This is a genomic window from Streptomyces sp. NPDC024017, from assembly GCF_040638895.1.
In the GTDB taxonomy this organism is placed as follows: Bacteria; Actinomycetota; Actinomycetes; order Streptomycetales; family Streptomycetaceae; genus Streptomyces.
The window spans coordinates 230,687-287,337 of the sequence record NZ_JBEZYZ010000003.1; the positions used below are offsets into that span (position 1 = coordinate 230,687).

At 71.0% G+C, this 56,651-nt stretch carries 50 protein-coding genes (2 of these 50 running past the window's edge); 26 read left to right on the forward strand and 24 right to left on the reverse strand.

From position 1 onward, the window contains the following. The 3 genes in view from AB0G20_RS09360 to AB0G20_RS09370 are tightly spaced (at most 39 nt apart) and all read right to left on the reverse strand, a layout consistent with a single transcriptional unit that may run on beyond the window. Positions 1–275 carry the beginning of an acetyl-CoA C-acyltransferase gene (locus AB0G20_RS09360; RefSeq protein WP_361298297.1) on the reverse strand. It extends 916 nt beyond the left edge of the window, so the window shows 275 of its 1,191 coding nt (coding positions 1–275); it begins with the start codon at positions 273–275; its stop codon lies beyond the left edge, outside the window. Positions 276–305: 30 nt separating this feature from the next. Continuing rightward, positions 306–911 carry a histidine phosphatase family protein gene (locus AB0G20_RS09365; RefSeq protein ID WP_361298300.1) on the reverse strand — a complete coding sequence of 202 codons (606 nt, stop codon included), beginning with the start codon at positions 909–911 and terminating at the stop codon, positions 306–308. Between the two features lie 39 nt (positions 912–950). Beyond that, positions 951–2,489: an AMP-binding protein gene (locus tag AB0G20_RS09370; protein WP_361298303.1), complete on the reverse strand. Its 1,539-nt coding sequence runs from the start codon at positions 2,487–2,489 to the stop codon at positions 951–953. Between the two features lie 193 nt (positions 2,490–2,682). On the opposite strand from AB0G20_RS09370, the gene AB0G20_RS09375 reads away from it, so the two are divergent. The 3 genes from AB0G20_RS09375 to AB0G20_RS09385 all read left to right on the forward strand — a co-directional run bounded on the left by AB0G20_RS09375 (position 2,683) and on the right by AB0G20_RS09385 (position 5,577). Next, entirely contained in the window at positions 2,683–3,921 is a 1,239-nt protein-coding gene (locus AB0G20_RS09375) for an acyl-CoA dehydrogenase family protein (RefSeq protein WP_361298306.1), read from the forward strand. 90 nt (positions 3,922–4,011) lie between these two features. Continuing rightward, the gene (locus AB0G20_RS09380; RefSeq protein ID WP_361298309.1) at positions 4,012–4,776 is read left to right on the forward strand and encodes an SDR family oxidoreductase; all 765 of its coding nucleotides are present in this window, start codon (positions 4,012–4,014) and stop codon (positions 4,774–4,776) included. A 3-nt stretch (positions 4,777–4,779) separates the two neighbouring features. Beyond that, the gene (locus AB0G20_RS09385; RefSeq protein ID WP_361298312.1) at positions 4,780–5,577 is read left to right on the forward strand and encodes a ThuA domain-containing protein; all 798 of its coding nucleotides are present in this window, start codon (positions 4,780–4,782) and stop codon (positions 5,575–5,577) included. A 37-nt stretch (positions 5,578–5,614) separates the two neighbouring features. On the opposite strand, the gene AB0G20_RS09390 is transcribed toward AB0G20_RS09385, so the two are convergent. Genes AB0G20_RS09390 through AB0G20_RS09405 form a run of 4 tightly spaced genes read right to left on the reverse strand, consistent with a single transcriptional unit; the run spans position 5,615 to position 10,469 of the window. After that, positions 5,615–6,658 carry an NAD(P)-dependent alcohol dehydrogenase gene (locus AB0G20_RS09390; RefSeq protein ID WP_361298314.1) on the reverse strand — a complete coding sequence of 348 codons (1,044 nt, stop codon included), beginning with the start codon at positions 6,656–6,658 and terminating at the stop codon, positions 5,615–5,617. A gap of 2 nt (positions 6,659–6,660) precedes the next feature. After that, complete coding sequence (locus tag AB0G20_RS09395) at positions 6,661–7,791, reverse strand: ABC transporter permease (RefSeq protein ID WP_361298317.1); 1,131 nt, start codon at positions 7,789–7,791, stop codon at positions 6,661–6,663. A gap of 27 nt (positions 7,792–7,818) precedes the next feature. Further along, positions 7,819–9,330 carry a sugar ABC transporter ATP-binding protein gene (locus tag AB0G20_RS09400; protein WP_361298320.1) on the reverse strand — a complete coding sequence of 504 codons (1,512 nt, stop codon included), beginning with the start codon at positions 9,328–9,330 and terminating at the stop codon, positions 7,819–7,821. Then, positions 9,327–10,469 (reverse strand): substrate-binding domain-containing protein, encoded by a 1,143-nt coding sequence (locus tag AB0G20_RS09405; RefSeq protein WP_361298323.1) that lies wholly within the window; start codon positions 10,467–10,469, stop codon positions 9,327–9,329. Before AB0G20_RS09405 ends, AB0G20_RS09400 begins: the two co-directional genes overlap by 4 nt. A gap of 355 nt (positions 10,470–10,824) precedes the next feature. On the opposite strand from AB0G20_RS09405, the gene AB0G20_RS09410 reads away from it, so the two are divergent. From AB0G20_RS09410 to AB0G20_RS09425, 4 genes are read left to right on the forward strand one after another with little or no spacing between them, the layout of a single operon-like run. After that, positions 10,825–12,234, forward strand: a complete 1,410-nt coding sequence (locus AB0G20_RS09410) for an aromatic ring-hydroxylating dioxygenase subunit alpha (RefSeq protein ID WP_361298326.1) — start codon at positions 10,825–10,827, stop codon at positions 12,232–12,234. Positions 12,235–12,242: 8 nt separating this feature from the next. Next, the gene (locus AB0G20_RS09415) at positions 12,243–12,545 is read left to right on the forward strand and encodes a 2Fe-2S iron-sulfur cluster-binding protein (RefSeq protein WP_266896144.1); all 303 of its coding nucleotides are present in this window, start codon (positions 12,243–12,245) and stop codon (positions 12,543–12,545) included. 7 nt (positions 12,546–12,552) lie between these two features. Further along, positions 12,553–12,768, forward strand: a complete 216-nt coding sequence (locus tag AB0G20_RS09420; protein WP_190152981.1) for a transposase — start codon at positions 12,553–12,555, stop codon at positions 12,766–12,768. Between the two features lie 4 nt (positions 12,769–12,772). Next, on the forward strand, positions 12,773–13,804 hold the full coding sequence (locus tag AB0G20_RS09425) for an NADP-dependent oxidoreductase (protein WP_361298331.1): 1,032 nt from the start codon (positions 12,773–12,775) through the stop codon (positions 13,802–13,804). Positions 13,805–13,857: 53 nt separating this feature from the next. Here AB0G20_RS09425 and AB0G20_RS09430 read toward each other — a convergent pair whose 3' ends face one another. The 4 genes from AB0G20_RS09430 to AB0G20_RS09445 form a co-directional block, all read right to left on the reverse strand. After that, positions 13,858–14,172, reverse strand: a complete 315-nt coding sequence (locus AB0G20_RS09430; RefSeq protein ID WP_361298334.1) for a putative quinol monooxygenase — start codon at positions 14,170–14,172, stop codon at positions 13,858–13,860. A gap of 70 nt (positions 14,173–14,242) precedes the next feature. Beyond that, the gene (locus AB0G20_RS09435; RefSeq protein ID WP_361298337.1) at positions 14,243–15,979 is read right to left on the reverse strand and encodes a PEP-utilizing enzyme; all 1,737 of its coding nucleotides are present in this window, start codon (positions 15,977–15,979) and stop codon (positions 14,243–14,245) included. A 31-nt stretch (positions 15,980–16,010) separates the two neighbouring features. After that, positions 16,011–16,802, reverse strand: a complete 792-nt coding sequence (locus tag AB0G20_RS09440) for an SDR family NAD(P)-dependent oxidoreductase (protein ID WP_361298340.1) — start codon at positions 16,800–16,802, stop codon at positions 16,011–16,013. Between the two features lie 29 nt (positions 16,803–16,831). Continuing rightward, the gene (locus AB0G20_RS09445) at positions 16,832–18,115 is read right to left on the reverse strand and encodes an aromatic ring-hydroxylating dioxygenase subunit alpha (RefSeq protein WP_361298343.1); all 1,284 of its coding nucleotides are present in this window, start codon (positions 18,113–18,115) and stop codon (positions 16,832–16,834) included. 154 nt (positions 18,116–18,269) lie between these two features. Between AB0G20_RS09445 and AB0G20_RS09450 the strand changes: the two genes are divergently transcribed. From AB0G20_RS09450 to AB0G20_RS09465, 4 genes are all read left to right on the forward strand, one after another. Beyond that, positions 18,270–18,725 carry a VOC family protein gene (locus AB0G20_RS09450; RefSeq protein ID WP_361298346.1) on the forward strand — a complete coding sequence of 152 codons (456 nt, stop codon included), beginning with the start codon at positions 18,270–18,272 and terminating at the stop codon, positions 18,723–18,725. A gap of 97 nt (positions 18,726–18,822) precedes the next feature. Beyond that, positions 18,823–19,824, forward strand: coding sequence for a thiamine pyrophosphate-dependent dehydrogenase E1 component subunit alpha (locus tag AB0G20_RS09455; protein ID WP_361298349.1), 1,002 nt, complete (start codon positions 18,823–18,825; stop codon positions 19,822–19,824). A gap of 5 nt (positions 19,825–19,829) precedes the next feature. Further along, the gene (locus AB0G20_RS09460) at positions 19,830–20,855 is read left to right on the forward strand and encodes an alpha-ketoacid dehydrogenase subunit beta (RefSeq protein WP_361298352.1); all 1,026 of its coding nucleotides are present in this window, start codon (positions 19,830–19,832) and stop codon (positions 20,853–20,855) included. A gap of 5 nt (positions 20,856–20,860) precedes the next feature. After that, positions 20,861–22,216, forward strand: coding sequence for a 2-oxo acid dehydrogenase subunit E2 (locus tag AB0G20_RS09465; protein ID WP_361298355.1), 1,356 nt, complete (start codon positions 20,861–20,863; stop codon positions 22,214–22,216). An 8-nt stretch (positions 22,217–22,224) separates the two neighbouring features. Here AB0G20_RS09465 and AB0G20_RS09470 read toward each other — a convergent pair whose 3' ends face one another. Continuing rightward, a complete protein-coding gene (locus AB0G20_RS09470; RefSeq protein ID WP_361298358.1) occupies positions 22,225–22,830 on the reverse strand; it encodes a helix-turn-helix domain-containing protein in 606 nt (201 codons plus the stop codon). A 140-nt stretch (positions 22,831–22,970) separates the two neighbouring features. Here AB0G20_RS09470 and AB0G20_RS09475 point away from each other — a divergent pair, with 140 nt between their 5' ends. Beyond that, entirely contained in the window at positions 22,971–23,627 is a 657-nt protein-coding gene (locus AB0G20_RS09475) for a TetR/AcrR family transcriptional regulator (protein WP_361298361.1), read from the forward strand. Positions 23,628–23,633: 6 nt separating this feature from the next. Here the strand turns inward: AB0G20_RS09475 and AB0G20_RS09480 are convergent, their stop codons facing one another. The 7 genes from AB0G20_RS09480 to AB0G20_RS09510 all read right to left on the reverse strand — a co-directional run bounded on the left by AB0G20_RS09480 (position 23,634) and on the right by AB0G20_RS09510 (position 30,974). After that, positions 23,634–24,029 carry an SDR family NAD(P)-dependent oxidoreductase gene (locus tag AB0G20_RS09480; protein ID WP_361299362.1) on the reverse strand — a complete coding sequence of 132 codons (396 nt, stop codon included), beginning with the start codon at positions 24,027–24,029 and terminating at the stop codon, positions 23,634–23,636. An 86-nt stretch (positions 24,030–24,115) separates the two neighbouring features. Beyond that, positions 24,116–25,270, reverse strand: coding sequence for a thiolase family protein (locus AB0G20_RS09485; RefSeq protein ID WP_361298364.1), 1,155 nt, complete (start codon positions 25,268–25,270; stop codon positions 24,116–24,118). Beyond that, positions 25,267–25,686 carry an OB-fold domain-containing protein gene (locus AB0G20_RS09490; RefSeq protein ID WP_361298367.1) on the reverse strand — a complete coding sequence of 140 codons (420 nt, stop codon included), beginning with the start codon at positions 25,684–25,686 and terminating at the stop codon, positions 25,267–25,269. The genes AB0G20_RS09485 and AB0G20_RS09490 overlap by 4 nt, the downstream gene beginning before the upstream one ends. Positions 25,687–25,704: 18 nt before the next feature. Continuing rightward, positions 25,705–26,823 carry an acyl-CoA dehydrogenase family protein gene (locus AB0G20_RS09495; protein ID WP_361298370.1) on the reverse strand — a complete coding sequence of 373 codons (1,119 nt, stop codon included), beginning with the start codon at positions 26,821–26,823 and terminating at the stop codon, positions 25,705–25,707. Continuing rightward, the gene (locus AB0G20_RS09500) at positions 26,820–29,414 is read right to left on the reverse strand and encodes a putative PEP-binding protein (protein ID WP_361298373.1); all 2,595 of its coding nucleotides are present in this window, start codon (positions 29,412–29,414) and stop codon (positions 26,820–26,822) included. Before AB0G20_RS09500 ends, AB0G20_RS09495 begins: the two co-directional genes overlap by 4 nt. Beyond that, a complete protein-coding gene (locus tag AB0G20_RS09505; RefSeq protein WP_361298376.1) occupies positions 29,411–30,043 on the reverse strand; it encodes a hypothetical protein in 633 nt (210 codons plus the stop codon). The genes AB0G20_RS09500 and AB0G20_RS09505 overlap by 4 nt, the downstream gene beginning before the upstream one ends. A gap of 94 nt (positions 30,044–30,137) precedes the next feature. Next, positions 30,138–30,974 (reverse strand): enoyl-CoA hydratase/isomerase family protein, encoded by an 837-nt coding sequence (locus AB0G20_RS09510; RefSeq protein WP_361298379.1) that lies wholly within the window; start codon positions 30,972–30,974, stop codon positions 30,138–30,140. A 118-nt stretch (positions 30,975–31,092) separates the two neighbouring features. Between AB0G20_RS09510 and AB0G20_RS09515 the strand changes: the two genes are divergently transcribed. Further along, positions 31,093–32,313, forward strand: coding sequence for an acyl-CoA dehydrogenase family protein (locus tag AB0G20_RS09515; protein ID WP_361298382.1), 1,221 nt, complete (start codon positions 31,093–31,095; stop codon positions 32,311–32,313). Between the two features lie 451 nt (positions 32,314–32,764). Here AB0G20_RS09515 and AB0G20_RS09520 read toward each other — a convergent pair whose 3' ends face one another. Further along, on the reverse strand, positions 32,765–35,509 hold the full coding sequence (locus AB0G20_RS09520; RefSeq protein ID WP_361298385.1) for a SpoIIE family protein phosphatase: 2,745 nt from the start codon (positions 35,507–35,509) through the stop codon (positions 32,765–32,767). A 267-nt stretch (positions 35,510–35,776) separates the two neighbouring features. Here AB0G20_RS09520 and AB0G20_RS09525 point away from each other — a divergent pair, with 267 nt between their 5' ends. Then, positions 35,777–36,829, forward strand: coding sequence for a PP2C family protein-serine/threonine phosphatase (locus tag AB0G20_RS09525; protein WP_361298388.1), 1,053 nt, complete (start codon positions 35,777–35,779; stop codon positions 36,827–36,829). 223 nt (positions 36,830–37,052) lie between these two features. Here AB0G20_RS09525 and AB0G20_RS09530 read toward each other — a convergent pair whose 3' ends face one another. Then, a complete protein-coding gene (locus tag AB0G20_RS09530) occupies positions 37,053–38,162 on the reverse strand; it encodes an ABC transporter substrate-binding protein (protein WP_361298391.1) in 1,110 nt (369 codons plus the stop codon). Positions 38,163–38,500: 338 nt separating this feature from the next. Here AB0G20_RS09530 and AB0G20_RS09535 point away from each other — a divergent pair, with 338 nt between their 5' ends. Next, positions 38,501–39,082, forward strand: coding sequence for a hypothetical protein (locus tag AB0G20_RS09535; RefSeq protein ID WP_361298394.1), 582 nt, complete (start codon positions 38,501–38,503; stop codon positions 39,080–39,082). Positions 39,083–39,150: 68 nt separating this feature from the next. Continuing rightward, the gene (locus AB0G20_RS09540) at positions 39,151–39,609 is read left to right on the forward strand and encodes a hypothetical protein (RefSeq protein WP_361298397.1); all 459 of its coding nucleotides are present in this window, start codon (positions 39,151–39,153) and stop codon (positions 39,607–39,609) included. A gap of 49 nt (positions 39,610–39,658) precedes the next feature. On the opposite strand, the gene AB0G20_RS09545 is transcribed toward AB0G20_RS09540, so the two are convergent. Continuing rightward, entirely contained in the window at positions 39,659–39,988 is a 330-nt protein-coding gene (locus tag AB0G20_RS09545; protein WP_361298400.1) for a helix-turn-helix domain-containing protein, read from the reverse strand. A 108-nt stretch (positions 39,989–40,096) separates the two neighbouring features. Between AB0G20_RS09545 and AB0G20_RS09550 the strand changes: the two genes are divergently transcribed. The 3 genes from AB0G20_RS09550 to AB0G20_RS09560 all read left to right on the forward strand — a co-directional run bounded on the left by AB0G20_RS09550 (position 40,097) and on the right by AB0G20_RS09560 (position 47,729). Continuing rightward, on the forward strand, positions 40,097–40,498 hold the full coding sequence (locus tag AB0G20_RS09550; protein ID WP_361298403.1) for an STAS domain-containing protein: 402 nt from the start codon (positions 40,097–40,099) through the stop codon (positions 40,496–40,498). Positions 40,499–40,864: 366 nt separating this feature from the next. Continuing rightward, on the forward strand, positions 40,865–45,136 hold the full coding sequence (locus AB0G20_RS09555; RefSeq protein WP_361298406.1) for a HAMP domain-containing protein: 4,272 nt from the start codon (positions 40,865–40,867) through the stop codon (positions 45,134–45,136). A 97-nt stretch (positions 45,137–45,233) separates the two neighbouring features. Next, positions 45,234–47,729 (forward strand): SpoIIE family protein phosphatase, encoded by a 2,496-nt coding sequence (locus AB0G20_RS09560; protein WP_361298409.1) that lies wholly within the window; start codon positions 45,234–45,236, stop codon positions 47,727–47,729. A gap of 49 nt (positions 47,730–47,778) precedes the next feature. Here AB0G20_RS09560 and AB0G20_RS09565 read toward each other — a convergent pair whose 3' ends face one another. Both AB0G20_RS09565 and AB0G20_RS09570 read right to left on the reverse strand, forming a co-directional pair. Further along, complete coding sequence (locus tag AB0G20_RS09565) at positions 47,779–48,231, reverse strand: hypothetical protein (protein WP_361298412.1); 453 nt, start codon at positions 48,229–48,231, stop codon at positions 47,779–47,781. A gap of 267 nt (positions 48,232–48,498) precedes the next feature. Then, a complete protein-coding gene (locus tag AB0G20_RS09570) occupies positions 48,499–50,184 on the reverse strand; it encodes an NAD-dependent malic enzyme (RefSeq protein WP_361298415.1) in 1,686 nt (561 codons plus the stop codon). Between the two features lie 225 nt (positions 50,185–50,409). Between AB0G20_RS09570 and AB0G20_RS09575 the strand changes: the two genes are divergently transcribed. The 7 genes from AB0G20_RS09575 to AB0G20_RS09605 form a co-directional block, all read left to right on the forward strand. Beyond that, a complete protein-coding gene (locus tag AB0G20_RS09575; protein WP_361298418.1) occupies positions 50,410–52,104 on the forward strand; it encodes a hypothetical protein in 1,695 nt (564 codons plus the stop codon). Position 52,105: 1 nt separating this feature from the next. Continuing rightward, on the forward strand, positions 52,106–53,194 hold the full coding sequence (locus AB0G20_RS09580; RefSeq protein ID WP_361298420.1) for a hydrogenase expression protein HypE: 1,089 nt from the start codon (positions 52,106–52,108) through the stop codon (positions 53,192–53,194). 64 nt (positions 53,195–53,258) lie between these two features. Then, a complete protein-coding gene (locus AB0G20_RS09585; protein ID WP_031142140.1) occupies positions 53,259–55,052 on the forward strand; it encodes a nickel-dependent hydrogenase large subunit in 1,794 nt (597 codons plus the stop codon). Beyond that, on the forward strand, positions 55,045–55,596 hold the full coding sequence (locus tag AB0G20_RS09590; protein WP_361298424.1) for a NifU family protein: 552 nt from the start codon (positions 55,045–55,047) through the stop codon (positions 55,594–55,596). Before AB0G20_RS09585 ends, AB0G20_RS09590 begins: the two co-directional genes overlap by 8 nt. Continuing rightward, positions 55,593–56,189: a DUF5947 family protein gene (locus tag AB0G20_RS09595; RefSeq protein ID WP_361298427.1), complete on the forward strand. Its 597-nt coding sequence runs from the start codon at positions 55,593–55,595 to the stop codon at positions 56,187–56,189. The genes AB0G20_RS09590 and AB0G20_RS09595 overlap by 4 nt, the downstream gene beginning before the upstream one ends. A gap of 42 nt (positions 56,190–56,231) precedes the next feature. Beyond that, positions 56,232–56,438, forward strand: a complete 207-nt coding sequence (locus AB0G20_RS09600; protein ID WP_361298430.1) for a hypothetical protein — start codon at positions 56,232–56,234, stop codon at positions 56,436–56,438. A gap of 34 nt (positions 56,439–56,472) precedes the next feature. Next, positions 56,473–56,651, forward strand: partial view of a hypothetical protein gene (locus AB0G20_RS09605; RefSeq protein ID WP_361298433.1) — the 5' portion only. 13 nt of this gene lie beyond the right edge of the window; the window shows 179 of its 192 coding nt (coding positions 1–179); its start codon is at positions 56,473–56,475; its stop codon lies off the right edge, out of view.

Sequence of the window (56,651 nt, forward strand, 5' to 3'; positions counted from 1 at the left end):
AGACCGGACAGGCAGAGCTTGTTGACGGTGCTCGCGGGGACGGAGAACGGAATGCCGGCGCGGATCGCGGCCTGCCGTGCCGGGTTGGGGCCGGCCCCGGCCTGCACGACATGGCCCATGACGACGGCTTCCACGGCTGCCGGGTCCAGGTGCACGGCGGCCAGCGCCGCGCCGATGGCGTGGGCGCCGAGGTCGACGGCGGACACCGTGCTCAGGGCGCCCATGAGTCTGCCGATGGGCGTCCTTGCTCCGGCGACGATGACGGATCCGGGCATGGCCGGGACCTCCTGGGGAGTGGGACGGGGTCAGGCGGCCGCGTCGACGGCACGTCGGGCGATCATGTGGGCCGTCTCGTTCACCGAGTGCAGAACGATCCGGCCGCCGGGCATGCGCCGCACCCGGCTGACGGACGTGTAGCCGGGATGGAACCAGAACATCGTCGGCAGGCCGAGCACCGTCGCCAGGTAGGTGTTGGTGATCCCGCCGTGGCACACGACCGCGACCTGCCCGCCGGGATGGGCGTCGAAGATGGTGTCCATGGCGCGTACGGCACGCGCACGGAAGGCGTCCCAGTCCAGATCGGGCACGAAGTCCTCGTAGCGTCCCTCGGCGAGTGCCGCCCCGCGGGGGTCCTCCGCGCCGATCTGCTCCGGTGGCATGTAGGGGTGGGAGACGTCGGTGTCCCACTCGCGCAGGTCGTCGAGGACGGTGGCGGTCATGCCGGTGAGCCGTTCCAGGGGAGCCACCGTCTCGCGGGCACGCAGGAATGGGCTGGTGTACAGGGCGTCGACGTCCTCGTGCACGAGCCAGGCGGCGAGACGCTCCGCCTGGGCGCTGCCCTCAGGCGACAGCCCCGGATCGAACACGCCCGCCAGGGGGAGGCCGTGCCGGACGAGGAGGAGTTCGGTCATGGGTGATCCTTCGTACGCGTGAGGGACGGGCGGGTCGGCTCAGCCGGCGATGGTCCGTTCCGAGGTCCAATAGGGGCGCCGCATCGCACGCTTGTCGAGCTTGCCCATCGCGTTGCGCAGCAGCTCGGGGACGAACTCGTACGACTTCGGGCACTTGTAGGCGGCGAGGCGGTCGCGGCAGAACCGGTCCAGGTCCTCGGTCGGCGGCTCGTCGGCCGCGGCCACGACCAGCGCCCGCAGCGACTCGCCGAAGTCCGCATCGGGCACGCCGATGACCGCGACCTCGGCGATCGCCGGGTGCTGCCGCAGGACCGCCTCGCTCTCGGCCGGGTACAGGTTCACGCCGCCGGAGACCACGACGTCCGCGGCCCGGTCGGTGATGAAGATGTAGCCGTTCGCGTCGACGTAGCCGATGTCGCCGAGCGTGAAGACGCCGGGGGAGAGGTAGGCGGACCTGGTCTTGTCCGGGTCCGCGTGGTAGCGGACGCCCTGGTCCCCCGGGGCCCGGAAGGCCAGCAGTCCTTGTTCGCCGGGCGGCAGTTGCCGCCCGGCGTCGTCGGTGACCAGGACCTCGAACGGGGGCCGGACCCGCCCGACCGAGCCCGGGTGCGCCAGCCACTCGGCGCTGCTGATGCGGGCGACGGTTCCCGCTTCGCTGGCGCCGTACGACTCGGTCAGCACCGGTCCGAACCACTCGATCATGGCTCGCTTCACGTCCGGCGGGCACGCGGAGCCGGTGTGCGAGACCTGCCGCAGGCTGGAGACGTCGTAGCGGGCGCGGACCTCTTCCGGGAGGGCGAGGAGCCGTTGGAAGTGGGTGGGCACCATCACCGTCGAGGAGACCCGCCACCTCTGCACCCGGCTGAGGAACGTCTCCGCGTCGTATCTGTCGAGGACGATGACCGGCTGACCGGCCGCCAGGTGACGCAGTGAGGTCAGCGGCGCGTTGTGCTGCAGCGGGCCGCACACCAGGTGCGGTCCCGGCGGGAATCCCGGCCGGGAGGCCATCGCGGCGAGGTAGGCGGAGCTGTCGGCGACCGGGCCGCTCACCCAGCGCACCTCGGTGCCGCGCGCCCGTCCGGTGGTTCCCGAGGTGTAGACGAGCGGAGGCCGGGCGGGCCGGTCCGTCGGGGCCGTGCGCCCGGCGGGCGCGGCCGCGAGCCATGCGTCCCAGGCGAAGGCGTGCCCGACCGCCGGGGTTCCGTGCATCACGACCGGAAGGCCCAGTTCCCGGGCCGCGTCGAGGGCGGCACCCGCGCCCACCGGTCCGGCGATGATTCCGGTCACGCCCGCGTCGATGATCTGGTCGACGAGTTCGCCCGACGTGAGGTTCCGGGAGGTGGCCACGGTCCCCACTCCGGCACGCAGGCCGGCCAGATGGGCCACCAGCGTAGGGATCGCGTTGTCGCCGAGGACGGCGATCCGGTCGTCGGGGCCGGGCGCGAGCTCCAGCAGCCGTGTCGTCGCCCGCGCCACCTGGTCGGCAAGGCCCGACCAGGACAGCACGCCCAGGTCGTCCGCCAGGGCGGGCTCGTCGGGTGTCTCCTGGGCGCGACGGTCGAGTGGCAGCAGCGACATGGCTCCTCCGGCGGCTCCTGGGCCTCTCCCGATTCGAAGGGAGAGGAGATGCGGAGACTGTAGCGTTTATCAAGAAAGTGCGGAACACTCTGGTTCCAGGCGGAGTCATTTCCCCAAGTTCCAGAGGTGGGGGCGGTGTACTCCCGATCGCCGTTACTCAAACTGCCGTCTGGTAAGTATTCGAGGAGGAGCCATGTCCCAGCCCGATCCGGACGCATGGCGCACACAGGTCCGGCAGTGGCTGGCCGGCGTGCTCGAACCGGCGCGGGCGCCGCAGTCCGCCACAGGGGCGGCCGACCTCGCCGTGTTCCACAACCTCCCGGAGGACGAGGAACGCCTGCTCCTGGAGCGCTGCCGCGTCTACCAGCGCGCCCGCTTCGACGCCGGGTACCAGGCACTGACCCTCCCCGAGGACAAGGGCGGCGCGGGCCTGACCGCCGCCCACGTGGCGGCCTTCGCCGAGGAGGAGTCCGCCTTCGAGGTGCCGCCATCCACCGAGCTGATCAGCGTCACGGTGCGCCTTGTCGGCATGGCGGTCTCCCTGTTCGGGATGGCCGAGCAGCGTGACACGTACGCGCGCGCGTTCCTGCGCACCGACCTGCTGGCCTGCCAGCTCTTCAGCGAACCCGGTGCCGGATCCGACCTCGCGGCCCTGCGCACCCGTGCCCGCCGAGAAGGCGACGAGTGGGTGATCGACGGTCAGAAGGTGTGGACCTCGGGCGCCCAGTTCGCCGACTACGGTCTGCTGCTCGCCCGCACCGACCCGGACGTGGTCAAACAGGCCGGCATCACCGCCTTCCTGGTCCCGATGGACGCCACCGGCGTGGAGGTGCGCCCCATCCGTCAGATGAGCGGCGGCGCCTCCTTCAACGAGGTCTTCCTCAGCAGCGTCCGTGTTCCGGACCGGCTGCGGATCGGGCGACCGGGCCAGGGCTGGGAGGTCGCCACCACCACGCTCGCCTTCGAGCGGACCGCCTCCGGCGGCGGCAACCGTCGCAAGGGCGGCACGTTCGCGGACGTCCTCGCACTCGCCCGCTCCCTCGGCCGCACCGAGGACCCGCTGGTCCGCCAGCGCCTCGCCGACCTGTACGTACGCGCCGCCCTGCGCGCGGCCACCGTGGACCGCGTCGCCAGGACGAGCGCCGCCGGCGGTCGGCCGGGACCGGAGGCGTCGCTGACCAAACTCATGGCCTCCGACCTGCTCACCCGCACGGGACAGGTCGCCGCCGAGCTGATGGGCGCGCGGATCAGCGCCGACACCGGGGAGGCGGGCACCTTCGCCTGGGCGCAGCACCTGCTCGGCGCCCCCGGCTACCGGCTGGCCGGAGGCACCGACCAGATCCAGCGCAACCTGATCGGCGAACGGGTGCTGAAGCTGCCGCCGGAGCCGCGGGTGGACCGCATGCCGTTCTCGCAGCTTCCCGGCAACTGAGGCGCAGGGTCTTCAACAGCAGCATTCGGCAGTCACATTCGGCAATCGCATTCGGCAGTCGCGTTCGCCAATCACAAAGGAGTGACATCGATGGATCTGGGACTGACAGGCGCGAAGGCGCTGGTGACCGGCGCGAGCCGGGGCATCGGCCGGGCGATCGCCACCACCCTGGCGGCCGAGGGCTGTGCCCTGGCGCTGTGCGCCCGGGGCGAAGAAGGACTGGCCAAGACCGCCGCCGAACTGCGCGGCGAGGGGGCCACGGTGTTCGCGGAACCGGTCGACGTCACCGACCCGGCCGCGCTCGCGGGCTTCGTGCAGCGCGCGGCCGGTGAACTCGGCGGCCTGGACCTGCTGGTGTCCAACGTGTCGGCGGGCAACGTGAAGGGCCCCGAGTCCTGGGAGGCCAGCCTGCGCGGCGACCTGATCCCGTTCGCGGGACTCGTCGAGGCGGCCCTGCCCCATCTGGAGGCCTCCGACCGGGCCGCCGTCGTCGCCATCGGCACCACCAACGCCTCCGACACCGCGCGCCCGGCCGGAGCGAACTCGTACTCCGCGCTCAAGGCAGCCGTGGTCCAGCACGCCTCGGCCCTCGCGCACGCCCTCGCGCCGAAGGGCATCCGCGTCAACACCGTCTCGCCCGGCCCGATCGACTTTCCCGGCGGCGCCTGGGAGACCATCCGCACCAGCCGCCCGGAGGTGTACGAGGAGGTGCTCGCCAAGCTCCCGATCGGCCGTTACGGCACCGCGCAGGACGTGGCCGCGGCGGTGGCGTTCCTGCTCGGGCGGACCGGCTCCTTCTGCGTCGGGGTCAACCTCGTGGTGGACGGCGGGCTGCTCACCCGCGTCCAGTACTGAGCCGTGGCGGGCCCGGCCGGCCGCCTGGACGCCGTGCTGGTCTGCGGCGGACGCTGGCACGACTTCGACTACGCGCGGCTCCGGCTGCTGGAGCTGCTCGGTGAGCATCCACGGGTCCGGACGAGCGTGTATCAGGACTACGACTGCCTGACCCCGCTCGACAAGGCCGACCTGCTGGTCACCTACACCTGTGACGTCCGGCCCCGCCCGGCACAGCGGGCCGCGCTGGCACGGTTCGTCGAGCGGGGCGGGCGCTGGCTCGCCCTGCACGGCACCAACTCGGTGATCGAGCCGTCGGCGAGTGACGGACCGCGGGTGTTCACGACCCCGCGGCTCCTGGGGGAACTGGCGCCGGTGCTCGGCAGCCAGTTCCTGGCCCATCCGCCGATCGAGCCGTACGAGGTGCGGGTGACGCGGCCCGAGCATCCGCTGGTCGCCGGGGTCGGCCCGTTCACGGTGACCGACGAGCTCTACGTGTGCGAGCTGCACGGGGAGTTGGAGGTGCTGCTGCATGCCGAGTACACGGGGCCGTGCCGCGGTTTCGCCGAGGGCGACACGGCGGCCCTCGACGCCGCGCCCCGACCGGTGCTGTATCTCAAGCGGCACGGTCTCGGCGAGGTCTGCTACTTCACCCTCGGGCACTGCAGGAGCCGTTACGACGTACAGGACCTGGGCGTGGACGACACCGGCCGGGTGGATCGCGGACCGTGGGAAAGGCCGGAGTTCATGACGGTGCTGCGGCGGTGTGTGGGGCGGACGGTGAGTGGGCGAAACCCGGCAGAGGAGCGGGCCGGCACCTGAGCGAGGCTCGGGCGCCGGCCCTGCACGGGGTCGCGTCTCAACCGTGCGGCAGTACCACCGCGCGGCCGTTGATGCCGCCGGCGTGCAGACGCTCGTAGGCCGTCGGCGCCTCGTCGAGTGTGAAGGTCTCGACGTGGGAGGAGACCAGCCCCTGTCGCGCCAGCTCGACGATCTCCATGAGTTCCGTGCGGCTGCCCCAGTAGGGGAACGAGGCGGAGACCTCGAACGGCAGCCCACCGCCGAAGCCGACCGCCAGGGTGCCCCCACCGATGCCGACGATCGTCACGTCGCCCTCCACCGCTACCGACGCCGCGGCCACCGCGAGCGTCGCCTCGGCTCCCACGAAGTCCAGCACCACGTCCGCTCCCGTCCCGCCGGTGAGCTCCCGCACCCGTGGGGCCGCCGCGCCGTCGGAGAGGAGCGTCTCGTGGGCGCCGACGGTGCGTGCCAGCTCGAGTTTCTCCTTGCTCACGTCCAGGGCGACCACCCTGGCCGGTGTCAGGGCGCGGAGCAGCTGTACGGCGAGGTGACCCAGACCGCCGACCCCGATCACCACCGCCGTGCTGCCCGGGACCAGCTTGGGCAGTGACCTCCTGATCGCGTGATAGGGCGTCAGCCCCGCGTCGGTGAGCGGGGCGGCCTGCACCGGGTCCAGTCCGTTCAGCGGCACCAGGTGGCGGGGCGAGTCCACCAGCATGTACTCGGCGAGCGCACCGGGGGAGCCGAGTCCCGGCGGCAGGATCCCGAGCCCGGCGGCGCGCGGGCAGCAGTTCTCCTTGCCCTGGGCGCAGTTGTGGCAGTGCCCGCAGCCCCACGGGCCGTACACCGCCACGTCGTCGCCTTCCGCCACTGCCGTGACCCCGCTGCCCACGGCCGCGACCGTGCCGACACCCTCGTGGCCGAGCGTCATCGGCAGCGGGTAGGGGAACTGTTCCTCGGGCCAGCCCATGACCGCCAGGTCGGAGTGGCACAGCCCCGCCGCCGTCACCTTCAACAGCACCTGGCCCGGGCCCGGTTCGGGCACGGGAACCTCGACGACCTCGGGGGCGTGTCCCACCCTCCGGTACTGCACAGCCTTCATGGTCAGATCTCCTTGCTGGTGGCAGGCAGGGCGCCGCTCTCCGTGGGAGTCCCGGCGCCGGCAAGCGATGGGATTCCCTTCCGGCGGCGCAGCACGGCAGGCAGGGTGATCCGGCCACCCGTGAGGACCAGCGCCACGATGAGGACCGAGCCGGTGAACAGGCTTGCGGCCCACTGCGCGCTGGTGGCGAGCCCGAGTCCGGTGATGCCCGTGCCGAGCAGGAGGACCGCGAGCACCGTGCCCCAGGCGTTGAAGCGGCCCGCCCGCAACTGGGTCGCCCCGACGAAGGCGGCGGCGTACGCCGACAGCAGATACGGGGTGCCCGCGGTCGGCGAGCCGGATCCGACCGAGGACGCGAAGACGATGCCGGCGAAGCCGGAGAGCAGCGCGGAGGCCACCAGGGTCAGAAAGCGCAGCCGGTCGGTGCGCACGCCCTGCAGCCGGGCCGCGTCGGCGTTGAAGCCGGTCGCGTACAACCGGCGCCCGGTGGCGGTGTGTTCCAGCAGGAACCAGATGGCGAGCGCGGCGAGCAGCAGATACAGCACCGGCAGAGTGATGCCGCCCGCGTCCAGCTGGGCGATGCTCGCGAACGGCTTGGCGAGCAGCTGCACACCGGTGATGGAGCTGTCGTTGGTGACCATGGTGATCAGGGACTGGATCAGCGCTCCGGTGGCCAGGGTGGCGATGAACGAGTCGACGCGCAGGACCACCACCACGATTGCGTTGACGACTCCGATCAGCAGCGCGGCGGCCATCGCCAGGGTGATCGCCGCGCCGGGACCGAGTCCGGCGGAGACCAGGAAGCGGGCGGTCAGCACGCTGGTGAGCGACATGGTGTAGGCGACCGAGAGGTCGAAGACGCGTGCGGCCAGTGGCGGTACGACGCTGAGTGCCACCAGGCCGGCCACGGCGTTGCCGTTCAGTACCTGCTTGACCGTGATGATGGTCGGGAACGTGTCCGGCGCCCACACGGAGAAGAGCACGACGATGACCAGCCACACGTATACGGCGCCGATGTTCCGGAACGACAGGGCGGTCACCGCCCGCCGGCCCAGTGCCCCGGGGACGAACACCGCGGACCTTTGCGGTGCGGACGGCGGCAGCTGTGCCGCCCGGGTCGGGGTGGATGTCATGTCAGAGGGTCCCTTCCAAGGCTCATGTCACTCGGTTCCTTCCATGGCGTGCACGAGCGCGGACTCGGTGACGTCCCGGCCACTGATCTCCCGTGCGATCCGGCCGTCGCGCACCACCAGGACACGGGTGCACAGAGCGAGCAGGTCCTGCGTGTCGGAGGAGCACACGATGACGCCCATGCCCTCGTCGGCCTGACGCTCTATCAGGTCGTACAGCTGCAGGCGGGTGGCGACGTCCACGCCCGCCGTGGGCTCGCACAGCGCCAGCACCGGCGGGCGCTGTGCCAGACAGCGCGCCATGACGACCTTCTGCTGGTTGCCGCCGCTCAGGGTGGTGATCCGCGCCCCGGGTCCGGCCGTGCGCACCCCTACCCGCCTGATCCAGTCCTCCGCCAGGGCGGATTCGCGGCGCCGGTGCAGTCGCCCCGCCCGGGCGCGCAGTCGGTGCAGGAGCGGGAGGGTGAGGTTCTCGCCGACCGAGAAGTCGCCGATCACTCCCTCGCCCGCCCGGTCCGCCGGGACCAGGGGAAGGCCCAGGGCGCCGGCGTCACGCGCCTCGGTCCACCGCTCGGAGCGTTCCGGCAGCCGCAGCCTGCCGCTCACCGGCCCGGCATGGGCCCCGCACACGACGTACGGCACGACCTCGTGGCCGGAGCCGACCAGGCCGGTGATGCCCAGACGCTCGCCCCTGGCCAGGTCGAGGTCGACTCCCCGCAGGGGCCCGGCCCACAGGTCACGGACCTCCAGTACCGGGTCGGCGGGACCGGCGGAGGGCGCCGGGCGGTGGTCGGTCTCCGTCTCCTCGCCCGCCATCAGTTCCGCCAGCGAGCGCGGAGTGAGCTCGGCGACCCGGCGTGTGGCGATCCGGCGTCCGCCGCGGATGACGGTGACCCGGTCGGCGAGCGCGAAGATTTCGTCCATCCGGTGCGAGACGTACAGGACGCCGGCGCCGGCGTCGCGGACCTCCCGCACGATGTCGAAGAGGCGGGCCACCTCGCCGGGCGGCAGCACGGCGGTGGGCTCGTCGAGCACCAGGACACCGCGGCCGCCGTCCCAGCCCTGCAGCGCGGCGGCGATGGCCACCACCGCGCGCTGCACGGGGGTCGCCGCCACCAGGGGACGGCGTACGTCGATGCCGAGACCGAACCGTTCGACGAGGGCGGTTGTGCGTCTCTCCATCTCCGGCCAGCGGATGTTGCCGAAGGCCGTGCGGGCGAAGCCGTGACTGAGCGCCAGGTTGTCGATGGCGCTCAACTCGCCCACCAGTCCCAGCTCCTGGTGGACGAAGCGGAGCCGGTCGTGGCGGGAGGCCGTGACATGGCCGAGGTCGAAGGGCTCGCCGTCGAGTTCGGCCACCGCACCCGGCTCCGCGTGGTGGAAGCCGGCGAGGATCTTGATGAGGGTGGACTTGCCGGAGCCGTTGGGGCCGATGAGGGCGTGGATCTCGCCGGGCGCGACCTCGAGGTCCACGTCCCTCAGTGCCTGGGTGCCGCCGAATCTCTTCGACAGGGCGGCCACCCGCAGGACCGGCCCGGTCAACTCAGGCCCCAGAGCGCCTTGAACTGCTTCTGGTAGCTCTCGACGATCGGGAAGTCGCCGTCGGCGGAAGGCAGGTTGTCCTTGGTGACGAGCATGTTGGGCAGCGCCGCCTTCTGGTCCACGGCCATGGACTGGCCGGTGAAGTGCCGGGCCAGCGCGTCGACCTGGAGCCAGGCCGTCTCATGGGAGTTCAGCGCCATCGCGCCGTCGGTGAGACCGCTCTGGATGTACTGGTAGTTCTGCGCGTCACCGACGTTGACCACGATGTGCTTGCCGGTGAGGCCGGCGGTCTTCAGAGCGGCGGGCACGCCCACGTTGAGCAGGCCCAGGGAGAAGACGACATGGGTCACCTCCGGGTGTGACCGGAGATACGACACCACGCGGTCCGGCATGTCCTTGCCCACCGCGGTGATCGGCACGTCGACGTTGTCCAGCGCGCAACCGGCGCACCACTTCTTGTAGTTGGCCGCGAAGGAGTCCTTGACGGGCTTGAGGATCGTGTACGCCGGCAGATCGAAGTACACGGTGTTCGCCTGGGCGCCGCTGTTCGACACCACCCACGAGGCGAGCATCCGGCCCTGGATGCCGACGTCCTTCGGCCCGTTCTTCAGCAGGGAGATGCCGTCGCCCACCACGTCGTCGGAGTTCGACTGGATGACCGGGATACCGGCCGCCTTCAGCTGCGCCAGCTGCTTGGCGTAGACGGCACGCGGGAAACCCGAGGCGACGACGGCGTCCGGCTTGTCGCGTACGGCCTGTTCGTAGGCGGCCTGGACGGACTCCGGCGTGCCCTGGGTGGCGATCTGCCTGACCTTCCAGCCGAGTTGTCCCGCGGCGCCGGTGAAGAAGTCGGCGAGGTCCTTGCAGGACTGGACGCCGCAGAGGATGAAGTCGATCTTCTTGCCCTTGGGAATCTTCTTGCCGACCGGCTGGGTGACGGAGATCGCGGCGGGGCGCTGCGCATACGTCTTCAGAGCCGCACGGGCCGCCGTCAGGCCGGGCGATCCGGGCGCCGCCGCCTGCGAGGAGTCGGCGGCCGGGGTCGTGCCGCTGCCGCACGCCGTCAGGGTGAGCAGGGCAGTGACGGGGACGATCGCGGTGAGGGCGCGGCCGACCGCGCGACCGGGTCTGGAACTCATCGTTGAGTACTCCCGTGGTGTGGCGCACGCAAGAGGTGCTGGGGAATGCAGGGCTGCGTCGATCGCCGACGTGGGGTACGGCGCGGGCCACCGGGGTGAGAGCCCCGGGGCGCGGGTCCGGGACGGGCAGAAGACCGTTCCGAAGCGGAGAAACTTATGAGGCACTACAGCCTCAAGTGGGTCGGAGTGTGACATGCCCCGGCGTGCTTGGGGAGAGGGTCGCCGCAAGAAAGTCCAGGATCTCAAGCTGATTCCGCGATGACCTCGGCAGATGCGGGCTCGTTCACCGTCGCGAGTGTTGCTCCCGACCGCAACCGGTAACTACACTCACTCTAAAGTTTCTGCCGGAGGAGAGATGATGGACGAAACATCGGAGCTGGGCACGGCGCGGTGCCCCGGACCCAGCGTCCAGGACTACCTCGACCAGGACAGCCGCCCTGTTCCCCCCGCCCTGAGGTACGAGCGGAACGACCACCTGGGCAGCGAGGACATCGACACCGCCCGCTTCACCTCCCGCGAATGGGCCGAACGCGAGATGCGGCAGGTGTGGCGCCGCGTCTGGCAGTTCGCCTGCCTGGAGAGCGAGATTCCCGAGGTCGGCGACCACGAGGTCTACGAGATCGGCGACGACTCGCTCATCGTCGTGCGCACGGCCCCCGACGAGATCCGCGCCTTCGTCAACGTCTGCCTGCACCGCGGACGCAAACTGCGCACCGGCGGCGGCAACGTCAGCGAGTTCCGCTGCTCGTTCCACGGCTTCGCCTGGAACCTCGACGGCACGATGCAGACCCCGCCCTGTGCCTGGGACTTCCCGCACGTCACCCCGGAGAAGTTCGCCCTCCCCGAGGCCCAGGTGGCCACCTGGCGCGGCTTCGTATTCATCAACATGGACCCGTACGCGGAGTCCTTCGACTCCTACCGCGGCACCTTTGACGACTACTACATCTGGCCACTGGAGAACCGCTACAAGTCGCTGCACATCGCCAAGGTGCTGCCCTGCAACTGGAAGATCGCACAGGACGCCTTCATCGAGTCCTTCCACGTGATCGCCACCCACCCGCAGATGCTGCCGTGGCTCGCCGACGCCAACTCCCAGTACGACGTCATGGCGGACCAGCCGAACTGGAACCGGATGATCAACATCCAGGGCGCGCCCAGCCCGCACGTGGCGGAGTCCGTCACGGAGGAGGACGTCCTCGAGACGTTCTACGACTCGCGCGCGTTCTACGCCGCGGCCCAGGGCCGTGACCTGGTGATGCAGGAGGGCGACGAACTGCCGGCGATCCCGCCGGGCGGCACCGCCCGCCAGGTCCTCGCCGAGCGGATGCGTGCGCAACTGGCGGCCACCTCGCGCCAGGACTTCTCGCAGACCGCCGACACCGAACTGCTGGACGCCATCAACTACTTGCTGTTCCCCAACTTCAACCCCTGGGGCGGCGCCAAGTCCAACATCATCTACCGGTTCCGGCCCAACGGCCTCGACCCGGACTCCTGCACCGCGGAGATCATCTTCATGTCGTCCCCGAAGCAGCCCGGCGAGATGCCGCCCCCGGTGAAGATCCGCTGGGTGCCGGAGGACATGCTCTTCGCCGACATCCCCGAACTCGGCGTGCTCGGCCCCGTCTTCGACCAGGACTGCGAAAACCTCCCCTACGTCCAGCAGGGCCTCAAGGCGATGCGCAAGCCGGGCATCACCCTGGCCAACTACCAGGAGAGCCGCATCCGCCACTTCAACCGGACGCTCGACCAGTGGATGGACCAGTGACCCACCGCGTGGCGGTCAGACCCCTGGGCGTCGAGCTCGAAGTCCTCGACGGCGAGGACCTGTTCACCGCCGCCCGGCGGCTCGGTTACCGCTGGCCCACCGTCTGCGGCGGCAAGGGCACCTGCCGCACCTGCTTCGTCCAGGTGGAGGACGGCGCCGAGAACTGTTCCCCCGTGGGCCCGTTGGAGCGCGAGGGCATCGAGGCCCTGCGCAGGCCGGTGGACGGCCTGACCCGGCTCGCCTGCCGGCTGCGGGTCGAGGGCCCGGTGACCGTGACCAAGCGCGGCGTGCGCCGCCGAGTGCAGGAGTGAGGCCCCCATGTCCAAGCAAGTGATCCACCCGCTGACCGGGCATGTGTACCGGCTCACCGAGGACGGACTCGTCGAGGTGACCGACCCCAGGACCGGGGCACAGGGCGTCTTCGACTTCCAGGCCCGGTGGCAGTCGGGCGAACTGCGCCACGCCGACCTTCAGATGGCCGGCTGGGTCGGCCGCCTCGCACAGCGGCGCACCCCGCCTCGGCCGGAGGGGTGACGCCGTGTCCCCGCGCACCACCCGCGTGGTCTGTCTGGTACGCCGCCCCGAGAAAGAGCCGGCCTCCGGTGACTTCGCCGTCGAGGAACGCCCCCTGCCACCCCTCGGTGAGGGCCAACTCCTCGTCCGCAACCTCTACATGAGCGTCGATCCGTCCATGCGCGGGCGGCTGGAGAGCACCGAGAAGCACTACACGCACAACTTCACCCCCGGGTCACCGCTCGACGGCCGGGCCCTCGGTGTCGTGGAGGAGAGCCGCTGTCCCGGCGTGCCGCCCGGTGTCTACGTCCGCCACCAACTCGGCTGGCGGGAGCGGGCCGTGCTGGACGGGGCGGAAACCGACGGAGCGGATCGCATCGACCCGCAACTCGCCCCGCTGCCCACCTGGTTGGGGCTGCTCGGCCAGACCGGATTCACCGCGTACGTGGGCCTGACCCGGGTCGCGGCGCTGCGCCCCGGCGACACCGTCTTCGTGTCGGCGGCGGCCGGGGCCGTCGGCACAGCCGCCGGCCAGTTCGCGCGCCTGCTGGGCGCGGACCGAGTCGTCGGCACCGCCGGCGGACCGGACAAGTGCGCCCTGCTGGTCAAGGAGTTCGGCTACGACGCCGCCGCGGACTACCGTGCCGAGCCGGTGCGCGACGCCCTGGCCCGGATGGCACCCGACGGCATCGACGTGTACTTCGACAACGTCGGCGGAGAGCAGCTCGCCGCCGCCCTGCACGCGCTGCGGACCGGTGGCCGGGTCGCCCTGTGCGGCATGATGTCGCAGTTCGGCGGCGCCCGATGGACCGTGGACATCAACCATTTGATCCAGGCGGTCCTCAAGCGGCTGACGCTGTGCGGTTTCATCGTCCGCGACCACGACGACCTGCGGCCGGAGTTCGAGCAGCGGGTCGCGGGCTGGCTCGCCGAGGGCCGGATCACCGCGCGCGAGACGGTCGTGGACGGCCTCGAGAACGCCGCGGGGGCGCTGCTGTCCCTGCTCGGCGGCGGAAACGTCGGCAAGATGCTGGTCCGCCTGGGCGATTCCGGCTGAAACGGCACCCCTTCCAGCAGGCTGAAACGGCGCCCTCGCCGGGGGGCGGCGTTTCAGCGCATGGGGTGTGACGCGGCGACGGTGTGGGCCGTCAGGGAGACCCCGACTCGGGTCAGCCCCGCCACGGCTGCCCGGAAGTCCTTGATGTGCGCGGTGGAGAAGTGCTCGTCCAGGGCCTGCCGGGAGGTCCAGTGCTCGTACACCCGGATACGCCGCTCGTCGGTGGGATCGGCGGTCATGGCGTAGTCCAGACAGCCGGGTTCCAGCTCGCGGGTACGCCGGCCCAGCTCGACGAGAGCCCTCAGCACGGTGTCGCGGTCGGCGGGCTCGTAGTCCATCCAGCCGGCGACGATGATTTCCTCGGCCACGGGATTCCTTTCGCGATCGTGCCCGCGGGCCCGTCGCCCCGGTGCAGGGGAGCGACGGGCCCGCGGTGCTTCAGATGCCGAGCGGCGCCGGGACGCTGTCCACGGTGACGGTGCCCTGGTCACCGTCGACCGTGATCACCATTCCGTCGCGCAGGCGCTGTGTCCCGCCCTCGACGGAGATGACGGCCGGGATGCCCAGTTCGCGGCAGACCACCACGGCGTGGCTGTTGAGCGCGCCCACGTCCACCACGGCGGCTCCGGCGACCAGGAACAGCGGGGTCCAGGCCGCGTCCGTGATCGGTGCGACCAGCACCTCCCCGGGCTCCAGCGCCTCGCACGAGGCCGGGTCGGCGACCACCCGCACACGGCCCGTGTAGGTGCCGTGGCTGCCGCCGACACCGCCGAGGACATCACCCTCGACGGCCGCCTGCGTCCGCTCCTCGGCGCGCCGCGGCCAGGTGCCGATGTCGGTCTGCGCGTCCTCCGCGACGAAGAACGGCGGTTCCAGGTCGTGCAGGGCGGCGTACTCCTCGAGCCGCCGCGCGATGACGGGGCCGAAGGAGTCCGGCGCGGCGACATAGTCGTCGAGCTCGGTGTCCAGCAGCATCATCACGTCCTCGGGCCGGGCGAAGAGCCCCGCCTCGACGCCGCGGCGACCGAGCTCCCGTACGGCCATGCGGATCTCGTTGACGACGGTGACGCAGTTCGCCTTGGTGCGTTCGCGGGCCGGGATCCACACCTGGGAGGCGTGCATGCCGGCGTCGAACATGGGCCGTGTCTCCTCGGGCAGCACGGCCCGGATCTCCTGCGCCGTCTGCTCGCGCCGTTCGGTCAGACGTGTCCGGCGGGCGGCGGGGGAGTCGTCGTCGGGACTGTGGCGGATCCGGTCGACCAGGGCCAGTGCCTGGACGGGCGCCGCCTCCCAGGACAGCGCGTGGATGTCCCACTCGTTGGGGCCGCGGTCGCCGGATTCGGCCAGGAACTCCTCGAAGGCGTCGCGGAACGTCTTCACGTCGCCGGTCGCCCCGTCGAGGGCCTGCCCCACGGCGGCCGGACCCCGGTCGAACAGCGCGCTCAGTTCGGCCGAGGCCGCCACCTGGCGGGACAGTGTCCACAGCCCGGTCGAGGGGGAGGCGGAGTCGACGTCGCCGAGACCGCCGATCAGGTCGAGCATGGCGCCGGGGCGGTCCACGCTCGCGCACAGCGGGCCGAGGATCGCCGGTCCGACGGACGCGGGCAGCGAGGACTCGACGTGCCGCTGGAAGGTCGTCTCCACCTCGTCCAGCAACGACCGTGCGTACGCCACCAGTTCGGCCTCGGACAGCCGCGTCAGGCCGGGCCGCGAGCGCCGCACTGCCCGCAAACGCTGCCGGTCGGCGTCGGCCTCCGGGAAGCGGCTCTGGCCGAGCATCCGCTGAAGCGTCCCGCCCGCCTTGGCGGTCAGCTCCTCGTCCTGGTCGTCCGGGTGCGCCACGTACACCGGAGTGTCGGAGCGCTGTCCGACGAAGGCAGCGTCGATCTGGTCCGCCGTCTGGCCCATACGGATGCCGAACAGCCGCATGTGGGACAGGTTGAGGTAGAAGTGGCCGCCGAACATGCCGACGAACGGCGGTCGGGGGCCGGCCACCTCCTCCTCGCGGTAGATGCCGAACCCGACGAAGCCGCGACGCCAGCCCTGCAGGCCCTGCCCCCACACCAGGGTCCAGCCCAGCGGGCTGGCGGGTTCCGGCAGGGTCTCGCCCGCGTTGGCGCGGGTGTAGTGCGGCAGCCGCTCACTGCGCTGCCAGTCCGTGATCCAGCTCTTCATGGCCGAAATCTCCCGGTGTCCGTACCCGCGCCTACCACTGCGCCGTTCCGCCGTCGACACTGATCAGTGCGCCGGTGATTCCTGCCCCGGCCTCGCTCGCGAGCAGCGAGGCGACCGCCGCGATCTGCTCCACCGTGGTGATCTTCTTGGTGGCGGCGTGCTCGGCGAAGCGGCTCAGCCACTCCTCGTAGCTGATGCCTTCGGCCTCGGCAGCGGCCGGCCCCGCGGCGCGCATCAGGTCGGTGTCGACGGCGCCGGGGCAGATGGCGTTGCAGGTGATGCCCTGGGTGCCGTACTCGAAGGCGGTCGCCTTGGTGAGGCCGTGGATCGCGTGCTTGTTGGTGATGTAGTGGCTGATCCCCGGCTTGTTGGCCTGCTTGCCCTCGACGGAGGAGATGTTGATGACGCGGCCCCAGCCGTGCTCCAGCATCTTCGGCAGCGCCCGGCGGGTGCCGTAGAAGTAGCCGTTGACGTTCAGCTTGAGGGCGTCGTGCCACGCCTCGTCGCTGAGCTGGTGGATGGGGGCGAAGCCGGAGCTGCCGCCGACGTTGTTGACCCAGATGTCGAGCCGGCCGAAGCGTTCGGCGGCGAAGTCGGCGAGGCCCTCGATGTCCTCCTGGCTGTTGGCGTCGCAGGGGTGGAAGACGGCCCGGTCCCCGGCGCCCATCTCCTCCAGGGCCTGCTTGCCCTTGATCTCGGATCGGCCGCTGATGACGACCGTGGCGCCGTCGGCCACGAAGGCCTCGGCGATGGCGCGGCCGATGCTGCGCGTGCTGCCCGTGATCACTGCGACACGTCCGTCGAGGCTGCCCGTAGCCACCATGCTGTTCTCCCGCGAGTGTTGTTGGTTCGTCACCTGGTGGCTCTGGCGGCGTGGGCGCCGTCTTCCAGGTGTTGGTGGATGGTGCGGTGCAAGTGCTGGAGTCCGGGCTCGTTGCGTCCGAAGACGAAATCGGTCCCGTCGAGGGCCTTGAGGCCCTGCTGGACTCCGTAGGTGGTCGCGTAGTCCTCGTCGCGGACCACCTCGTGGAACCACTCGCCGAATTGGTCGGCGGCCTGGCGCTCCTCCTCGGTGACCGCCGGTTCCCGCAGCAGGATGATCTGCTGGGTCACCGACTCGGTGGCCGTCCGGGGGAGCACCAGGGAGACGGCGATCTTCTGGCGCCAGCCGCCGGCGATCGCGAGGCCCGGGAAGAGCCAGTAGATGGGCCCGACGCAGTCGCCCGGATCGCGCTGGTCCGGGGGCAGTTCGACCGCCTGCGCGATGGGGCGCAGGGCCGGTGCGATGCGCTGGTGGGGGCCCCAGGTGTCGTGGGCCATCATGTTGGAGAGGTTCGTCTCGAACACCGTCTTCGGGTGCAGCGAGGCGAAGTGGTACGTCTCCAGATATCCGTCGAGGGTGACCTTCCAGTTGGGACTGGTCAGCTCGCTGGTGGCGTAGTGGTGGCACTCCGCCAGCCGCATACCCTCGAGGAGCGGCTGCAGATCGCCCAGCCAGGCGTCCAGGTCGGGCTCGGCCGCCGGGTCCAGCGAGACGAAGACGATCCCCGCCCGCTCCCCGGCCGGAAGCCTGACCAGGCTGCGCCCCTCGCGTGGAACGTCGCCGAAGGTCTTCTCGGCGTAGACCCCCCGCAGTTCGCCGGCCAGGTCGTACGACCACGAGTGGTACGGGCAGGTGAGCCGCCTCGACACCCCGCAGCCGGGCTCGAGGAGCTTGGCCCCCCGGTGCCGGCAGGCGTTGATCATCGCGTGCACGGCGCCCTGGCGGTCCCGGGTGATCAGCACGGGGATGCCGAGCACGTCGATCGCCTTGTAGGTGTTCGGACCGGGCAGCTCGCAGGACATGGCGAGCGGCAGCGGGACGCTCCGGTGGACGGCGTCCGTCTCGCGTTGCCAGCGGTCGGCGTCGAGGTAGTTGGCGACGGGTTCCGTCCACTGGCCGTCCGCCTCGTGCGTCGTGTTGGCGCGATAGTGCGCCATCACGCGCTCGACGAGTTCGGCGGCCTCCCGCCGCATCGTCAGGGATGCGGCGTCGGTGGACCGGTCCTGGCTGATCCACGAGGAGTATGCGGGGGCCGAGGGCGGGTTGCGGTCGGCGTCTGTCTCCCGGATCTCCGGCGAACTGGTCTGGACCACGATGTCCTCACAATCCTCCCAGCCGCGAGCCGAGACCGGCTTCGGAATGCGACAGCTGGGCTGTGTCCGGAACTGCAACAGGACTTAGTGTGGTCTGTCAATAGAAAGTGGCGAAGTTGCGGCTCGGTCTCCCGTAGGGGTGGGTGCGATGGTCATGGTCCGACCGTTCGAGGTGGGCCTGGTGGTGCGGGACTTGGGGTCGATGGAGCGCTTCTACCGCGACGTGATCGGTTGTCGCCCCGTGCGCCGCTCGCGCGTACCGGTGGCCGTCGGCGGCCCGGCCGGACTGGGCGGCGAGCTGGACGTCGTCTGGCTGCAGGTGCCCTCCGGGGGGTGCGTCAAGCTGATTCTTCCCTCGTCGCCCGCGGTGCCGGCCCTCGTGGCGCATCCGCTGGCCGGACGTGCGGGGCTGTCGTATCTCACCTTCCGTGTCGACGACGTGGACCCCGTGGTGGCCGCGCTGAGGGCTGCGGGCGCCAAGCCCCTGTCGGACCCGGTCGTCGTCCGCGCGCACGGTCGGCGGATCACCTTCTGGACGGATCCGGAGGGCAATGCGGTGGAGCTGGTGGACGACCGGGGCGACGAGTCGGGTCCGGGGCGTAGTAATTAGAGAACCTCTTCAGTAAGGTGCGTGGCGCTGGTTACTGTAGAGCGATACTAGAAAGTCCACTTCCGTGGCACACCTCCCTCGGGCGAAGGGGCGGACGATGGCTCAGAAGAAGTCGGCCGATGCGGCCACACACCAGGTATCCGCGCAGGTCATCAGGGATCTGCACGAGCGCATGGTGCGCATCCGGCTGTTCGAGACCGAGGCGGGCAAACTCATGGAGGCCGGCAAGCTGCCCGGCTTCCTGCACCTGTATGTAGGCCAGGAAGCCGTGGCCGCCGGCGTGATGGCGGCCCTGCGCGACGACGACCAGATCACCTCCACCCACCGGGGCCACGGGCACGCCGTGGCCAAGGGCGTCGGCCTCCGCGAGATGTACGCCGAGCTGTACGGGCGCGTCACCGGCGCCTGCCTCGGCCGCGGCGGCAGCATGCACATCAACGACCTCACCCGCGGCATGCTCGGCGCCAACGGCATCGTCGGGGCGGGCGTACCGATCGCCGTGGGTGCTGCCTTCGCCGCCCGGTACAAGGGCGAGGACAGCGTCGCCGTGACCTTCTTCGGCGACGGCGCCACCAACATCGGCGCCTTCCACGAGGGCGCCAACATGGCCGCGATCCTCGGCCTGCCCGTCGTCTTCGTGTGCGAGAACAACGGCTACGCCGAATTCACGCCACAGTCGAAGCACATGTTGATCAACGACGTGGCCGAGCGGGCCGCCGCCTACGGCATGCCCAGCGTGATCGTCGACGGCATGGACGCGCTCGCCGTCCATCGCGCCGCCGCCGACGCCGTCGAACGGGCCCGGGCCGGCGAGGGCCCGCTGATGATCGAGGCCAAGACCTACCGCTACTTCGACCATCAGGGCGTCAAGGGCCTCCGGCACCCGTACCGCTCGGACGAGGAGGTCGCCGAGTGGAAGGCCCGCGACCCCATCGACCTGCTGGAGACCCGGGCCGTCGCCGACGGCGCCGCGACCCGCGCGGAGCTGGACGACGTATGGCAGCGCACCCGCGACGAGATCGCCGAGGCCATCGCGTACGCCGAGACCAGCCCACTGCCCGACCCCGCCGACCTGCTGCTCAACGTCTACTCGGGATGACCGCCATGACCACCACCACCGAAGCACCGGCCGTCGCCCCGAACGCCGCGGCCCGCAAACTGACCTACGTCAAGGCCTTCAACGAGGGACTCGCCCAGGCCATGCGCGAGGACGAGAACGTCTTCGTCGCCGGCGAGGACGTGGCCGGATACGGCGGCGTCTTCCGCATGTTCGACAACCTGCTCGACGAGTTCGGCCCCCGCCGCATGATCGACACCCCGATCTCCGAAGCCGCCCTCGTCGGCCTCGGTGTGGGCGCCGCCGCCCGGGGCCTGCGCCCCGTCGTCGACCTCATGTTCATGGACTTCATCGGCGTCTGCCTCGACCAGATCGTCAACCAGGCAGCCAAGATGAAGTACATGTTCGGCGGCGCGCTGTCCGTGCCGCTCACCATCACCACCGCCTCCGGAGCCGGCCTCGGCGCCGCGGCCCAACACAGCCAGAGCCTGGAGGCCTGGCTGGCCCACGTGCCCGGCCTCAAGGTCGTCATGCCGTGCGACGCGTACACCGCCAAGGGCCTCACGGTCTCGGCCATCCGGGACGACAACCCGGTCGTCGTCATGCTCAACAAGGTCCTGCTCGGCAGCACCAGCGAGGTGCCCGAGGAGATCTACGGCATCCCGCTGGGTCAGGCGCACCTCGCGCGCCAGGGCAGCGATGTCACCGTGATCGCCCTGGGCCGCATGGTGGGGGAGGCCCTCGCGGCGGCGGACGAACTCGCGGCCGAGGGCGTCGAGATCGAGGTGATCGACCCGCGCACCGTGCAGCCCCTGGACACCGAGACGATGTTCGCCTCCGTCCGCCGCACCAACCGGGTGCTCGTGGTGCACGAGGCCGTCACCTTCGGCGGGCTCGGCGCGGAGATCGCCGCCCAGATCCAGGACGCAGCCTTCGACCACCTGGACGCGCCGGTGCTGCGCATCGGCGCCCCCTTTTCGCCCGTCCCCTTCTCCCCGGTCCTGGAGAAGGCATACGTCCCCGATCGCACCCGGATCGCCCAGGGCTGCCGGCGTCTCCTCGAAAGGTCGTGACCGACGTGGCGGTCGAGGTTCTGCTGCCGAAGATCGGCCTGACCATGCAGGAAGGCACGATCGACGAATGGCTCGTGCCCACCGGCGCCGCCGTCGCGGAGGGCGACGCCCTGCTGCGGCTGGCCACCGACAAGGTCGACGTGGACGTCGAGGCGGAGGCCGGGGGACTGTTCCACCCGGTGGTCGCGGCCGGGGCCACCGTCCCGGCCGGGGCCCTCATCGGCTGGCTGCTGGCCGAGGGCGAACAGCCACCGGACCCGGCGGGCACGCCCACGCCGGTCGGGTCGGGGACCACTGCGCCCGCTCCCGACGCCGGCGCGGCGCCCTCCGTGAACGGCACAGGTGAGAAGGGCATCGGTGACCGGCTTCTGTCCTCACCGAACGCCCGGAGGGTCGCCGCGGCTGCCGATGTCGACCTCACCGCCGTACGGGGCACCGGTCCCGGCGGACGGATCGTCTCCGAGGACGTGGAGGATTTCCTCGCGGCCGTGCCCGGCGACCTCGTCACCCTCGTCCCGTCGGGCGACACCCCCGCCTCACCGCTGGTCCGCAAGCTGGCGAAGGAGCGGGGCATCGATCTCTCCGAGGTGAACGGCACCGGGCCCGGCGGCCGGATCCGCAGGGCGGATCTGGATGGCGTCACTCCGGTACCCGAAGCCACTCCCGCTCGTCCCAGCAAGGTCGTCCCACTCACCGGGATGCGCGGCACCATCGCCCGCAGGATGCACGCCAGCCTCCAGGAGATGGCGCAGCTGACGCACGGCTACGAGGTGCGGATGGACGCCGTGGTGTCCCTGCGGGACCGGCTCAAGGAGGAGTGGGCCGACAGCGATCTGCCGGTCCCCAGCATCAACGACTTCCTGCTGAAGGCCGCGGCCCTGGCCCTGCGCGAGCACCCGCTGCTCAACGCGACGGTGCGGGAGGACGCCATCCATCTGCTCGACGAGGTCCACCTGGGCTTCGCGGTGGCCGTTCCGGGCGGCCTGATGGTCCCCGTGATCGAGGACGCCGTGGCGCTGCCACTGCCCGAGGTCGCCCGCAGGTCGAGGTCACTGGCCCAGGCTGCACGCGAAGGGCGGATCTCGCCCGCGCAGCTGGAAGGGGCCACCTTCACGGTCACCTCGCTCGGCGGATACGGCGTCGACTTCTTCACCCCCGTGATCAACCCCGGCAATGTCGCCATCCTCGGCGTGGGCCGGCTCAGGGACGGCGTCGAGTGGGTGGACGACCGGCCACTGCGCACGCGGGTGCTCACCCTCAGCCTCACCTTCGACCACCGTGCCGTCGACGGGGCACCCGCCGCCGAATATCTGCGCACCGTAGGTGAGTTGCTGGGCAAGCCCCTCCGCCTGCTGGTGTGATCCGAGGCCTACGTGGCCGGGTCGGCGATCCGCTCCGCGAGGTTGCCGACCTCGCGGACGAAGGAGCGGTGCCCCAGAGACCGGTAGACGTCGTCACCCCGGACCTGCGAGATCGCCGCGGTCTCCAGCAGCGCCAGCAGGCCCAGGCCGATCACCGCCGCCTCGGCGTCGGAGACCGGCCCGCGGGCCTTGCGGACCAGCCGCACCAGTTCGTCCAGCAGTTCGGTACGGCTCTCCTGGCGCAGCGCCTCCGCATCCTGGCTCATGCCGGCCGACGACACGAAGAAGACGGTGGCGGCGGACCGGTGTTCGCCCAGCCAGGCCAGCAGCGAGGTGATCGCCGCGCCGATGTCCGAGCCGGGTTCGTGGGCCTGAGTGAGTGCCTGCAACTGCTCGCGCAGCGCGGCGGCGAACACCCGCATCCCCGCCGCCAGGACCTGGTCCTTGGAGGAGAAGTGGTAGTACACCGCTGCCGAGGTCATCTCCGCACGAGCGGCGATGTCGGCCACCGTCACCTCGTCCGGCGGCTGGGTGGCGAACAGCTCCGTGGCTGCGTCGATCACCCACTGCTTGCGTGACGGACGATGAGCGGCGCGGGTTCCGGATGTCGTCATGGTGTCAAGTATGCCGGGAGCCCGGTGCTCCGGAGGTGCTTGTGTAGCAGGAATTATGCTGTCAGGCGGGAGTAGTAACTGGATACAATGGTCAGTACGCAGGGCCCACGGACGCGGGTTCACGGCAGTCGGCAGGGAGCATGATGGCCACCACGAAGAACGGCAAGCAGCCCGCCCACCGGCCCTCGCGGCGGCAGCACATCATCTCCGCCGCCGTGCGGGTGTTCGGCCGCAACGGATTCGCGGAGACCAGCATCCAGGACATCGCGGACGAGGCACAGGTGGTGCCCACCGCCGTCTACTACCACTTCGACGGCAAAGAGGAGTTGCTCGAACTCGCGATGCGACGGGTCTTCGACCAGCTGAACGCGGTCGTGGAGGCGGCGCGTCCGGAGTCCGAGCCGGGTGATGCGGAGGGCCTGGTCCGCGTCATCGACGCGGTGTGGGACTGGGTGGAGCAGAACCCGGACGAGGCCCGTCTGTACCAGGTCCAGGTCGCCTCCGCCAACGGCAGCGTCAAGGTGCTGCGGGACGAGTTCGAGCAGCGGCACATCCAGCGTGGCTACGACTATCTGCCCGAGGGCACGACTCGCAGCCCCCGGGCGGCGAAGGCCCGGCACGCGGGGCAGGCCCTCGCGGTCCGCACACTGATCAGCACGACCATGCTCGTCACGGCGCTGCGGGCGGAGGGCGGACCGCTGTCCCAGTTGCCCTCCCGGTCCGTGCTGGAGGCGGTCAGGGCGCTGGCGCTGCGCATCGTCGGCGCCGAGGAGAGGCCGGCCCCATCCCGGACCTGAGGCGGTTCACCAGGGCAGCGGCCTGCGGTCGGCGAACAGCCCGCCCGTCGTCTCGTCGCCTTCGGGAAGGGTCGCCGGCCAGACCGGGGTGTCCGCCCCTTCCGCCGGACCGCGCGGAGCGGACGGCCCGCCCATGCCGCTGCGGGTCCAGCCGGGGTCGGCGGCGTTGACCAGCACGCCCGTGCCGGACAGCTCGGCGGCGAGCATACGGGTCAGGGCGTTGAACGCCGTCTTGGAGATCCGGTAGGCGGGGGGCCGACCGGAGTCCATCAGCGCCGGCGAACCGTAGGAGCTGGTGACGTTCACGACCCGCCCGTAGCCGGCTTCCACCATGCCCGGGACGACGGCCTCGGCCACCCGCCAGGCGCCGGTGAGGTTCGTGTCCAGGGTCGCCCGCAGAATCGCTCTTCGCGGACGTCACGTCCAGAACCAGCGGCAGCGCCGCCGGGCCGATGACGCGGCACGCCACCTCGGCGGCCTCCCGCCTCTCACACCGTCAGAACCGAGCACGCGCTGATCCCGGGCGCCCCGTACACATGGGTGAAGCCCACCCGGGGAGCGCCCGGCACCTGCACACCGGGCGCCCGGCCCTGCAACTGCCGTACGACTTCGTGGAACTGCCGCAGACCCGAGGCGCCGACGGGCTCTCCGCCGGCCAGACATCCGCCGTCGGTGTTGACCGGTATCCGGCCCGTCGGATCGGTCTCCTCGGCGGACAGCAGCTCCTCCTGCTCGCCGTGACCGCACAGCCCTGTCTCCGCCAGGTGGATCAGCTCCGAGCCGCTGTCGGTGTCCTGCAACTGGGCGACCTGCACGTCCGCGGGCCGCACCCCTGCCGCGCGGAAGGCCGCCTCCGCGGCGTCGACGCTGGGGCTGTGGTGCGGTCCCGGAGGCAGCCAGGGCGAGAACACCTCGAACGAACCGAACCGCCGCGTCCGGAAGGCCAACGACGCCAGCCTGACCGGTTGTTCACACAGGTCGAAGGCGCGGTCGCCGCGCGCCAGCACCAGCGCCGCCGCCCCCTGTCCGGGCGAACAGAACATGTACTGGGTGAGCGGGGGACTGACCTCGGCGGAGTCGAGGACCTCCTGCTCCGTCAGCGGCTTGCGCCGCCAGGCCAGAGGGTGGTGCGAGCCGTTGCGGAAGGCCCGCGCGGCGATCATCGCCAGCGCCCGCTCCGAGATCCCGTGCTCGCACAGGTACCTCTGGGTCTTGAGGGCGAAGAACTGGGTCGTGAGCATCATGCCGGTCTCGGCGTACCAGTCGCCCAGACCGTAGCGGGCCGCGGAGACGTGGAACGCGCCCCGCTCGTGCTTGTCGAACCCGACCGCCAGGCCGAGGGAGGCCTCGCCCGCGCGCAGCGCGTTGGCCACCGCGAGCACGGTGGAGGCACCGGTCGCGCAGCCGTTCTGCACATTGACGAAGGGCACGCCGGTCAGGCCCAGGCGGCCCACCAGCGTGTCGGGCTTGCCGGACACGTCGGAACCGCCGGCCGCGTAGCCGATGTCCTCCCAGGCGACACCGGCGTCGGCCAGCGCCTCGCGTATCGCACGCTCGGCCATGTCCATGCCGGTGACGCTCTCGTCGCGGCCGAAGGGATGCATCCCGCACCCGACCACGTACACCTCGTCGGTCCGGCTCATCGCTCCCCGTCCAGGTCCGGACGGAACGCGAAGGTCACAACCTCGGTCCCGTCCTCGTCCAGGTACGCGGGCACCGTGGTGAGCCGGACCGGCAGACCGATTTGTATTTCCGCGCGGGGAACCGCCAGCAGCGCCTCGACCAGCACCTCACCGAGGTCCACGTAGCCCACGTGGTACGGCCGGTGGCCCCCGGACGGCGGGCGGTACGGCGGCTTCGGCGCAAAGGCCTGGAGCGTCCACGACCACACGCGCCCGCTCACGGGCAGCACATGCGCGGACATGGCGCCGTCCGAACACTTGGGGCACGAGTCCTGCCGGGGGAAGACCACGGTCGTGCACGCGGAGCAGCGCGCGCCCGCGAGACGCGGTGGATCCCCGTCGTCGAACAACACCTCGTCGATGAGTCTGGTGGTCATGCCGTTCCGCCTTCCACGTCACCAGCCCAGCAGCCCGGCCAGCCGTTCCCGATGGTGTGCGGCGCCGCCCAGCAGGACGGCCTCGGACTGGGCGCGCCGGAAGTACAGGTGTGCGTCGTGCTCCCAGGTGAAGCCCATGCCGCCGTGCAGCTGCACGCACTCGGCGGCGACGGACACGAACGCCTCGCCGCACCACGCCTGTGCCACCGCCGCCGCCTCGGCCAGCGCCTCGGGAGAGTCGGCCGCCCGCACCGCGCGCACCACGGCCGACCGCGCGGCCTCGACCTGGAGCAGCATGTCGGCACAGGTGTGCTTGACCGCCTGGAAGCCGCCGATCGCCCTGCCGAACTGGGTACGGTCGCGCACATGGGCCACCGTCATGTCCAACGCGGCCTGCGCCCCGCCCAGTTGCTCGGCGGCCAGAGCCACCAGGGACACGTCCAGGGCGCGGGAGACGACGTCCGCCCCCTCACCGCCGGCGGTCAGCGCCCGGGCCCGGGCACCGGAGAAGGTGACCACCGCCTGGCCCCGGCTGAGGTCCAGGGTCGGCACCCGGCGCACCGTGATCCCCGGCTCGCGCGGGTCGGCGAGGAAGAGGTCCACGCCGTCGGCCCCGGATGCGGCCACCACCAGTGTTTCGGCGTCGGCGCCGTCGAGGACGAACGGCGCGGCGCCGTCGAGCAGCGGCACGCTGCCCTGCCAGGAGACGGCCACCGGCACGGCGTCGGACCGCCACGCTCCGTCGGGGGCCGCCACCGCCAGGGCGTGCACCGTGCCCTCGGCCAATTCGGCCAGTGCCCTGTCGGCGGTGCCGCAGCCGGCCAGCACCTGGCCGGCCAGCACGGTGGAGGACAGCAGTGGTACCGGCGCCAGCGTCCTGCCCAACTCCTCGCAGACCACGGCGATCTCGGCGAGGCCGCCGATGCCTCCGGCGGACTCGGGCAGGCCGAGGGCCGCGAGGCCGACTTGCCGGCCGAGGGTGTCCCACAACGCGGCGTCGACGCCGGGGGAGTGCTCGGACATGCGGCGTACCGCGGCGGTCCCGCCGGCGTCCGCGCACACCGACCGAACGGTCTCGCGCAGGTCGTCCAGTTCGGTCTCCGACAGGGCGGCGCCGTCCGTCACGGTGCTCGTCATCGTGTGCTCCCGCTCTCGTCGCACCGCTCCCGCAGGGCACTGTGCGCGGCCGCCATCCGGGCCACCGGCACGCGGTGCGCGGAACAGGAGACATAGTCGAGGCCGAGGTCGTCGCAGAACGCGATCGACTCCGGGTCCCCGCCGTGCTCACCGCACACGCCCAGCTTGATGCCGGGCCGTACGCTCCGCGCCCGCTCTGCCGCCAGGCCGATCAGCGCGCCCACCCCGTGCGGGTCGAGCCGGGCGAACGGGCTGGCGGTCAGGAACCCGCGCTCCTGGTAGTTGGCGAGCACCTGGCGCTCGACGTCGTCCCGGGAGAATCCGTAGGTGAGCTGAGTGAGGTCGTTGGTGCCGAAGGAGAAGAACTCGGCGTGCTCGGCGAGTTCGCCCGCCAGCAGCGCGGCCCGCGGGGTCTCGATCATCGTGCCGAGCCGGTACGGGACCTCCACTCCGGTCCGGGCGGCGACCGCATCGGCGGCACCGCGCACGTACGCGGCCGCGGCGGCCAGTTCCTCCGGCAGGCTGACGAGCGGGATCATCACCTCCAGCTCCGGGCGGACTCCGGTCGCGGCGACATCGGCCCAGGCGGTGAAGAGCGCCTCGGCCTGCGCCGGGTAGAGCCGCTCGTGCAGCAGCGCCAGCCGCACCCCGCGCAGCCCGAGCATCGGGTTCGCCTCGCGAAGCGCGGCGGCCCGCTGCTCCTCGGCCACGTCCAGCGCCTGCCCGGGGGCGGGCAGGAACTCGTGCAGCGGGGCGTCCAGCAGGCGCACGGTCACCGGGCGGTTTCCGACCGCCGCCAGCAGAGCCCTGAAGTCCTCGTGCTGGGCGTGCTCCAGCGCCGGCAGCGCCTCGTCGCGGGCCGTCGGGTCGGCGGCCAGGATCACCCGCCGGATCAGCGGCAGGCGCTCGCCGAGGAACTGATGCTCCGTACGGCACAGCCCGACACCCTCCGCGCCCAGGGCGACGGCGGTGCTCACCTCCGCGGCCGTGTCGGCGTTGACCCGCACACCCAGCCGGCGCATGCCGTCCGCCCACTCCAGCAGAGTGGACAGTTCGGGCGGCGGTCCGGCGACACTGACGCTCAGCGTCCCCGCGTAGACGGCGCCGGTGCGGCCGTCCAGAGAGACGGGGTCGCCCTCGCGCAGCACCCGGTCCCCGATCCGCACCGTCCCGGCGGCCCGGTCCACACGCAGCCCCTCGGCGCCGCACACCGCAGGCTTGCCGGCGCCCCGCGCCACCACGGCGGCGTGCGAGGCGATGCCGCCGCTGCCGGTCAGCACGGCGACGGAGGCCAGCATTCCGGGCACGTCCGCCGGGTTCGTCTCGGCAGCCACGAGCACGACCCGAGTGCCGTCCGCGGCCAGTTCGAGGGCACGCTCGCTGGACAGCGCGACCGCTCCGGTCGCCGCCCCCGGGGATGCGGGCAGCCCCCTCACCAGGAGCTCCTCCCCGCCGGTCAGCCGGAGTTGGGGGTGCAGCAGTTCCTGCACCTGCGCGGGGGCGATGCGCCGTACGGCCTCTTCGCGGCCGAGCGCCCCGTCCCGGGCCAGGTCCGCGGCCAGACACACCGACGCCCGAAGCGGCGGGCGCAGTTGCGCCGAGGCGGCGAGCAGGGAGATCTCGTCGTCGCGTACCTCGAAGTCGACCGACACCGGCGCGTGCAGATGACGCTCCAGGGTGAGCAGGGAGTGCTCCAGCAGGGCGGTTCCCCCCGCGAGCCGCTCCAGCGGTTCACCGGTGTGGGGCGGCGGGGCGCTGCGGCGCACTCCACGGAAGAAGGAGCCCTGGGGAGAGAGGCGTCCGGTCCCGGGGTGGCGGCTGACCGCCGTGCCGTGGCCCGAGTGGTCCGCCGGGCCGATGCGCAGTGCCTGCACATGCAGGGCGACGGCGAGATCGTCGGGGAGGCGCTGGGCCCGGCGGGACCTTCTCGCACGCGGTGAGTCCCATCGGCCGAGGAGGGCGCGGGCGGCCAGTGCGAGCTGCTCTGCCGGGTCGTCGGGGAAGGGCTCGGAGCCGCGCTGCGCCACCAGCGACAGCAGTGCTTCGACCCGTGCCCGCGGCTCGGGCGTGTCGAGGAGGGCGTCGTCGAGCACCGGACCCGGGACGTCGAGGGCGTACTCGGCGATCATCCGCACGGTGGCGGCCCACACCTCGTGCAGCGCCTCCGCGCGACCGATGACGGCGCACAGGTCGCCCGCATTGCCGGGCGTCACGCCGAGACACGCCAGGTCGGGCGGCAGCCCGGCGATCTCGGTCGGCGCGCTCGCCGACAGGCGCAGCAGCAGCGGCCGGGTCGGGTCGCCGATCCGCCGTCCCGAGAGTTGTTCGACCAGTTCGACGGCGGATCTCGCGGTGTCGGGTTCGCACAGGGACGCGGAGGCGTCGGCGGGCACGGTGAGGCCCGGCACGACCGGCAGCCCGAGGGCCACCAGCCGGTCCATCGCCGCGCCGTGCGCGCCCAGTTCGGCGGCGTCGAGGCCCCGGATCCGACCTTGCCCGTAGGGCACCAGGCTCCGGCCGGGGGTCTCGGACGGTGTGCGGGGAGCCTCGGACTGTGCGAGCGGGCCCGCCTCGCGGTCGGTGACGCTCAACCTCGGCTCCTTGTGACCAGCTCTTCTTCGCGGGCCTCGTCCTGGGCCCGGCTGATGCCGAGAACCAGCAGCAGCTCCTGGTGCAACCGCATCCACACGGTGTGGTACGAGTCGCACAGCGGTGAGGCCAGCCACTCGAGCGCGCCCTCGTCGAAGTGGTCGAGGGCTTCCTCCAGGGCCGTGAGGTAGCGTCCGCTGCCCGCCAGCACCCGCTCCAGCCTGCGCAGCACGGGCTGGATGGCCTCGTGCACGTCTTCCAGCGACTCGCGCACCTCGGCGTCGTAGCCGCTGTCGGAGTGGTCGTTGGCGGTGCCGTCGGGGCGGCACTGCCATGCCGTGCACACGTCGCGGATCTTCCGGTTGACCGGCAGGAAGGCCTCGTACGCCGAGGTGATCCGCTCCTCCTGCTCGGAGCCCGCGGCAACCCGCAGGATCCGCGAGGCGGTGGCCTTGGCCCGCTCGGTCGGCAGCACCACCGGCCCCTTCACCATCGCCAGCCCCGCGTCGACCAGGGGGCGGTGCTCGGACTCGGGCCGGCCGCGCCACATGCCACGCAGAACGAGGTCGACGACCGCTTCGGTGAGGCTCTCGTCGGGAGCGTCCGGAAGGTCCACGGCAGCAGATTGCATCGCCACACCTTTTCCCCGGTTCAGTGGTGACCGGTTCCTCGGTTCTGTGTTGCCCGGAGGTTACGCTCCGGGCGGGGTGTTAGTGAAGAGGGATTCAAGAAACACTTTCGGGTTCCCTGGCCCCGGTCCCGCTGTCGCCCGCCTTCGAGCGGCCCCGGGCGGCGAGGAACGACACCATGCGGTCCTGTGCCTCCCCGCCGTCCGCCAGCAAGGCGATCAGCCGCGCCTCTTCGGCGAGGTGACGGCGCAGTTCTTCCCCGGCGCCGGCGCGCAGCAGACCCTTCGCGGCGCGCAGCGCGTCACCGGCGCCGGCGGCCAGACCTGCGGCGGTCCGGTGGGCCGCGTCGTCCAGTTGCCCGTCGTCCACGGACCGGGAGACCAGGCCCAACCGTTCGGCGTCGTCGCCGGTCAGGACCCGGTTGGTGAGGATCAGGTCCGCCGCCAGGCGGGGACCTGTCAGGCGCGGCAGGAACCATGAGGCCCCGCAGTCCGGCGTCAGTCCGATCGCCGTGTATGCCAGCCGGAAGCGCGCGGACCGCGCCGCCAGGACGATGTCGCCCACGAGGGCGAGACCGACCCCGCCGCCCGCCGCCGCGCCGCGCACGGCGGTCACGAGGGGCACCGGCAGGTCGTGCAGAGCCTGTATCGCGGCGTGCGCAGCGGTCGCCACGGCGTGCACATAAGCGCCGGTCTCGGCCCCGCGACCGGCGAAGGCGCGCAGGTCACCGCCCACGCAGAAGCTGCCGCCCGCCGCCCGCAGCAGGACCGCGCCGCCCGGGTCCGCCGCCACCTCGGCGGTCGTGTCCCGCAGTGCCTCCGCGGTCCTGAGGTCCAGGGCGTTGCCCCGCCCGGGATCGTCCAGTCTCACCTCGACGACACCGTCGGGGTGGCGCACGATCCGGACCGGCTCGGCGCTCGCGGGGAGGCTCATGGCTTTCTCCTGTCGTCTTCCCGTCACCGGGTGCCTCCCGGCAAGATACTGAAGACGCTGTACAGTTTCTAGGACGCGACGGGCGCCGATGCCCGTACGCCCGTCGGCGGGAGGTCCCGTGCCCATCCAGTTCGATGTCGATCCGCCTGTCGCCCAACTCGCCGCGTCCACCGCCGAGTTCGTACGCGACGTGGTGATCCCGGCCGAGCGCGAGTGCGGCGGGTCCGTGCACGACGCTCCCGAGGCCCTGCGGGAAGCCCTGCAGAAAGGCGCGCGTGAGGCGGGTGTGTTCGCTCCCCATGTGCCGACGCGGTGGGGCGGCCATGGGCTCGATCTGCGCGGACAGGCTGTGGTGTTCGAAGCCGCGGGCTACTCGCTGCTCGGACCGCTGGCGCTGAACTGCGCGGCCCCGGACGAGGGCAACATGCACCTGCTGGAGAAGGTGGCCACCGAAGAGCAGAAGCAGAAGTACCTGCGTCCGCTCGCCGCGGGCGAGACACGGTCCTGCTTCGCCATGACCGAACCGGCTCCCGGGGCGGGTGCCGATCCCCGCTCCCTGCGGACCACCGCGACCCGGGTTCCCGGTGGCTGGCGCATCGACGGGCGCAAGTGGTTCATCACCGGGGCCGACGGGGCCGGCTTCGCCATCGTCATGGCCCGCACCTCCGGCAGTCCCGGCGACCCGGGTGGCGCCACCATGTTCCTGGTCGACGCCGACACCCCCGGCATGCGCATCTTCCGGACCATCGAGACGCTGGACGAGTCGCTCTTCGCGGGGCACAGCGAGATCGTCTTCGAGGGGTGCGTGGTGGGGGAGGAGCAGGTGCTCGGCGCGGTGGACCGCGGTTTCGACGGCGCCCAGGTCCGGCTCGGTCCCGCCCGGCTGACCCACTGCATGCGCTGGCTGGGAGCCGCGCGCCGCGCCCAGGAGGTGGCACTGGAGCGGGCGGGCAGCCGGACCGCGTTCGGCTCGGTGCTGGGTGACCTCGGCATGGTCCAGCAGATGCTGGCCGACTCCGAGATCGACATCGAGGCGAGCCGCGCGCTGATCCTGCGTACCGCCTGGGAGTTGGACACCGGCTCCGCCGCCGCCGTGCAACTCACCTCCGTGTCGAAGACTTTCGTGGCGGAGGCGGTGAACCGGGTGGTGGACCGGGCGGTGCAGATCTGCGGAGCGCTCGGCATCTCGGCCGCCGACGCCCCGCTGGCCCGTCTGCTCAGGGAGGTGCGGCCGTTCCGGATCTACGACGGCCCTTCGGAGACGCACCGATTCGCCATTGCGCGCCGCGCGGTGCGGCCCTACCGACAGCCGCGAACCGGTGCCGTCGACGGCTCATGACGGCGTCGCCGTGGGAGGCGTTCCGGGGCCGTCTCGCCCGGGATCCACGGGTCAGGCGATGTCCCGCCGCGCAGCCCGGACGTATACCGCGTGGCTCTGTGCGCCGGACGGGCCGTCGACTGCCCGCGACTACGTCGACCGTGAAGCACTAGATGGCGGCGACGATGCGCTTGAGTCTGTGGGGGGTGGGGGAGCGGGTGCTGCGGAGGCCATGGGCGCCACTTCCTCGTGTGCGGTGGGGACGGGTAGGTGTCCGGACACCGTAGGAACGTGCAGGTCAGGCGCGCATGTGGTGGGACAACATAGTTCGGGGCGGGAGTGTAAGTGTGGCCTCCACGTGTGCCGCCTCCACGTATGCCTCTTGAGCCCCGAAGGAGAGGCTCGACGGAGGGGGAACGAACGGTGTCAGGGATGCGTTGACGAACTCCGGCCGGGGGCCGCCGCCTTCGCGTCAGGGTTTCGGGTGGCTGCCTCTTCGTCCGGGCGTGTCCGTGTCGGCCGGTGGCGGGACGGGCGGCCGGCTGACCTCGGGCAGGGGCTGTTCGGCCCAGATGACCTTGCCCTGCGGGGTGTACCGGGTGCCCCAGCGCTCGGCCATCTGCGACACCAGGAACAGGCCCCGGCCTCCCTCGTCCGTCGTCGCGGCGTACCGCAGATGCGGAGAGGTGCTGCTGCCGTCGGCTACTTCGCAGATCAGCGTACGGTCACGGATCAGCCGCACGTGGATCGGCCCGGCGCTGTAGCGGATGGCGTTGGTGATGAGCTCGCTCAGGATGAGCTCCATGGTGAAGCCGAGCTCTGACAGGCCCCATGCCTCGAGCCTTCGGGACACGGCGTCGCGCATACCCGAGACGGCGGCCGGGTCCGCAGGTACATCCCAGTCGGCGATGCGGTCACGCGGCAGCACCCGGGTGCGGGCGACGAGCAGGGCGACGTCGTCCTTGGGACGATCGGGGAGCAGGCTGGCCAGCACGTCCTGGCAGGTCTCCTCGGGCGGTCGGCCGGAGTGGCCCGTCAGCGCATCGCGCAGCAGTTCCATTCCCACGTCCAGGTCGCGCCTGCGGTCCTCGATGAGGCCGTCGGTGTACAGGACGAGCTGGGTTCCCTCCGCGAGGCACAGTTCCGCGGTCTGGAACGGCATGCCGCCGAGGCCCAGGGGCGGACCGGCCGGCACATCCGGGAAGGTGACGGTTCCGTCAGGCTGTACCAGCGCGGGCGCCAGATGCCCCGCACGCGCCATGACGTAGTGACGCGTCACGGGGTCGTAGATCCCGTACAGGCAGGTGGCGCCCACGACACCCGCTGCGCTCTCCGCCGTCTCGTTCTGGTCGATGCGCCCGACCAGGTCGTCCAGATGGCTCAGCAGCTCGTCGGGTGGCAGATCGAGGGCGGAGAAGTTGTGCACCGCGGTCCGCAGCCGTCCCATCGTGGCGGCGGCGTGCAGGCCGTGGCCGACCACATCCCCGACGGCCAGTGCCACCCGGCTCCCCGGCAGGGGAATCACGTCGAACCAGTCACCGCCCACGCCCGACTGGGCCGGGAGGTAGCGGTAGGCGATGTCGAGGGCGTTCTGCTCCGGCATGGCCTGTGGCAGGAGGCTGCGCTGGAGGGTGACTGCCAGAGCGTGCTCGCGGGTGTAGCGGCGGGCGTTGTCGATGCTTATCGCGGCGCGGGCCACCAGCTCCTCCGCCAGCGACAGATCCTCTTCGTCGAATGGCTCGTGCTGGTCCGCGCGCCAGAAGTTGGCCATGCCCAGCACGACGCCACGGGCCCGGATGGGGGCGCTGATGAGCGAATGGATGCCGTGGTCGATGATCGCCTTGGCGCGCTCGGGGTCCTGCACGCGCCAGCCCGTGGCGGCCGGAAGATCGCTCACCAACTGGGACCGGCCGCTGCCGTAGCCGCGCGCCTGGGGCGTGGTGGGAAGGTAGTCGAAAAGCCGGCCCTGTTCTGAGAGCGGATGGTCGTCCTGGATGCCGCACACGGCCGCGCGTCGCATGTCCGTCGCCGTGGGGGTCGGCTCCTCGCCGTGCAGGACGGCGTCGGCCAGGTCCACGGTGACGAAGTCCGCGAAGCGAGGAATCGGGACCTGCGCCAACTCCTCGGCGGTGCGCAGCACGTCCAGGGTGGTACCGATGCGGAGTCCGGCGTCGTACAGCAGCCTGAGTCGCTCCCGTGCCACCTCCGCCCTGCCGGTCACCGCCTGCAGCTCGGTGGAATCGCGCAGTGTCACCACCGTTCCCTCGGGGCCTTCCCCGAAATCCGTGGGCCGTTGGTTGACCGCGAGCAACCGCTCGCCCGCGAGGTGCACCTCGTCGGTCGCCTCGCGCCCGGAGGCGAGCAGCGCCTTGGTCTCGGGATCGAGGCCCGGCAGTTCCGAGACGAGCTGCCCCTCGACGTCCGGGGGGAGCTCCAGCAGCCGTCTGGCCTCGTCGTTCGCCAGCATCAGCTGCCCGTCGGCGGCCACGATCAGCACCCCTTCCCGGACGGAGTGGAGCACCGTGTCGTGGTGCTCGTACATCAGGGTCATCTCGTCCGGGGCCAGGCTGTGTGTCTGCCGTCGCAGCCGTCTGCCCACCAGTGCCGTCAGACCGGTGGACAACGCGAGCGCTGCGGCCCCGGCGCCCAGGATGATCGGCAGTTGCCGGGCCAGCTGACTTTCGACGTTCTTGACCTTCATCCCGGCCGAGACGAGGGCCACCACCTGGCTGTCGTCGTTCTTGATCGGGACCGTGGCCTGCACCTCGCGACCCAGCGGCCCGTCGACGCTCTCCACGTAGACCTTCCCCGCCAGCGGCGGCCCGATCTCGCCCACGAACCGCTTTCCGATCCGGTCCGGCAAGGGGTGCGTGTACCGGATGCCCTCGGTGTCCATGACCACGATGAAGTCGACGCCGGCGTCCCGGCGTGCCGCCTCGGTGAGCGGCTGGAGAATCTTGCTCGGGTCCGGGGTCTGCAACGCCGCCAGGACGCCTGGTGAGTGCGCGAAGGTCTGTGCCACGGCCGTGGAGCGTCGCCTGGCCTCGGCGCTGCTGTCCCGCTCCGACTGCAGGATGAGAGCGATGACACCGCAGGCCACGAGCAGCACTACCAGAGCCACCTGGAAAACCAGCACCTGCCCGGCCACGCTTCGCGTGCCCTTGCCGAGGAGGCGCTTGACTGATAGGCGTCGAAAACGGGCGAAAGGTTTCGCCATGCGACCTTTCTAGCATCGGTGATCCAGAGTGGCCAGGGCTCGGCCGATCCGTCCCGACCGACCTGGGGGCGCCCGGGCGGCATGCGCTGTGAGGTCTCGGCTCCTCCGGACGCGGCCGTCCAACGCCCATGCTCGGGTGCGGCGCATGATCCTTCCGTGTCGAATGCCTGATTGGACCGATATGATGCATTTGTGATCATGTCTGCACGGCTGTGGCGCCGTCGCCCCGTCTCCAGCGGCCGATGGGAAGCAGCCCGGCTGTCACCCGTGATCCTGACTGTTCTCATCGCCGGCCTGGCGTTCTCCACATCAAGGGACATCGCCTTCAGCCGCCTTCTGCCCGCGGCGCCCGCCCTTGCAGCCGCCATGTGGCCCGTGCTCCCCACGATCCTGCTGGGGGCGCTCTGCCTGCTGCTCATGATCGTCCTCAGCTTCTTCCACACCGACCTGGGGACGCAGTACACGGCGGCCGCGATCGTCGCGGTCACCTTGGCGGCCGCGTACGGGAGTCATGTCCGACTTCAGCGCGAGGAAATGCTCTTCCAGATCCGGCTCGTCGCCGACGCGGCCCAGACGGTGCTGCTGCGCCCGCTGCCACGCCGCATCGAGGACGTCGAGATCGAGTCGCTGTACCTGGCGGCCCAGGAGCAGGCCCGGATCGGGGGCGACTTCTATGAGGCGATCGGTACACCGCACGGGGTCCGGCTGCTCATAGGCGACGTACGGGGCAAGGGCCTGTCCGCAGTGGGGGCGGCTGCGGCGGTGATCAGTTGCTTCAGGGAGGCCGCTTACGACGAGCCCGACCTGCAGGGCGTCGTCCACCGCCTGGAGACCGCCGTCACGCGCCACAGCGCCGCGTTTCCCACCCAGGACCAGCCCGAGCACTTTGCCACCGCTCTCCTCGCCGAGATCCCGCACGACGGCGGCTACCTGCGACTTCTCAACTGCGGGCATCCCCCGCCGCTGATCGCGCATGGCGGAGAGGTCCGGGTCCTGGTCCCGACCATCGCCTCCCCGCCTCTCAACCTCGCGGCGCTCATCGGTGACCGCTACTGGGTCGACGTCGTCGCCTTCGCCCCGGGGGACCAGTTGCTGTTCTACACGGACGGCGTATCGGAGGCCCGGGACCACACGGGCCAGTTCTTCCCGCTGCCGGAGTGGATGCGGCGGCAGGGCCTGGAGCAGCCCCGCGAGCTGCTCGACCGGCTGCACCGGGCTCTGCTGCAGCACAGCGGCGGAAGGCTCGACGACGACATCGCGGCCCTCGCGCTGAGGTCCTCCGGCGCGAAGCATCGGGGAGCCGCCAGCGGCGAGGGCTGAGTTGTCGTACCCCTCGATGGTGTGCTGCCGACGAGGCCGGCGGCGACGATGCGCTCACCGGCGTCGGCCAGGGCGAGTCCGACCACGGTGGCAAGGGCCGCGTCGTACACGGCGCAGTCGCTGATCATCGCGGAGAGAGCGGGGAACGCCGGCGGGTGGGGTGGTCGGCGACCTGCTGCCGGATCTGAGCGATGGTGGTGGGGCCGGCCCTGGTCGGGATCGCTCAGCCGGTGTGAAGGACCCGAAAGCGGTCGGGTTCCGCCGGATCTCGATCAACGACCTGGATCGGCGTCGCCGCCCATTGCCACACGCTGACACCCGGCGTGCGCGAGAACTGAATCCGCCCGCGAGTGCCTTCGACCGCGACGCGCGGCCAGGACGCGGCGATGCGCGCCCGGTCCGTGCCGTGAGACCGCAGCACATCGGCGAGGACGGCGATCGTGTCGTAGCCCTCGAAGGCGACGAAGGAGGGCTCTTCGGTCAACTGTTCGCGCAGGGCCGCCCCGACGCGTGCGCCGAGGGGGCTGAGCCGCTCGGGCAGGTAGCGCAGGAACGGGACCCCGGCCCCGTCCTCGCCCAGCAGTGTGGCCCATTCGGCGAGCTCCGGTTGTCCGGCCGGGGCACCGATCATGATCTCGGTCAGGCGCCGGTCGCGGCGGACGGACTGGACGATCGGCACCGCGGGCTCCGGGTGGCCGACCAGAAGCAGGAGGGCCGTCGCGCGGTGGTCGGCCAGTTCGTCGCACACGGCCGTGGGAGCGAGTGCGCGCGCGTCGAGTTCGATGACGGTGCCGCCGCGCGGAGCGATGTACTCCCGCAGAATGCGAGCCCCGGACGCCCAGTAGACACTCGGCTCGGTTGCTACGGCGATCCGGCTGCGGCCCGCGCCGAGGAGGAAGTCCGCATAGACCTGCCATCCCCGGGACTGCGGCGGGGAGAGGCGCGCGACCCAGTCCGTGGGCTGTTCGGTGAGCGCGTCGAGAACCGCTGACGAGCAGAGGAACGGCAGACCGAGCGCGTCGGCCCTGGCGGCAGCGGCACGGGCGACGACGCTGTGATACTCACCCGCCAGGGCGGCCACACCGAGACCAGCCAGTTCCTCGACGGCCGCCTCGGCCTTCTGCGGATCAGCCGCGGTGTCTCGGACCACCAGCTCGAGCGGTGCTCCGTCGATTCCACCGTCGTCATTGACGTCGCGAACCGCTGTCCGGAGCCCGGCCAGCAGGTGGTGACCCGCCTGGACCCAGCCGGGCCGAGTCAGCGGAACGAGGACGCCGATCCGGACGGGCCGGCCCGGATCGCGAGGTGGCAGGGCCTCGTCGTACGCCTTCATGTCATCTCGCCGTGGTGGGCGCACCTGGTTGACCATGCCGGCCATTGCACCCACCCCGTCACCGGCAGGCAACCGATTAACCCAGGGCCCTCCACGACAGGCCTGGTGGCCGAGTTGACGGAGCGGGAGGGGTTTCCACCGCCGAGTGCGCTTGCCGAGTTTACCGGAACTCGCATAACCGGATGTTGCGATTCCGTGAACATATGTCTTGCCAGTCCTGGGTAATCACCGTATCGGCACATATCCCTCCTCATGTGCCCCGCCCGCGCGGGGATCAGGGCGCGGGCCGTGCGACCACGATGCAGCCGCAATCGACCTGCGAATTGCGAGGGTAAGGCATGGACGGCCCCACTGTCACCGCATTGATCGCGGCGGGTTCATCTCTACTGGTGCTCTACTTGGGGACACACGTCGAAGCGATCAAGGAGCGCTTGAAGAGGAAGCAGAAATCCAAGGACGAGTCGGAGGAAAAGAAGCGCAGGTTCGACGACCGGCTCGTTGCCCATATGGTCGCCATTCGTGAGACGTCGCGCAGGCAGATTGAGGGTTTCACGCGCATACAGAAGGAAATCGAGAGTGCGCCTCATGATCTGAGTCGACAAGAGGTGGATGCGGTGTTCAGTGCCGCGCGTTCCACTACTTCGAGTCAGACTGATGTGGCCCTCAGGGTCGGCTTGACCTGTCCCGCCGTTCGTGATCGTTGGTTTGACTTTATTGACCTGCGCTCTCGATACATGGAGGGCGTGGAAGAGTTCTTACAGGACGCCGACCCCGGGCGCCACGGCGAACTGGGTGACCTGCTCGAGCGGCTGAAGGCGGCGCGCAGCAGGCTCCTAGATGAAATGAAAGTTGCGGCCGAAGGGCTGGGGCACCCGCTTCTCGTGCGAGATGTCGATATCGACGATTCAGGCGTACAGTGATGCGGGAATTATTGGTACCTCTGGTCGTCATGGTGATGCTTTCGGGGTACTCCTTCCTGATCTTCAGGATGAATCGCAAGAAGGAATCCAAGCTGGCGAAAGAACTCATGACCGAAATGTTGGAGGTACGCTCCCTCGGCCCTTCGAACGCACTGTCGCTGATCGCGCTGGCATCGCAATGCGTGATCGACTGCACGCAGCGGGCGCGAACCTTCGTGCATCTGATGCCTGAGATGGAGAATCCTGCGCGACCGCATGCACATATGCTGTACTATAAATATCAGCCGGATATTCGTGATATCCGGAAGGATTGGGTCGATGCGTCCAACAGCTTGGCCTCGCATTTCCCAGGCGTGGAGACTGCGTGGCACGATTGGGTGGTCGCCTACAGTGATATGACGGAACTTCAGGATGGGGCCGGACAAGAGGAAGCGCTGGCCGTTCTCGATGAATTGATGGCCGCCAAGCGCCGTTTCGTCGGCGCCCTGTCGGAGGTGGCGTCCTTGATATTCTTTCTCGAATCCTGAGCCGAAGTTCGCCTGCCGAAGCTGCCGGCTCGGATGCGACCCGGTGCCGCTACTGAGAGACCGGCTTCCTGGTCCGGTCGGTCTCGTCCTGCACCAGCAGGGAGAGCAGGGAAGCCACGGAGAGGCCGGCCTCGGCCGGGTGGCGCAGCACCTTGTCCGGCTCGATGCGGTACGTGTTCGTGCGCCCGTCCCGGGTGTGGGAGAGGTAACCGTCCTGCTCCAGGTCCGCGATGATCCGCGAGACGGCGCGATCCGTGAGGCGACAGCGGGCGGCGATGTCACGGATGCGGACGTTCGGGTTGTCGGCGATGACGGCCAGGACACGCGCGTGGCTGGTGATGAACGTCCATCCGGTGTGGGACTCGGGCACTGCGACCATGCCCAGCATTTTAAGGGACGCCCGTTGCCGGAACGTAGATACGTGACATACTTTTCATGCAACACAGGACGTGCTCCCCTCGGGGAGAGCCACAGAAGGAGCCCGAAGGTGCCCTCGGACGAGGCCGGTGTGCCGGCGCTCACGCGCGACACCGGCGCCAGGCCGCTGCCGCAGCAGACCGCACACGCCTCTGAAGGCGTCGCGGTGCTGCAGTACGAATGGCGCGGGGCCTGGGTCGTCGCCGCCGGCGGCTCCTACGACATGGACTCGATCAAGCCATTGGCGGACGCCCTGGAGGCCGCGGCCAGGAAGTACCCGAAGGTGATCCTGGACGCCTCCGGCATCACCTTCGCCGACTCGACGCTGCTGAATCTGCTGATCCTCACGCACCAGGCGGGCACCCTGCGTGTGGTCGCGCCGTCACCTCAGCTCCAGCGGCTCTGTGAGATCACCGGAGTCGACAGCATCCTGGAGACACGGGACTCGGTCGATGACGCCGCCGTCACCTGAGCGCCCGTCGTGACATAGGGGAGGAAGCGGTCCGGGTCTGCACGCAGAAGGCCCGGCGTCGCAGCCCGCGGGAGATCCGTCCGGAGGCGGCGGCGAGGGGCTCGCCCTCGCTACCGTGACCCTGGCGCTGACGCTCGCGCCCGGTGTCGATCGAGGGCTCGTGACGCGCCGACGCTGTCCGGCCGAGGATGGCCGCTCCTGCTTTGTTCGGGGCTTGAAATGTGGGTTAACCTGCGGCGTATTTCCACATCACATACACATCTGTGACCGTGGAAATGCATGCACGGCAACCGGGCCGCACATCGGTCCGGGGGGTTCCGAGTCCTCGGATGCCGAGGACTCTTGGGGAGCGGAACGAGGGTGCGCATGACCAGCGACAGCACTGGGGTCGTCGATGCGGTGCCGGGCGACCAGGAGTTGCGGCGGCTGCTGGCCGGCCTGACAGCCGTACGCGACGGGGACTTCGGTACCCGGCTGCCGGACGACGCGGACGGCCTCATGGGCGACATCGCCAAGGTCTTCAACGGCATGGTCGACCAGCTGTCCGTGTTCACCTCCGAAGTCACCCGGGTCGCCCGTGAGGTCGGCACCGAGGGGACGCTCGGCGGGCAGGCGGAGGTGCCGGGGGTCTCGGGCACCTGGGCCGACCTGACCGACTCGGTCAACGCCATGGCGGGCAACCTGACCACCCAGGTCCGCGACATCGCCCAGGTGGCCACGGCCGTGGCCAAGGGTGACCTCTCGCAGAAGATCGACGTGCCCGCCCGCGGCGAGATCCTTCAGCTGAAGGAGACCGTCAACACGATGGTCGACCAGTTGTCCGCGTTCGCCGACGAGGTCACCCGTGTCGCCCGCGAGGTCGGCAGCGAGGGACGGCTCGGCGGCCAGGCCCAGGTGCCGGGCGTGGCCGGTGTCTGGCGCGATCTCACCGACTCCGTGAACCACATGGCCGGCAACCTCACCAGCCAGGTCCGCTCCATCGCCCAGGTGACCACGGCGGTCGCGGAGGGCGACCTGTCGCAGAAGATCACCGTGGACGCGCGCGGTGAGATCCTGGAGCTGAAGAGCACCATCAACACGATGGTCGACCAGTTGTCCGCGTTCGCCGACGAGGTCACGCGCGTCGCCCGCGAGGTCGGCACCGAGGGACGCCTCGGCGGTCAGGCGGACGTCAAGGGCGTCAAGGGCACCTGGCGTGACCTCACCGACTCCGTGAACTTCATGGCCGGCAACCTCACCGGCCAGGTCCGCAACATCGCCCTGGTCGCCACCGCCGTCGCCAAGGGCGACCTGTCGCAGAAGATCACCGTGGACGCGCGCGGTGAGATCCTGGAGCTGAAGAGCACCATCAACACGATGGTCGACCAGCTGTCCGCGTTCGCCGACGAGGTCACGCGCGTCGCCCGCGAGGTCGGCACCGAAGGCCGACTCGGCGGCCAGGCCCAGGTGCGCGGCGTCTCGGGCACCTGGAAGGACCTCACCGACAACGTCAACGTGATGGCGTCGAACCTGACCGGCCAGGTCCGCTCCATCGCCCAGGTCGCCACCGCCGTGGCGCGCGGCGACCTGTCGCAGCGGATCACCGTGGAGGCCGCGGGCGAGGTCGCCGCGCTCGCCGAGGTCATCAACACGATGGTCGACACACTGTCGGCCTTCGCCGACGAGGTCACCCGCGTCGCCCGCGAGGTCGGCACCGAAGGCCGCCTCGGGGGCCAGGCACACGTGCCGAACGTCGCCGGCACCTGGAAGGACCTCACCGACAACGTCAACTCGATGGCCAACAACCTCACCGGCCAGGTGCGCAACATCGCGCTCGTGACGACCGCGGTGGCCAAGGGCGACCTGTCGAAGAAGATCGACGTGGACGCCCGCGGTGAGATCCTCGAACTCAAGACGACGATCAACACGATGGTCGACCAGCTGTCCGCGTTCGCCGACGAGGTCACCCGTGTCGCCCGCGAGGTCGGCACCGAGGGACGCCTCGGCGGACAGGCCGAGGTCGAGGGCGTCTCCGGCACCTGGAAGCGCCTGACGGAGAACGTCAACGAGCTGGCGGGCAACCTGACCCGGCAGGTCCGCGCCATCGCCGAGGTCGCGAGCGCCGTCGCCGAGGGCGATCTGACGCGCTCCATCACCGTGGAGGCGTCCGGTGAGGTCGCCGAGCTCAAGGACAACATCAACTCGATGGTGGAGTCCCTGCGCGAGACCACCCGGGCCAACCAGGAGCAGGACTGGCTCAAGACCAACCTCGCCCGGATCTCCGGCCTGATGCAGGGGCACCGCGACCTGCCCGTCGTCGCCGAGCTGATCATGGACGAGCTGGTCCCGCTGGTGTCGGCCCAGTACGGGGCCTTCTACCTCGCCGAGGACGGCGACGACGGGCCCGAACTGCGGCTCGTCGGCTCCTACGGCTACCCGGAGGACAGCAGCCGGCCCACCCGTATCGCCTTCGGCCGCACCCTGGTCGGCCAGGCCGCGCGCAGCCGGCGCACCATCATGGTGGACGAGCTGCCGGACGGCTACGTGACCATCTCCTCGGGCCTCGGCCAGGTGGTGCCGTCCGCGCTGGTGCTGCTGCCCATCGTGGTCGAGGGCCAGGTCCTCGGCGTCATCGAGCTGGCGTCGGTCACGCCCTTCACCCAGATCCACCGGGACTTCCTCGCCCAGCTGATGGAGACCATCGGCGTCAACGTCAACACCATCGTGGCCAACGCCCGCACCGACGAGCTGCTGGTCGAGTCGCAGCGCCTCACGGTCGAACTCCAGGCCCGGTCCACGGAGTTGCAGGTGCAGCAGGAGGAACTGCAGCGCTCCAACGCGGAACTGGAGGAGAAGGCCTCGCTGCTCGCGGCACAGAACCGGGACATCGAGGCGAAGAACCTGCAGATCGAGCAGGCGCGCCAGGAACTGGAGACCCGCGCCCAGCAGCTGTCGCTGGCCTCGAAGTACAAGTCGGAGTTCCTGGCCAACATGAGCCACGAACTGCGCACCCCGCTCAACAGCCTGCTCATCCTCGCCCAGTTGCTGGCGCAGAACCCGTCCCGCAACCTCACGCCCAAGCAGGTCGAGTACGCCCAGATCATCCACTCCGCCGGTTCGGATCTGCTGCAGCTGATCAACGACATCCTCGACCTGTCGAAGGTCGAGGCCGGCAAGATGGACGTCACACCCGAGCGGGTGACGCTGCGGCAGCTCATCGAGTACGTCGAGGCCACCTTCCGGCCGATGACGACGCAGAAGAGCCTGGAGTTCACGGTCACGACCGCTCCCGGCGCGCCCGCGGACGTGCTCACCGACGACTCCCGGTTGCGCCAGGTGCTGCGCAACCTCCTGTCGAACGCCGTGAAGTTCACCGAGCAGGGCGGCGTGGAACTGAGCATCGAGCCCGCGGCGGACGACGAGGTGCCCAAGGGCGTGGTCCGCGGCGCCGCCGTGGTGGCCTTCCGCGTCAAGGACACCGGCATCGGCATCCCCGAGCAGCACCTGGAGACGATCTTCGGCGCCTTCCAGCAGGCGGACGGCACGACGAGCCGGAAGTACGGCGGCACCGGACTGGGCCTGTCCATCACACGGGAGATCGCCCAACTGCTCGGCGGTGCCGTCTCGGTGCACAGCACGCCCGGTCAGGGCAGTACGTTCACGCTGTTCCTGCCCGTGGCCCGCCCCGACTTCGAGGAACTGCTCAGCCACGGCAGAACCCTGGAACGGGCCTCGGCCGAAGCCCTGCCGCAGGGCGTGTCCGGCTCGGTGCCGGTGCCCCAGATCGGCCCGGGCCCCCGGCCCCGGCGCCTGCTCGTCGTGGAGGAACGGTCGCGGGGCCTGCTGACCCTCGTCGCGGAGAGCGTGGTCGCCGACCTGACGCACGGCCGCGCCGACGGCGCTCAGCGGCCCGCCGTCGACGTCATCACCGCCGTCGGCGCGCAGGAGGCGGCCGGTGCCCTCGCGTCCGAGCCGTGCCACTGCGTCGTCCTGGAGCTGGGCATGCGCGACGACGAGGCGTCCCGCTTCCTGCAGGCCCTGGAGGGCGACTCGGCGCTGACGAGCGTTCCGGTGCTGGTGCACAGCAGCCACCCCGCCGACGTGTCCCTGGACGAGACGCTGCGCTCCCGCTCGGCGGGCGGCGCACTGGAGTTGCTGTCCAGCCTCGACGAACTGCGGGAGCGCATCGCCCTGCACCTGTCCGCCGAGGAACCCGGCGACGTGCTCTCCCTCGTCCGGACCGAAGGACCGCAGCAGCTCACGCCGCCCTCCGTCGACGACGCGTCGGCCGGCCGCACCGTCCTCGTCGTCGACGACGACGCGCGGAACCTCTTCGCGCTGAGCGGGATCCTGGAGCTGCACGGCTTCCGCGTCCTGCACGCCGAGAACGGCCGCAGAGGCATCGAGACGCTGATGAACAACCCGGACGTCGCCCTCGTGCTGATGGACGTGATGATGCCGGAGATGGACGGCTACACCGCGACGGCCGAGATCCGGCGGATGCCGCAGTACGCCGAGCTGCCCATCATCGCCGTCACGGCGAAGGCGATGCCGGGCGACCGGGACAAGAGCCTCGCTTCGGGTGCCAGCGACTACGTCACCAAGCCCGTCGACACCCGCGACCTCATCGCCTGCGTCCGCCGCTGGCTGCCCGCATGAGCACACCGGCGCCCGACCCGCACACCGGAGGACCGGGCGCCCCGCAGCGCCTGTCGTTCCGCACCCCAGGGCACTCCAGCCGAGGAGCATCCACACCGTGAGCATGTCCGAGCAGCCGCGCGAACCGGGTCAGGAAGGGGAGCCGAAGCGCGACCCGGCCGCCGGTCAGGAGTCTTCCCTGTCGCCGGTGACGTCCGACGCGTCGCCCCTGTCCACCGATGCCGAGCCGGACGGCCTGCCCGCCGACCTCGAAGACCTCTCACCCGCCTCCCCGGTGGGCCGGCTCGCCGCCACCGTGGAGCGGCTCAGCCGGGAGGTGCGGGCCGCGCAGGCGGAGGCCGAAGGGCGTGCCCTGATCGAACTCGCCAAGGGTGTCCTGGTCGAGCGGCTGAAGTGCGGGCCGGCCCAGGCCGCCCGGCAGCTCGCCCAGCTGGCCGAGCAGGCCCAGGTCACCCCCCTGGAATTCGCCGTCGACGTCATCAACCAGGCCGCCCGGGACCGGATGTCGGAGGTGACGGACGCGTTCCTCGCCGCCACCAGGGCCGCCGACGAGGCGGAGAGCGAGTCGGCCGCCGTACGCCTGCGCGCGGCCGAGAGCGGTGTCCTGGCGGCGGACGACGCCCAGGCCGTGGCCGACGCCCTGCTGGAGCAGGCGCTGCGCCCCCTCGGCGCGGTGGCCGTGGCCATATGGGCCGCGGGCTCCGACGGTTCACTCACTCTGGCGGGCAGCGCCGGCTTCTCACCGGCCGAGGCCGCGCGCTGGCGTTACGTCCCACCGGACGTGGTGACGGTGGCGCGGCGGGGCCTCATCGAGCGCGAGGGGCAGTGGATCACCACCCTCGGCGCGACCGGGCTGCCCAGTATCGGCCTGCACCACCATCCGGACGGCGGCCGGGCCGCCCTGCCCGCCGGCGTCGGAGGCCGCATCCACGGCGTGCTGGAGATCGCCTGGCCGGCCCCGCTGGAGCCGCAGCCCCCGCAGATCGTCCGCCAGGTGGAGGCGCTGGCCGAACTGTGCGCCCACACACTGGAGATGTACACACCGGCACAGGGAGCGGCCCAGGAACCCCGCGTCCTGCCGGACGCCGCCGAGCTGATGGACCTGGCCGACGGGCTGCACGACCCCGCCCTCGTCCTGGTGCCGCACCTCGACGGCGACGGGCACCTGGTGGACTTCCGCATCCAGCACGTGAACAGCCGGTTCCTCGACCCGGCGGGCAGGCCCCGGGCGGTCGTCAATGGCGCGCTGCTGCTGGAGGCCTACCCGATGGCCGCCGGCGACAGCGAGTTGTTCCAGCGCGTCGAGCGGGTCTACGCCACCGGTGAGCCCTTCCGGGCCCGCCGGATGAACCTCACCGCCCTCGTCGACCAGGTCCCCCTCTCGGCGGTCGCGGACATCAGCATCAGCCGCCACGGCATGTCCGTACTCCTCATCTGGCGTATCGAGGACGAGGCGGCGCGACTGGCGAGCCTGCTCCAGCACGCCCAACGACTGGGCCGTATCGGCGGGTTCGAGGAGAACGTGCTCACCGGTGAGATCACCTGGAACGGGCAGCTCTTCGACCTCTACGGGCGCCCGCAGACGAGCACCCCGGTGGCCCTGGAAGAGCTGCCGGCCCACGCACACCCGGACGACGGCGTCTCCATCCGCCGCTTCCTGCGCACGCTGCTGCACCACCGGCGGCCGGCGGCCGCGGCGTTCCGGCTGCAGCGGCCGGACGGCGTGACCCGGCACATCCGGATCGTCGCCGAACCGGTGCTCGACACCGACGACCGGCTGCTCCTGGTGCGCGGCGCCTACCAGGACATCTCGGCCCAGCACTGGACCGAGGTGGCGCTCGCCGCCACCCGCGACCAGCTGGCGCACACCGAGCAGCAGGCCACCGAACGCAACCGGCTGACCCTGCAGTTGCAGCACGCCATCATGCCTCCCACGCAGGCACCGTTGCAGGTGTCCGGCCTCCAGGTGGCCGTCCGCTACCGGCCCGCGGAGACCGAGCAACTGGTGGGCGGCGACTGGTACGACGCCGTCGTCCTGCCGTCCCGCAAGGTGCTGCTGTGCGTGGGGGACGTGGCCGGCCACGGCATCGAGGCCGCCACCAGCATGGTCGTCCTGCGCAACGCGCTGCGCGGCCTGGCGGTGACCGGCGCCGGGCCGGGCCAGCTGCTGTCGTGGCTCAACATCGTGGCGCACCATCTGACGGGTGCCGTCACCGCGACCGCGGTGTGCGGTCTGTACGACCCGGTCCGGCGGACGCTGCGCTGGGCCCGGGCGGGTCACCTGCCGCCCGTGCTCGTCCGGGACACCGAAGCGGCTCCCCTGCCCCTGGTCAAGGGCCTGCTGCTCGGAGCGGTGCCCGAGGCCGTGTACGAGGAGACCGAGATCCAGCTGGCCCCCGAAGACACCCTGTTGATGTACACGGACGGCCTGGTCGAACGCCGCGACCGGCCGGTGGAGGAGTCCCTGACCCACCTCCTGACCACCGCCCGTGCGGCACCCAGCACACTCGACCAGCAGCTGGACCGCCTGCTGACCTACAGCAAGTCGGACACCGACGACGACACGTGCATCGTGGGCATCCGGGTCGGGTGAGGGACAGGGACGAGGAGGTGCGGGGAGTGGCTCCGCCGCTCCTCGTGCCTCACCGTTGAGGCAGGACGCCCGACGGAAGCACCGCGTCCTTGGCCTTGTCGCCCGTGGGGAGTTGATCGGCGTAGCCGGCCTCGGTCCACACCAGCTTCTTGAACTGCTCCGGGGTGAGCGCTCCCTGCCACGGGGCGCCGCCCGGGCAGAACACCGAGGAGCAGCCGGAGCAGTAGTGCGCAGGCCGCCACAAGCGCTCCGCGCGCTGAGCACCGTCCTCGGCCGCGGCCTTCTCCCGACCGTCGCTGCGCGCGACCACGATGGTCCCGACGAAGCACAGCAGGGCGAACGCCGCCCCGCCGAGCAGATACAGCGGCTTGTCCTGGTGCACGCCGACGTACGCGAACGCGATGCCCATGCCGGTCAGTACCATGCCCTCCGCGACGTGCAGGCACCCGTCGCCGGACAGCTCCGGCCCCGGCGCCAGTCGGCCGGACAGGTCGTGTCGCATCGCACCCTTGCCGCCGCGTGCTTGCTCCCTGCCCTGTCTCTCTGGTGAGTCGGAAGCTCAGCGAATGGAGACAGTGATGAGGAACTGGTCGTCGGCGGTACCGGCCTCATCGCCGCTGTCCCTCTCGGACAGGTGCCCCGTCCCCACCAGCCACGCCGCGAGCATGCACCGAAGCTACGGACAAGCGGCCGCTGGGATGCACTACCACCGGCCCCACACCGGCATCAGCGGCAAAACCCCGGCCGGCCGCGTCACCAACCTGTCCGGTCAGCACACCTGATCCTCGTACCGGGGCGTCCACTGCGCCCGGGCGACCGCCTGGCGCAGCTCCTCCTCCGTCGCCCGCGGGGCCACCCCGTCCTCGACGGCGGCGAGGGCCGCGGCCAGGGCGATCTCGCGGGCGGACTCCCGCATCCCGGTCAGCGGCGGCAGCAGCGGCACAGGGCCGTCGTCGCCGTCCGCCGCCCGCACCGCGCACCGCGCGACGGCCCGGGCGGCGGCCACGAGCATGCGGTCCGTGACCCGCGTGGCCCGGCTCGCGGTCACGGCGAGCCCCATGGCCGGGAAGACGTACACGTTGTTCGACTGCGCCACGGGCACCTCGTGCCCGTCGACCGTCAGCGGCGGGAAGGGCGAGCCGGTGGCGATCAGCGCCCGCCCGTCGGTCCAGCGGGTGAGGTCGGCGGGATCGGCCTCGGAGTGCGAGGTGGGGTTGGACAGCGGGAAGACGACCGGCCGTTCGCAGGTCGAGGCCATCTGCCGCACGATCTCCTCGGTGAACGCGCCGTGCGCCGTCGACAGCCCGATGAGCGCCGTCGGCTCGACCCGGCGCACCACGTCGGCGAGGCCGGTGCCGTCCCAGTCGGCCACCTCGCTGTCGTCGCGCGCGAACATCCGCTGCTGCGGGGTCAGTTCGGAGCGTGAGGACACCAGCAGGCCGTCGACGTCGAGGATCCAGAACCGTGCCGTGGCCTCGTCCTCCGACAGGCCCTCCTCGACCATGGCCGTACGGATCATGTCGGCGACGCCGATGGCTGCCGATCCCGCGCCCAGGAGCACCACGCGCTGCTCGGGCAGCGGGGTGCCGGCCACGTTCGCCGCGGTGGACAGGGCGCCGAGCGTGACGGCCGCGGTGCCCTGGATGTCGTCGTTGAACGTGAGCAGCCGGTCGCGGTAGCGGGCGAGGATCGGGTGGGCGTGGGCGGTGGCGAAGTCCTCCCACTGCAGCAGCGTCCCGGGCAGCTCCGCCTCGACCGCCGAGACGAACGCCTCGATCATCTCGTCGTACTCGGCGCCGGTCAGCCTGTGGGCCCGGCGGCCCAGGTAGCGGGGGTTGTCGAGCAGGGTCTCGTTGTCGGTGCCGACGTCCAGCAGGATGGGCAGGGTGCGGGCGGGGTGGATGCCGCCGATGGCCGTGTAGAGGCTGAGCTTGCCGATCGGGATGCCCATGCCGCCGACGCCCTGGTCGCCCAGGCCGAGGATGCGCTGGCCGTCGGTGACGACGATGACGTCCACGTCGTGGTCGCGGTGCGGGCGGTTGCGCAGGATGTCCCGGAAGCGGTGCCGGTCCTCCCAGGTCAGGAAGAGGCCGCGCGGCCGCCGGTAGATCTCGCTGAACCGCTGACAGGCCTCACCCACCGTCGGTGTGTAGACGACGGGCAGCAGCTCCTCCAGGTACTCGGTGACCAGACGGTAGAAGAGCACCTCGTTCGTGTCCTGGAGCTGCCGCAGGTAGATGTGCCGGTTGAGGGGCTTGTCGTAGCCGTGGAACGCCTCGTAGGCGCGGGCGACCTGCTCGTCCAGGGTCTCCACGGCAGGCGGCAGCAGCCCGTCGATTCCCAGTTGCTCGCGTTCGCTCCGGCTGAAGGCGGTGCCCTTGTTGACCAGCGGGTCGGCCAGGGTCGTGACGGCGGGGCTGGTGGTGGGGCGGGGGTGATGCGTCGGCTGGTCCATGAGGTAACGCCTTCCCATGATGCGCCGGTTCGTGCGGGTGACGTGTGCCATCCGGATGAGCCACCGGCCCCGTGGGACCGCCCCCGGTCACCGGTGGTTCCGGCGTGCGTCACGGTGCGACCACCCCGAACGGCCCAATCACGCTGCGCCGGAGGAGGCGACGGTGGATGAGCGGTGTGACCGTGGTGGAAGGGATGCGTGTGCACCCAGGAACGAGGAGGCGCGATGGCGGAGGCACTGGCCGAGGGCGGCACGAAGAACGCTGCCACGAGGGGCGGCGGCGCAGGCCCGTCCCCGGGCGTCTTCGAGCAGCTCAGTGCCGTCGCCGACGCCGTCCTGTACGAGGGCTATCTGCTCTACCCCTACCGCCGCTCCTCCGCCAAGAACCGGGTCCGCTGGCAGTTCGGCGTGCTGTTCCCCCGGGAGTGGGTGGAGGCGGACGGCCCCGTCGTCCCCGGTGTCTCGGGCTCCGCCGACTCCTGGTACCAGCAGACCGAGTGCCTGGTGCGGGTCCGGCAGCCGGCCAGTGCCCGCGTCCGCGTGCGGGTCCGCTACCTGCAGATGCAGCGCAAGCAGGTGGAAGAAGCAGGCCACCGCCCCGTCGAGTCGCTGCACACCGACGACGGCACGGTGCATCTGACCTTCGACGAGGCCCTGCCGCGCGAGTGCGAGATCGAGGCCCCGCTCGACGAACTCCTCCGGGGCGGACGCACCGTCGCCGTGGGCGCCGCGGCAGGTGAGGACATCGAGCCGCTGCCCGGACACGCCGGGCGGGTGGTACGCAGCCGCGAGGAGATCCGCGCCGAGACCACCGTCACCGCCGATCGGCTCTCCGACGGCCTCTGCCGGATCCGCGTACGGACCACGAACACCGCGCCCGCCCCCCGGCCGCGCACCGCACGGGACGAGGCGCTGCGCCGGGCCCTCATCGCCACCCACACCCTCATCGGCGGCGACGAGGTGGAGTTCGTCTCGCTGATCGATCCGCCGACGGACCTGGAAGCACCCGTGCGCGCGTGCCGCAACGAGTTCACCTTTCCCGTGCTCGGCGGTGAGGCCGGGGAGGCCGGCCGTGTCCTGCTGTCCGCGCCCATCATCCTGCCCGACCACCCCCAGGTCGCCCCCGAAAGCCCGGGCGACCTGCACGACGCCGCGGAGATCGACGAGATCCTCACCCTGCGCACGATGCTGCTGACCGACGAGGAGAAGCGCGAGGCGCGGGCCACCGATCCGCGGGCGGCGGCGATCCTCGACCGGGTCGACACCATGCCGCAGGAGGTCTTCGAACGGCTCCACGGCGCCGTCCGCTCCCTGACACCAGTCACCCCCACGCCGCCCGCCGACCGGCTGCCGGGCCCTGTCGGCTCTCCGGCACCGGCCACCCCTGCCGCGGTGTCCGCCGACCGGTCGCCCGGCGCTGTCGGCTCTCCGGCATCGGCCGCTCCTGCCGCGGTGTCCGCCGACCGGTCGCCCGGCGCTGTCCGCTCTCCCGCACCGGTCACGCCCACGGCGTCCGCCGACCGCCCCGCCTGGTGGCAGGAGGGCGCCGACGACGGACTCTCCCCGACCACCGACACCGTGCTCGTCGACGGCGTCCGGCTCGGCGGCGGCAGCCCCGTACGGCTCCGGCCCCGGGGACGCGGCGCCGACGCCCAGGACATGTTCCTGGCCGGGCGGACCGCCGAAGTCGCCGCCGTCTTCCACGACGTGGACGGCAGCGTGCACCTCGCCGTCACCCTCGACGACGACCCGGCCGCCGAACTGAACAACTGGTACGGCCGCTTCCACTACTTCCGGCCCGACGAGCTCGAACCCCTCGAACCCGCCGGATCCCCGGACGAGCCGTCGGCACCGGCTCCCGCCGCAGCTCCGGCGCGGCACACGACCGACTCCGAGACCCCCGCAGCGGAGGCCGAGTGACATGACAACACACAGCAGCACCACCGAAGTCAGCAAGGAGCCCGAACGGTCCGAGGACCGGAAGGGCATAGACGAGATCCACATCCTCTGGATCTCCGAGGGCATGAGCTGCGACGGCGACACCGTCTCGCTCACCGCCGCCGACCAGCCCTCCATCGAGGATCTGGTGCTCGGGCTGATCCCGGGCCTGCCCAAGGTGAACCTGGTCAACAAGGTGCTCTCGCCCAGCCTGGGCGGCGAGGACTTCCTCGCGCCCTACCGGGCGGCCGTACGAGGCGAACTGGGTCCGTTCATCCTCGTCATCGAGGGCTCGATCCCCAACCAGAACATCATCGAGGGCGACGGCTACTGGACCTCCTTCGGCAACGACCCGGAGACCGGCGAGCCGCAGACCCTCAACTGGTGGATCGACCAACTGGCCCCCAAGGCCTGGGCGGTGGTCGCCGCCGGCACCTGCGCCACCTTCGGCGGCATCCACGCCATGTCCGGCAACCCCACCGGCTGCATGGGCCTCGCCGACTACCTGGGCTGGGACTACACCTCCCAGGCCGGCCTGCCCATCGTCAACGTGCCCGGCTGCCCGATCCAGCCCGAGAACTTCATGGAGACCCTGGTCTGGGTCCTCTACCACGCGGCCGGCTCCGCACCCCCGCCGCCGCTGGACCACATGCTGCGCCCGCAGTGGCTGTTCGGGAAGACGGTCCACGAGGGCTGCGACCGTGGCTCGTACTACGAGCAGGCCAGCTTCGCCACGGACTACAACTCGCCCAAATGCCTGGTCAAGACGGGCTGCTGGGGTCCGGTCGTCAACTGCAACGTGCCCAAGCGCGGCTGGATGGCCGGCATCGGCGGCTGCCCCAACGTCGGCGGCATCTGCATCGGCTGCACGATGCCCGGCTTCCCCGACGCGTTCATGCCGTTCATGGACGAGCCCCCGGGCAGCACCCTGTCGTCCCTCGTCGTCAAGCCGTACGGGGCCGTCATCCGACGGCTGCGCGGCGTGACCAACGAGCTGGTCAATCACGAGCCCAAGTGGCGCCACAACAAGCGCAAGCTGACCAGCGGTTACGACCCGCGCTGGCGCCCCTGATGAAGCGTCCCCGGATGCAGCCCACCACCCCACACACCACCGACAGCGAGGGGCAGTACCGCAGATGACCACCACCGAGGCCCGGCCCACGGACCGCAAGCCGCCACAGCTCGTGGACATGTCCTGGGATCCGATCACGCGGATCATCGGCAACCTGGGCATCTACACGAAGATCGACTTCGCCAACCGGGAAGTCGTCGAATGCCACAGCACCTCGTCGCTGTTCCGCGGCTACTCGGTGTTCATGAAGGGCAAGGACCCGCGCGACGCGGGCTTCATCACGTCCCGGATCTGCGGCATCTGCGGCGACAACCACACCACCTGCTCCGACTACGCCCAGCAGATGGCCTACGGAGTCAAGCCGCCCCCGCTGGCCGAGCACATCGTCAACCTCGGCGAGGCCGCCGAGTACATGTTCGACCACACGATCTTCCAGGACAACCTGGTCTTCGTGGACTTCTGCGAGGCCATGGTCAAGGCCACCAACCCCGGTGTGCTGGCCCGCGCCGAGCGCACCGAGGCGCCCCGCGGCGAGATCCACGGCTACCGGACGATCGCCGACATCATGAAGGCCTTCAACCCCTTCGAGGGCGAGGTCTACAAGGAGGCCCTGAAGGTCAGCCGGGTCACCCGCGAGATGTTCTGCCTGATGGAGGGGCGGCACGTCCACCCCTCCACGCTGTACCCGGGCGGCGTCGGCACGATGCCGCAGCCGACCGTCTTCACCGACTACCTCAGCCGCCTCATGCGGGTCATCGACTTCGTGAAGAAGGCCGTCGCCATGAACGACGACGTCTTCGACTTCTTCTACGAGGCGCTGCCCGGCTACGAGGAGGTCGGCCGCCGCCGCACCCTGCTGGGCTGCTGGGGCGCCTTCCAGGACCCCAAGGTCGTCGACTACCGCTACGAGACGATGAACACCTGGGGCAAGGCGATGTACGTCACCCCGGGCATCATCGTCGACGGCGAACTGGTCACCAACAACCTCGTCGACATCAACCTCGGCCTGCGCATCATGCTCGGCAGCTCCTACTACGAGGACTGGGTCAACGAGCAGCCCTTCGTCACCCACGACCCGCTCGGCAACCCCGTCGACATGCGCCACCCGTGGAACCAGACCACCGTCCCGGTGCCGCAGAAGCGCGACTTCGACGACAAGTACAGCTGGGTGATGAGCCCCCGCTGGTTCGACCAGCGCACCGGCGACCACCTCGCCCTCGACACCGGCGGCGGCCCCCTCGCCCGCCTGTGGTCGACCGCGCTGAGCGGCCTGGTGAACACCCCGTACATCAAGTCCACCGGCCACAGCGTGCGCATCTCCCTGCCCAAGGGCGAGTCCCTGCCGGAGACCACCCTGGAGTGGCGCATCCCGCAGTGGAGCAACACCATCGAACGCGACCGCGCCCGGCCGTACTTCGTCGCCTACGCGGCCGCCATGGCCCTGCAGTTCATCGAAGAGGCCATGGGCATGGTGCGCGCGGGCGAGACCAAGGTGTTCGAGAACTACGAGGTGCCCGACGAGGCGATCGGCTGCGGCTTCCACGAGGCGGTGCGCGGTGTCCTCTCCCACCACCTGGTGATCAAGGACAAGAAGATCGCCAACTACCACCCGTACCCGCCCACCCCGTGGAACGCCAGCCCCCGCGACATGTACGGCACCCCCGGCCCGTACGAGGACGCCGTCCAGGGCCAGCCCATCTTCGAGGAGAACGGGCCGGACGACTTCAAGGGCGTCGACATCATGCGCACCGTCCGCAGCTTCGACCCCTGTCTGCCGTGCGGTGTGCACATGTACGTCGGCAAGGGCAAGACGCTGACGACCCTGCACTCGCCGACCTACGGGGCGAACCATGGCTGAGGCCGCCACGGAGCGGCTGGCCGACCCGGACGTCGAGGCCCGCCTCGGCCGGCTCGACGAACTGCTGGAAAGCCTGGAGTCCGCCCCCGGCCCCACGACACGCTCCGCGACCCAGGCGGTGGCACTGCTGACCGAGGTCTACGGCGAGGCCCTGGCCCGCGTCCTGGACCACGCGGACGAGCAGCTCGCCGAACGCCTCGCCGAGGACGAGCTGCTCGGGCACCTCATGGTGCTGCACGACATCCACCCCGAGCCCGCCGAACGCCGGGCGGCCCGCGCGGTCGAACGGCTGCGGCCCGCCGTGCAGGAACGCGGCGGTGACGTGGAGTGGGCCGGGGTGGAAGGCCAGGTCGCCCGGGTGCGTCTGACCACGGGCGGCAGCGGATGCGGGTCCGGCTGCGGCGGCGGAGGTTCCGAGGTCACCGACGCGGTCCGCGCGGCGGTGCTCGCGGTGGCGCCCGAGCTGACGGCGGTGGAACCCCTGACCGAGACGGCCCCCGCCTTCGTACCGCTGACCACGCTGACGCACCGGGGCGCACCGTGACCACCGAAGGAGCGCTGGCCCGCCTCATCCGCTCCTCGGCCGACCGCACGGCGGCGGCCGAGCGGGAGGTGTGCGACCTGTGCGCCGCACCGGTCGCCGACGAGCACGCCCACCTGTACGACACCGGCCAGGAGGAGGTGCGCTGCGTCTGCGGCCCCTGCTCGGTGCTGTTCGCCGACGCGGCGGCGGGGGACGGCCAGTACCGGCTCGTGCCCCGGCGCCGGCTCCGGCTGCCCAAGGTCGACACGGCCGTGCTGGGCGTACCCGTCGGCCTGGTCTTCTTCGTGCCCCGGGCGGACGGCACCGTCACCGCCGAGGGCCCGAGCCCCGCGGGAGCCATGCGGTGGGAGGTGGACGCGGCGGCCTGGCAGCAGCTGGCCGAGACGTGTCCGCAGCTCGCAACCGTGGAACCCGAGGTGGAGGCCCTCCTGGTGAACACCGTCCACGGCCTCGACGAGCACTGGATCGTGCCGGTCGACGACTGCTACCGGATGATCGCCGTCGTTCGCCGGGAGTGGCGCGGCATGTCCGGCGGCGGCCGGATCTGGCCCGCCCTCGAGCAGTTCTTCGAGGACCTCACCGAGCGGCCATAGCCACGCACTCCGCAGGTCGGAGGCGAGGAAGGAGAGCACCCCATGGGCAACATCAGAGTGGGCCGGCCCCAGGCGAAGCCCGACACGCCCGGGCACGTCGCGGGCATGCACCAGGGAAACAAGGGTCCGCGCGAGCGGCAGAAGGGCCACCACGAGGACGGCACCGCCGACGCGCGCCGCTCCACGGGGATCCACTGGAAGCGGCATGACGCCCTCGCGGAGACCATGCCGAACATCTCGCCGGGATGAACACCGTGATGAGAACGAGCAGGGAGTCGCCGCAATGAAACGAGTACGCAGACCCGTCGCGCGCAGGCGGGGCGGGATGAGCGGGCAGCGGGTGCTGAAGGCCGAGGCCGTCCTGGTGGGCGGTGTGGCACTGGCACTGCTGTGCTGGGAGTGGCCCAGCCTGAGGCGCGAGGTGCGGATCTGGCGGATGTCCGGCGGATTCCGCGCCGGCAA

Excerpts from the sequence above, each read along its gene's own strand:
- AB0G20_RS09365 (WP_361298300.1), bottom strand. The coding sequence starts at position 911 with ATGACCGAACTCCTCCTCGTCCGGCACGGCCTCCCCCTGGCGGGCGTG.
- AB0G20_RS09370 (WP_361298303.1), bottom strand. The coding sequence starts at position 2,489 with ATGTCGCTGCTGCCACTCGACCGTCGCGCCCAGGAGACACCCGACGAG.
- AB0G20_RS09375 (WP_361298306.1), top strand. The coding sequence starts at position 2,683 with ATGTCCCAGCCCGATCCGGACGCATGGCGCACACAGGTCCGGCAGTGG.
- AB0G20_RS09380 (WP_361298309.1), top strand. The coding sequence starts at position 4,012 with ATGGATCTGGGACTGACAGGCGCGAAGGCGCTGGTGACCGGCGCGAGC.
- AB0G20_RS09390 (WP_361298314.1), bottom strand. The coding sequence starts at position 6,658 with ATGAAGGCTGTGCAGTACCGGAGGGTGGGACACGCCCCCGAGGTCGTC.
- AB0G20_RS09395 (WP_361298317.1), bottom strand. The coding sequence starts at position 7,791 with ATGACATCCACCCCGACCCGGGCGGCACAGCTGCCGCCGTCCGCACCG.
- AB0G20_RS09405 (WP_361298323.1), bottom strand. The coding sequence starts at position 10,469 with ATGAGTTCCAGACCCGGTCGCGCGGTCGGCCGCGCCCTCACCGCGATC.
- AB0G20_RS09410 (WP_361298326.1), top strand. The coding sequence starts at position 10,825 with ATGATGGACGAAACATCGGAGCTGGGCACGGCGCGGTGCCCCGGACCC.
- AB0G20_RS09420 (WP_190152981.1), top strand. The coding sequence starts at position 12,553 with ATGTCCAAGCAAGTGATCCACCCGCTGACCGGGCATGTGTACCGGCTC.
- AB0G20_RS09435 (WP_361298337.1), bottom strand. The coding sequence starts at position 15,979 with ATGAAGAGCTGGATCACGGACTGGCAGCGCAGTGAGCGGCTGCCGCAC.
- AB0G20_RS09440 (WP_361298340.1), bottom strand. The coding sequence starts at position 16,802 with ATGGTGGCTACGGGCAGCCTCGACGGACGTGTCGCAGTGATCACGGGC.
- AB0G20_RS09450 (WP_361298346.1), top strand. The coding sequence starts at position 18,270 with ATGGTCCGACCGTTCGAGGTGGGCCTGGTGGTGCGGGACTTGGGGTCG.
- AB0G20_RS09455 (WP_361298349.1), top strand. The coding sequence starts at position 18,823 with ATGGCTCAGAAGAAGTCGGCCGATGCGGCCACACACCAGGTATCCGCG.
- AB0G20_RS09460 (WP_361298352.1), top strand. The coding sequence starts at position 19,830 with ATGACCACCACCACCGAAGCACCGGCCGTCGCCCCGAACGCCGCGGCC.
- AB0G20_RS09470 (WP_361298358.1), bottom strand. The coding sequence starts at position 22,830 with ATGACGACATCCGGAACCCGCGCCGCTCATCGTCCGTCACGCAAGCAG.
- AB0G20_RS09475 (WP_361298361.1), top strand. The coding sequence starts at position 22,971 with ATGATGGCCACCACGAAGAACGGCAAGCAGCCCGCCCACCGGCCCTCG.
- AB0G20_RS09485 (WP_361298364.1), bottom strand. The coding sequence starts at position 25,270 with ATGAGCCGGACCGACGAGGTGTACGTGGTCGGGTGCGGGATGCATCCC.
- AB0G20_RS09490 (WP_361298367.1), bottom strand. The coding sequence starts at position 25,686 with ATGACCACCAGACTCATCGACGAGGTGTTGTTCGACGACGGGGATCCA.
- AB0G20_RS09495 (WP_361298370.1), bottom strand. The coding sequence starts at position 26,823 with ATGACGAGCACCGTGACGGACGGCGCCGCCCTGTCGGAGACCGAACTG.
- AB0G20_RS09505 (WP_361298376.1), bottom strand. The coding sequence starts at position 30,043 with ATGCAATCTGCTGCCGTGGACCTTCCGGACGCTCCCGACGAGAGCCTC.
- AB0G20_RS09510 (WP_361298379.1), bottom strand. The coding sequence starts at position 30,974 with ATGAGCCTCCCCGCGAGCGCCGAGCCGGTCCGGATCGTGCGCCACCCC.
- AB0G20_RS09520 (WP_361298385.1), bottom strand. The coding sequence starts at position 35,509 with ATGGCGAAACCTTTCGCCCGTTTTCGACGCCTATCAGTCAAGCGCCTC.
- AB0G20_RS09530 (WP_361298391.1), bottom strand. The coding sequence starts at position 38,162 with ATGAAGGCGTACGACGAGGCCCTGCCACCTCGCGATCCGGGCCGGCCC.
- AB0G20_RS09535 (WP_361298394.1), top strand. The coding sequence starts at position 38,501 with ATGGACGGCCCCACTGTCACCGCATTGATCGCGGCGGGTTCATCTCTA.
- AB0G20_RS09540 (WP_361298397.1), top strand. The coding sequence starts at position 39,151 with ATGAATCGCAAGAAGGAATCCAAGCTGGCGAAAGAACTCATGACCGAA.
- AB0G20_RS09545 (WP_361298400.1), bottom strand. The coding sequence starts at position 39,988 with ATGGTCGCAGTGCCCGAGTCCCACACCGGATGGACGTTCATCACCAGC.
- AB0G20_RS09555 (WP_361298406.1), top strand. The coding sequence starts at position 40,865 with ATGACCAGCGACAGCACTGGGGTCGTCGATGCGGTGCCGGGCGACCAG.
- AB0G20_RS09565 (WP_361298412.1), bottom strand. The coding sequence starts at position 48,231 with ATGCGACACGACCTGTCCGGCCGACTGGCGCCGGGGCCGGAGCTGTCC.
- AB0G20_RS09570 (WP_361298415.1), bottom strand. The coding sequence starts at position 50,184 with ATGGACCAGCCGACGCATCACCCCCGCCCCACCACCAGCCCCGCCGTC.
- AB0G20_RS09575 (WP_361298418.1), top strand. The coding sequence starts at position 50,410 with ATGGCGGAGGCACTGGCCGAGGGCGGCACGAAGAACGCTGCCACGAGG.
- AB0G20_RS09580 (WP_361298420.1), top strand. The coding sequence starts at position 52,106 with ATGACAACACACAGCAGCACCACCGAAGTCAGCAAGGAGCCCGAACGG.
- AB0G20_RS09585 (WP_031142140.1), top strand. The coding sequence starts at position 53,259 with ATGACCACCACCGAGGCCCGGCCCACGGACCGCAAGCCGCCACAGCTC.
- AB0G20_RS09590 (WP_361298424.1), top strand. The coding sequence starts at position 55,045 with ATGGCTGAGGCCGCCACGGAGCGGCTGGCCGACCCGGACGTCGAGGCC.
- AB0G20_RS09600 (WP_361298430.1), top strand. The coding sequence starts at position 56,232 with ATGGGCAACATCAGAGTGGGCCGGCCCCAGGCGAAGCCCGACACGCCC.